Raw genomic sequence first — 57,671 nt, 5'->3', positions numbered from 1 at the left:
TCTTCAATGATGTTTTCCGCCGTCCATTTGGTTTCACAGCCACAAATGCCGACCACAAAGTTTTTCAGTAATTCTAAACCGCTCTTAGTGTGGGTTACTTCTGGGTGGAACTGCACGCCATAGAAACGGCGGCTTTCGTCCGACATTGCCGCAATCGGGCAAGTTGGCGTTACGCCAGTGATTTGGAAATTCGCAGGCAAGCGAGTGACCTTATCGCCGTGGCTCATCCAAACGTCTAATTTTGGCTGTGAAGCGGTGAGATCATCGTTAAGTTTTGCAAATAGTGCGTCAGTTGCTTTTAATTCAACGGATGCATAGCCAAACTCACGGTGATCGGAAGTTTCTGTTAGACCGCCTAACTGCATTGCCATGGTTTGCATACCATAGCAGATCCCAAGCACAGGCACACCTGCATTAAACACATATTCAGGTGCACGTGGGCTGTTTTCTTCGGTGGTGCTTTCAGGCCCACCCGAAAGAATAATCCCCGTTGGGTTAAACTCACGGATTTGCTCTTCCGTCACGTCCCAAGCCCAAAGCTCGCAGTAAACCCCAATCTCACGCACACGGCGTGCGATCAGCTGTGTATATTGTGAACCGAAGTCCAAAATTAAAATTTTATGGTTGTGGATGTTTGTCATTTAATTCCCTTATTTAATAAAATTATTTAACTTTTAATGAATAAGTTGTTTTATCTTGATGTGTAAATATTTCATATCCAGATAAAGATTTACAGAAATTTGTAAAGTTGTTGAACCCATAGGAGCGATAGTCGAATTCAGGATCTATTTTTCTTAATGCTTCCGAAAATTTTGAAAATAATGCCATTCCACTATCATTTTGAACCATATTAAATGCTTTTTGTATCAAATCATAATTGATAACCTTTTTGTTTGAAGGTAGTTTCACATTATTAAATTTGGTTTCATTATTATTTTCTAGATTTTCTTCCCAAATAAATGTAATACAGGCTTTTTTAAACGCTTCAGGTGTATGTTCTTTTCCAATTCCAATAATATTAAGACCTTCTTCTCTAATTCTATGAGCAAGACCTGTATAATCACTATCACTAGATACAATACAAAAACTATCAACAATCTTTGAATGTAATAAATCCATTGCATCAATTACTAGTGCAATATCACTAGAGTTTTTAGCATTAGCATATGCAAATTTCTGAATAGGGCGTATTGCATAAGTATTTAATACATTTTTCCATTTATTATTTCTTTGTGTTGTCCAATCACCGTAAATTCTTTTTACAGTGATTCGCCCATATTTTCCAACTTCATTTAGAATCTGTTCAATCAATGCACTATTAGCATTATCAGCATCAATTAAAATAGCAACCTTTTGTGTTTCCATAGCTTATCCTTAATTATAGATTATGACATATACTATTTTAAATTTATCTTCATTTTCCTGTGTAGCGCTTACACAAATACAACGTAGGTTGTTTTTTAATTTTTGTGTAACTAAATTTTTAATAAAATCCTACCGCTTGTGCCCCTGATTAAACCACGCAACATAATCAAATTGGTCATAATATTTCATGCCATTCCAACCGCTAAATTCAAAAAGATCGCCCACTTGAGTTTGGTTTTCAAATCCTTGAATATAAAAAGCCGATTTTAATTCAGGGTAAGGTTTATGGGTGAAAACCACTTTGTTATTAAAAGGAAGTTGTTCAAACTCAACAAGATCTTGGTAATCACAGCCGTCACGGTCGGTCATGATGATGAACAAATTGTCTAAGTTCATACGAGCGGTACGATCTTGCCATTTTTTTACTGCTTCTTGTTCTGAATGATAGTGCATAAAATAAATCGTAATATCATCTAATTGACCAACAGGGTAGTGCTTTTGCTTCTCTTTTGGAAAAGTGATCTCTTGTTTTTGGTAATATTCAATACGTTTTAAATAGCGAATAAAATCTTTTGGCGTGAGATAGAGATTCACAAAAGGCGAATTAAATCGTTCACCTAAATCATGTAGCATAAATGCACCGTTACAATTACTTGAAATCACCGAAAATTGATGATTAGTCAGCCGTTGTTTATTTCTTTGATTTATTGATGAACGACGTAATTGATTTATTTTCCGTTTTATTATTGAAAACATTTTCTCTACCATTAGCAAATAGGTTTTGCACCTTTAATATTAAAATAATTTAAGTTTAAAGAGCCTAATGATTTATCATTAAAATATTGTTTTGCTTTTAAATGCGTTTTAGTTAATTGAGTGATTTCAAATTTAGAGAATGCTTTTTTATTTTCATCCAATACATTAAACGTATTTGAGCCAATAGTGGTTAAATAATAACGTTCTGTGCCGTTTAATTTATAGCTTTGGTATTGGTAATCGCAGGTATAGTCATAAATTTTAACTTCGCCCGTTGTTTCAAATTTAACCACGCGATGTATATCATCAACGGGAGTCATTGCCCAATAGCCATTATAAATATCATTGTTTAAATCGCTTTGCGAAAAGTTACCGCTACTGCAAGCGGTTAAAAGTAGCGCTGAAATCGCTGAAAAAAAGGTTATTTTTAATTTCATTGTTATCCTTGTGAATGAGAAATCCCCTCATCATGAGGGGAATATCATTAACTCATTCGATAGTTTGGTGCTTCTTTGGTAATAGTGACATCGTGTACATGGCTTTCTTTAATGCCTGCACCACTAATGCGTACAAATTGTGCTTTAGTACGTAGTTCATCAATAGTTGCACAACCTGTTAAGCCCATACAAGAGCGTAATCCGCCCATTTGTTGATGGATAATTTCTTTTAAGAGACCTTTGTATGGAATACGTCCTTCAATGCCTTCTGGCACTAATTTATCGGCGGCGTTATCTGATTGGAAATAGCGGTCTGATGAGCCTTTTGACATTGCCCCTAATGAACCCATACCACGATAAGATTTAAAGGCTCTGCCTTGGTAAAGTTCAATTTCGCCCGGTGCTTCTTCTGTACCCGCAAACATTGAGCCAACCATTACGCAAGATGCACCTGCGGCAATCGCTTTAGCAATATCGCCTGAATAGCGGATACCGCCGTCGGCAATCACTGGAATACCACGATCTTTTAGTGCTTCTGCCGCATCCGCAATAGCGGTAATTTGTGGAACACCTACGCCTGTGACGATACGAGTAGTACAAATTGAGCCTGGTCCAATCCCGATTTTGACCGCACTTGCACCTGCATCAGCTAACGCAATCGCCCCCTCTGCCGTTGCTACATTACCTGCCACAATCGGTAAATTCGGGTATTTCGCACGGGTTTCACGTACACGTTGTAATACGCCTTCAGAGTGTCCGTGTGACGAGTCGATAAGTAACACATCTACACCGGCTTTAACGAGTGCATCAATACGCTCTTCATTCCCCGGACCTGCACCGACGGCTGCGCCTACACGTAAACGACCCAGTTCATCTTTACAAGCGTTTGGTTTTTGTTCTGCTTTTTGATAGTCCTTCACGGTGATCATGCCTTTGAGTTTGAAACTATCATCAACCATTAATACTTTTTCAACACGGTGATCGTGCATCAAATCCAAAATTTCTTCACGAGTTGCACCTTCTTTAATGGTCACTAAGCGAGATTTTGGCGTCATCACTTCTGAGACAGGTTTGGTCATATCACGCACAAAACGTGTATCACGAGCGGTAATAATACCGACTAAATTACCTTCTGCATCAACAACAGGGTAGCCAGCAAAACCGTTCTTTTTCACTAATTCAGCCAGTTCACCAAGATTCATTTCAGGTGAAACGGTAACAGGTTCAGAAACGATACCGCTCTCAAATTTTTTCACTTTACGCACACGATCTGCTTGGCGTTCAATCGACATATTTTTATGGATAAAACCGATTCCGCCTTCTTGAGCAAGGGAGATCGCTAATTTCGTTTCGGTAACGGTATCCATTGCAGCAGAAAGCATAGGAATATTAAGGCGGATTTCTTTAGTGAGTTGAGTAGAAAGGTTTGCGGTATTTGGAAGCACAGTAGAGTGTGCAGGGACAAGAAGAACATCATCAAAGGTGAGTGCTTCTTTAATTACTCGTAGCATTGCAATAGTTCCTTAAATAAAAGTTTAAAACAAAGTTGGAAAAATTGCGGGCGGATTATACAGAGATCTCATTGAATTGTAAATTTCCAAGCGGTCGGATTTGTTGAAAATTTTGTAAAAAGAAGGCGAGCAACTTGCTCGCCATTATTTTTAGACAATTTCATGATAAAGATCTTGATACTGCTGTGCTACTTTTGCCCAACCAAAATCTTGAGCAAGAGCATTTTGGCGGACGCTTGACCACAATTTATTTTTGCTCCATAAATTGATCGCACGCATTACTGCATCATAGAAATTATCGGCATCAGGATAGCTGAACACAAAGCCTGTGGCTGTACGGTTTTCAATGCTTTCTTTGTGAGCATCGTTTACGGTGTCGGCTAATCCGCCTGTTCTGCGAACCAGTGGTAATGTGCCGTATTTTAAGCCGTAAAGTTGGGTTAAACCGCAAGGTTCAAAACGGCTTGGCACTAAAATCACATCTCCACCTGCGATGATTTGGTGCGATAGGGCTTCATCGTAGCCGATTTTTAAGCCGATTTTGTGTGGATAGCGAGATTGTGCATCACGCAATGCCCATTCTAAATCAGGCGATCCGCTACCGAGAACCACGAGCTGTACATTGTGTTGCATTATTTGATCGATACGAGCCAACAGGAAATCCGCCCCTTTTTGTTCGGTTAAACGGGTAACCATTACAAACAGTAGGGCATCTTTATCTTCTGGCAAGTCGAAATAGCGTTGGAGTTCCGATTTGTTTTTGCCTTTGCCTTGCATATAGTTCGGGCGGTAATTTGCCACGATGTTGCTGTCGGTTTCAGGGTTCCAAACGCTGTCGTCCACGCCGTTTAAGATACCACGTAATGCCCCTTCGGCAAGACGTTGTTGCAATAAGCCATGCATACCTGCCCCTGCGATCTGTTCGGTGATTTCACGGGCGTAAGTTGGGCTGACGGTGGTTACTCTGTCTGCGTAGAATAGACCGGCTTTTAAGTAAGAGATCTCTCCGTAAAACTCTAAGCCATGAATGTGGAAATATTCCCATGGTAGTGCTAATTCAGCTAAATGATACGCTTGGAAACGACCCGGATAGGCGATATTGTGAATGGTGAAGACGCTTTTAACAGGGCTGTTCCAGCTTTTGAGATAAGCACAAGCAAGACCAGCTTGCCAGTCGTGAGCGTGTAGCACATCACTTCTGCCCCACCAGTGATCTAAGCCTGAAGCGAGTTGAGCCCCAACATAACCTAATAACGCAAAGCGTTTGTAGTTGTCGGTGTAGTCTTGATAGTTATCATCATAGTAAGGTAGACGGCGGTTAAACAGATGTGGGGCATCGATCACATAAACCCCTAAGCCATTGAAATAGGAAAATCGAATAGTTATCACGCCTGCGAATGTGCCTACAGTGGCAACTTCAACGGTTTCGCCTAATTTTTCGGCCACTTGCGGATAATAAGGAATTAATACTCGAACATCATTACCTACGGATTGTTGTGCATAGGGAAGTGCGCCCATTACATCCGCAAGTCCACCCGTTTTGATAAGCGGGTACATTTCTGAACAAACATGTAAAATTTTCATTTAATGAATAACCAGTTTTGATATTAAAGATTTGTTGTGTTTAGTTGCAAAATTTTTGAAAAAATTGACCGCTTGTAAAACGGCACAACAGCATTGTTGTGCCATTTTCAAACATTATTATGCGTTTGCTTTATCTTTTGCTAGTTTATCTAACATTTTTTGGCAAACAAGCACGATACCGCCTTTACTGATACGGAAGTATTTCGCATCTTCTTCAGGATTAACCCCGATTTGCAAGCCATCAGGAATGGTGCAGTGACGGTCAATAACAGTACGTTTAATCACGCAATTTTTACCGATATTTACTTGCGGAAGAATAACAGATTGTTCGATAACACTATCTTCTTCAACATGGACTCGGCTAAAGAGCACAGAGTTACTGATTTCTGCATCAGTAATCACACAGCCACCTGCGATAAGTGAGTTATCAAGGGTGTGTGCACGTGCTTTTTTATAGAAGAAACGAGCTGGTGCAGTCTGTTGTGGACGACCATGAATTGGCCATGATTCATCATATAGGTCAAGTTGTGGTTTTTCACTCACGAGATCCATATGTGCAGACCAATAGCTATCAATTGTACCTACATCACGCCAGTAGATAGATCCTGTTGTATTACGGCCTTCGCAAGAACGTTCAAATGGGTGAGCATAGATAACACCTTGTTCTACTGCTTTTGGAATAATATCTTTACCAAAGTCATGAGAAGTATCTGGGTTGCTAACCTCACTTTCTAACATTTCATAGAGATAATCTGCGTCAAAGACATAAATTCCCATTGAAGCAAGAGAAGATTCAGGTTTATCTGGCATTGCAGGCGGATTAGCTGGTTTTTCAACGAAAGCTTGTACTTTTAATTTTTCGTTTACTGCCATCACACCAAATTCAGTCGCTTGTTCACGTGGCACTTCGATACAGCCAACGGTACATTTCGCTCCTGAGTCCACGTGATCTTCAAGCATACGGTTATAGTTCATTTTATAAATATGGTCGCCTGCAAGGATAATCACATATTTTGGGCGATAGTGTGATTTCATCATTTCCATATTTTGATAAACCGCATCCGCTGTACCACGATACCATGTGTTTTCGTCGATTTGCTGACGGGCAGGAAGCATATCGATATATTGATTACGTTCGTAAGGTAAGAACGACCAACCACGCTGTAAGTGACGTAGTAGTGAATGTGCAGCGTACTGAGTAATTACCCCAACTTTCAATAAGTTAGAGTTAATACAGTTAGATAATGCAAAGTCAATAATACGACGGCTACCACCAAAATAAACTGCAGGTTTTGCACGTTTATCGGTAAGTTCATAAAGGCGTGAGCCACGACCACCCGCTAAAATAAGCACTAAAGTTTGTGCGGTAAGATTACGTCTGTCTGTAGAAGCTTCCTGTTTTAACATGTTGTTATCTCCAAGTAGGATAGTGAATATTAATTCCTTTGAAGTACGCATACCTCAATATGATTGAGCGTAACCGCAAGCGTATCTGTCATTAGAGTGGTTTCTTTTTCACCTAAAAGCACTTGCCAGTTGCCTTTAGGTAATAAAAATAGTTGTTTTGCTGATTTGGCATTCACTAAAATGAGCCATTTATCTTCTAATAATATTTGTAAAGCTTTGCTAGAGTGATCTTGCCAGTCCTTAAATTGAATGACGTTACCATCAGGGCGCAACCATTGCACTGATTCGCTTGTCCACCATTTACTTTCTTGTGAAAGTAATGGAATTTGTTTTCGTAACGCAATCAATTTAGCGGTATAGTCAATTAATGATTGATCTGCTGTTTTCCAATCAATCCAACTAATTTCATTATCTTGGCAATAGCTATTATTATTGCCTTGTTGTGTATGTCCTAATTCGTCACCTGCAAGTAACATTGGTGTTCCGCCAGAGAGAAGTAGGGTAGCCAATAATGCACGTTTTGCTAAATCACGTTGTTTTAGGATAGCGGTATTTTCTGTATTTCCTTCAATCCCAAAATTATGGCTAATGTTGTGACCGTGTCCATCACGGTTATCTTCACCATTTGCCCAGTTATGTTTTTCGTTGTAACTGACGAGATCTTGTAGCGTAAACCCGTCATGAGCCGTGATAAAATTAATACTGTGAAATGGTTGGCGATTATGCGCAAAAATATCGTCGCTACCTGCAAATCGTCTTACGAATCCGCCTAATTCACCACTACTTTGTAAGAAGAAGCGACGCATATCATCACGGTAACGATCATTCCATTCTGCAAAAGGTTTTGGGAATGCACCTAATTGGTATCCACTCCAACCAATATCCCAAGGTTCTGCGATGAGTTTTACATGAGAAAGCTTGGAATTACTATACACTGCGGTGAAAAATGCTGATTTCTCTGAAAAGGTTGGTGCTCTACCAAGTACTGCACCTAAATCAAAGCGGAATCCATCAACATTACACTCTTTTACCCAATAACATAAGCAGTCTATCACCCAACGCAATACCGCCACATCGGAGGAGACATTAAGTGTATTACCACACCCAGTCCAATTTAAATATTCGCTATTATCGGTTAGCCAATAATACGCTTCGTTATCAATACCACGTTGTGACAACATCGGCCCATCTTTACCCGCTTCAGCAGTATGGTTAAACACCACATCCATGATGACTTCAATCCCTGCTTTATGTAGAGTTTTAACCAACTGTTTGAATTCAGTTAATGGGTCTGCCTGGTTATAAGCAAGCTTGGGATCAACCGCAAAATGACCTAAAACGTTGTATCCCCAATAATTAGATAACCCCATTTTTTGTAAATGTGGCTCATCCACATGGTAGGTAATAGGCAATAGCTCTATGGCTGTTACACCTAAACGTTTCAAATGAGCAATAGATGCTTTATGTGCTAATCCTGCAAATGTTCCCCGAATTTTTTCAGGAACATCTGGATTCAATTTACTAAAACCTTTTACGTGTGTTTCATAAATAACCGTTTCTGACCACGGTGTAAAAGGTTTATAGTCACCTTCCCAATCAAAAGAGTGGCGTTCTACCACAATGGATTTTGGTGCGAGATGTGCATTGTCTCTTGGATCGTTCCAATGAAACCATTTTACCGCGTCATCACTCGATAAATCGGGATCGCCAATAATGGCGTTTGCATAGGGGTCCACCAATAACTTATTCGGGTTAAACAGATCGCCTTTTTCTTCATTCACTTGTCCTGTTACCCGATAGCCATATTGCGTCCCAGCTTTTAGCCCGACCACAAACAGATGCCAAATTTCATCGGTTTTGATCATCGGTAATCGAATTTCTTTTCCATCGCAAAAAATCGCAAGTTCCACACCGCTTGCACGGCGAGAAAAGAGTGCGAAATTAACGCCTTTTTCTCCATTGATTTCAGTTAATCGGCTCCCTAATGGAAATGGTCTGCCTGCAAGGTACTTCATATACAGCCTTAGTACATATAATTTTTGTAGGGACACACTGCGTGTGTCCGTTAAATATCGTTTTTGCGTAAAAATGAGATTAGTCGGACACACGCAGTGTGTCCCTACATTTCGGATTTATTTCCTACGTTATTTCTTTTTACTTTTTGGTTTTGTTGCCTTAACAACGTCTGCTTTCGGCTCTACCTTTTTCGCAGATTTTTTCGCTTTTTTAACCGCTTGTGGTTTAGCTTCTTTCACGATAAAAATCGTGGCAAGCGGTGGGATTGTGAGCGAAATAGAGAACGGTTTGCCGTGAGACTCGATTTCTTCGCAACTGATTTCACCGAAGTTACCCAAATTGCTACCCATATAGTAGGCAGAGTCGGAGTTCAAAATCTCTTTGTAGATCGCATCTTCGTGAACTCCAAAGCGATAGTTATCTCGTGGGATCGGAGTGAAGTTACTCACCACAATCACACTTGATCCGTCTTTCGCCTTACGTTCAAAGGCAAAGACCGATTGCTCTGCATCGTCCACCACCAACCACTCAAAGCCAGCAGGATCGTAATCTTGCTGATAAAGGGCAGGGTATTGGCGGTAAATGCGGTTTAAATCGCGCACCCAGTTGAGCATACCTTTATGCCAACCGCCGTGTTCATCGTTGAGCAAGAACCAGTCAAGGCTCTCTTGATAATTCCACTCACGCCCTTGAGCAAATTCGTTACCCATAAAGAGCAATTTTTTACCCGGATAACCCCACATATAGCCATAATAAGCACGCAGGTTGGCAAACTGTTGCCAGCAGTCGCCCGGCATTTTGCCAAGTAGTGAACATTTACCGTGTACTACTTCATCGTGTGAAAGCGGTAGCATAAATTTTTCGCTATATTGATAGATCATTCCGAAAGTCATCAAATCGTGATGATATTTGCGGTAAATCGGATCGGTTTTCATATAGCGTAAGGTATCGTTCATCCACCCCATATTCCATTTATAATCAAAGCCTAAGCCGTGATTTTCCGTTGGGTGTGTAATGCCTGCAAAAGACGTGGACTCTTCTGCAATCGTGATACCTGTTTTGCCCTCTTTTGCCAACATATCATTCGTTGCACGCAAGAAATCTAAGGCTTCTAAATTTTCACGACCGCCGTAACGATTTGGGATCCATTCGCCATCTTTACGAGAGTAATCACGGTAAATCATTGATGCAACCGCATCGACACGCAAGGCATCAATGCCGAAACGCTCAATCCAGTAAAGTGCATTGCCTGTTAAATAGTTGCGTACTTCGTGGCGACCGTAGTTGAAAATCAAGGTATTCCAGTCTTGATGATAGCTCTCTTTTGGATCGGAATGTTCGTAAAGGTGTGTGCCGTCTAAGTAAGCCAAACCGTGTTCGTCCGTTGGGAAATGTCCGACTACCCAGTCTAAAATCACATTAATGCCTGCTTCGTGAGCTTTGCTAATCAAGGTACGCAAACCCTCAGGGGAGCCAAAGCGACTTGTTGGGGCATAAATTCCCGTTGGCTGATAGCCCCAAGAGCCATCGAACGGAAATTCGGTAACTGGCAATAACTCAATATGGGTAAAGCCCATCTCTTTCACATAAGGAATGAGTTCATTAGCAATTTCTTCATAATTGAGCCAGTAATTGTTTTCTAAATTGCGTCTCCAAGAGCCTAAATGCACTTCATAGACAGAAATCGGTTGGTCTGGATCGTTTGCTCTACGGCGTTTTTCGTCACTTTCCACAATCGCAGGTAAACCAGATGCCACAGAAGCGGTATCAGGGCGGAATTGTGCTGAAAAAGCATAAGGGTCTGATTTCAAACGGATTTGCCCGTTTTTATCTAAAATCTCGAATTTATAGAGTGTGCCTTTTGGAATGTTCGGAATGAAAATATCCCAAATACCGCTCGTTTGATGAAAACGCATTGAATGGCGGCGACCGTCCCAGTAGTTGAAATCACCTACAACAGAAACACGGCGAGCGTTTGGTGCCCAAAGGCTAAAGTGAATACCGCCCACTTCATTTTGGGTAACAAGATGAGCCCCTAATCGTTCATAAGGACGGACGTGAGTTCCTTCGGAAAGCAACCAGTTGTCAAAGTCAGAGAAATGGGATTGAAAGCGGTAAGGATCTTCGATATCGATTTCGGTATGGGCATAACGCACAAGCAAGCGGTAGGAAAGGTCGGTTTTTTTACCAATTAAATTCGCAACAAAAAAGCCACGATCGTCAACTTGTTGCATTTCAGCTATTGGTTCACTATTTTCATCAATAACAGAAACTTGTAACGCTTCAGGTAAATAGGCACGAATAATAATACCGTCATCAATTTGGTGAACGCCTAAAAAAGCAAATGGATCTTTACAGCAACCGTTAGCGAGCTGTTCAATAAAGGTTTTGTCTTGCTTAATCAAGTTAATATTTAGTGCTTGGTCTTTCATCTGCTCTCCTTGGCTACACTACAGTAAATGGAAATGCTGAAATAAACGTTTGCATGGCATTCTATTAAAATTAGATTTACAAAACAACTGATAATTTTGATGTAAATCATAAATATTCTAAGTAGGTTTTTTATTCTTATAAATCAAAACGTTATTTTAGTATGAGAAGGATGATAAATTCTTGTGGAGTGGAATAAATTATCATTTTATATGATGAAATGCTTATTTGTAATTTAATGTAAGTTTTATGTTTAAAAGTAAATTGTTTGAATGATATGAATGGAAATTAATTTATATAAAGAATAGAGAAAATGAGATTTCATTTTCTCTATAGAATTAAATATTAAAGTTCTTGAAGAATATCTTTTAATATTGTAATGCCTTCATTTATCTGTGCATCGCTAATGATCAAAGGCGGTAATAAACGCAATTTATGCTTTGCGGTTAAGGTTAAAATCCCTTTTTGAATGCCTTTATTGACGATATCGCTCGCCACAATTCCTTCTTCAAATTCAACACCGATCATTAAACCTAACCCACTGACACTTTTGACTTTGGGTAAATTAAGTAGGGCAGTGTGAAGTTTGGCTGCTTTGGTTTGTACGTCGGCTAAAAATTCAGGGGTGAGTTTATCGAGCACAGCATTGGCAGAGGCACAACAAACGGGGTTTCCACCAAAAGTCGAACCGTGATCGCTTTTGCCTAGCGTATGCTGACATTTTTCGCCAAACAGCACAGCACCAATCGGTAGGCCACCGCCTAAGCCTTTAGCAAGGGTGACAATATCAGGTTGTAAATCAAAGTGTTGGAAGGCGAAAAATTTCCCTGTACGCCCAATACCTGTTTGTACTTCATCAATAATTAGTAATATATCTTTTTCAGTACAAAGTTGTTGCAAGGCGTTGAGATAATCTGTTTCTAAGGTAAAAATGCCACCTTCACCTTGCACAATCTCAACCATAATCGCACAGACATCTGTTTGATCTAAACGTTGAGTCAACGTTTGAATATCGTTAGCGGGAAGATGTTCAAAACCTTCTGTAAAAGGAAAAAAGAATTGATGGAAAGTATCTTGCCCTGTAGCAGAAAGGGTAGAGATTGTCCGACCATGGAAAGAGTTTTGTAGGCTAATGATGGTTGAACGCCCTTTGCCATATTTATCAAAGCTATATTTACGAGCCGTTTTAATTGCTCCTTCGTTTGCTTCTGCACCGCTATTGCAAAAAAACGCACGTTTTAAGCCTGAACAAGCGGTCAGTTTTGCTGCAAGTTTTGCAGATGGCTCACTAAAAAAGAGATTGGAAACGTGTTGCAGCTTACCAGCTTGTTCCGTGACCGCTGCAAGCCAATTTTCATCAGCCCAACCTAAACTGTTTGTGCCAATGCCGCTGGTAAAATCAAGGTACTGTTTTCCTTCAAAATCCCATACAACACAGCCCTTGCCATGAGAAAGCGCAAGATCAAAACGTCCATAGGTTTGAGCGATATGTTGACTATCTAATGTTTTAATTTGTTGGCTATTCATCATTTTTCCTTTTATAAAACAGCGTTCCATTGCCTTGTGAGGTAAAGGTTTCAATCAATAAAGCGTGGGGTACACGTCCATCAATAATAGAAGCAGATTTTACCCCTTCACGCACACAGTCAATGCAACACTCGATCTTCGGGATCATACCGTCTGTGATAATACCTTGTTCGACTAACGCATTAACTTCTGAAATCTCAATTTGTGGAATGAGAGTAGTATCATCAAAGCGATCTTTTAGCACACCGACAATATCGGTCATACTCACCAATTTCTCTGCACCAAGGGCTATGGCAATTTTACTTGCAGCCGTATCCGCATTAACATTGTAGGCAGTGCCTTGTTCATCAACACCCACTGTCGCAATCACAGGGATTAAGCCTGAATTTAAAGCAAAATCAAGTAGTTTGGTATTCACTTGTTTTACTGCTCCAACAAACCCAAGTTCTTCATTGATCGGCTCACAAAGCAACATTTGTCCATCAATACCGCACAAGCCAATGCCTTTGCCTTTAAGCAATGCAACAAGGCTTTTGTTTATCTTGCCCGCTAACATTTGTTGCACAATTTCTATGGTTTCTTTATCCGTTACTCGTAAGCCATTGATAAATTTGCTCTCTTTGCCTATTAACTTTAATCCTTGTGAAATTTCAGGACCACCGCCATGAACAAGCACAACTTTAATGCCGATTTGATTAAGCAACAACAAATCTTGCATAACAGCCATTTTGAGCTCTTCATTAATCATGGCATTACCGCCATATTTCACCACGATAATTTTATCTTGATATTTTTTTATATAGGGATGCGCTTGTTCCATCACTTCTGAGAGTAAATGTACTTGGGATGGTTTCATTTTATTTTCCTGTGTTTGCAAATTTTTATTGAAATCTGACCGCTTGTTTTTAATCACTAACTACGATAATCGCCGTTGATTTTGACATATTCATAAGTGAGATCGCAGCCCCAAGCCTGTGCATTGGCTGTGCCATCATTCATATCAACTAAAATTTCAATGTGCGGTGCGCTTAATACTTCTGCCGCTTTCTCTTCACTAAATGGGTGATACATGGCGTTTTGACAGACAAGTACTTCGCCTTTTTCACTCTTTAATTTTAACGATACGCCATCAATAGAGAAGTCGCCTTCGGTATAGCCAATCGCACAAAGCACACGCCCCCAGTTTGCATCTTCGCCAAACATAGCAGATTTAAATAAGTCGCTTGAAATAATACTTTTTGATACCGCAAGGGCGACATCTTCAGTACGAGCGTTAGTGACGGTACATTCTAATAATTTGGTTGCGCCTTCGCCGTCAAAGGCAATTTGGCGACAAGCCCAAATACAGACATGATTTAACACTTGGCAGAACAGATCGAAATCAGCCCCTGTTTGCGTGATAGGCGTATTACCCGCTAAGCCGTTTGCCATAATGCTTGCCATATCGTTAGTCGAAGTATCGCCATCGACGTTGATTTGATTGATAGTCTGTTTAATCTCTTTTTTCAAGGCAAGATTAAGCATCTCAGGACTGATCGCCACATCTGTAGTAATAAAGGTCAGCATGGTTGCCATATTTGGATTGATCATACCACTGCCTTTGGTCATGATGCCCATATGACAAGTTTTCCCGCCTAATTCAAAGGCGACGGCATACTCTTTAAGGCGAGTATCGGTGGTCATAATCGCTTCTGCCGCTTGTGTACCACCTTGATAGCTTAAACTTGCGACGGCTTTTGGAATGCCTTGTTCAAACGGTTCTAACGGGAGCGGCTGACCGATTACCCCTGTTGATGCAATCACAATATCACTTGCTTTTAAATTCAACGCAGTTGCAACCATTTCACAACATTTCTCAGCAAGTTCAATACCGTTTGGGTTACAAGTGTTGGCATTGCCACTATTACACATCATCGCTTGGCTATAGCCGTCGGCGATATTCGCTTTGGTCACTAAAATAGGTGCGCCTTTGACTTTATTTTGTGTATAAACAGCGGCTGTGGCACAAGGTACATCACTGACAAGTAAGGCTAAATCTAACTTTTCTTTATTTTTACGAATACCGCAATGAATTCCGCTTGCTTTAAACCCTTGTGGTGCGGTCACGCCGCCTAAAATTGCTGTTGTGTTCATTTCTCTTTTCCTTATATTTTTTTAAATGGTTAAGCCCGCTGTTTCATCACGTCCAAGCATGATATTCATACATTGAACAGCCGCCCCTGAAGATCCTTTGCCTAAATTATCAAACAGTGCCATAAGCACAATTTGGGTTGAATTAGCATAAACAAAGATCTCAAGATTATCTTTGCCTGAAAGTTGGTTTGCTGCCATCATTGGCGTTGGCATTGTATTAAGCTGATGTACATTGACTAATTTTTTACCTTGGTAATAAGCGGATAATAGCTGTGTAATTTTTTCACCTGAGGCATATTCAGCATGGATTGCCGTCATTGGCAACGGCACAGTAACGAGCATACCGCTATAATAATCGGCAACCACAGGCGTGAAAATCGGAGCAGTTGAGCTACCTGTTACTGCCATCATTTCAGGTAGATGTTTATGGTTTAAATTCAATCCATACATACGAGGCGCATCAAAATCAGCGCTACGTTCAGCCTGTTGATAATCCGCGATCATGGCTTTTCCACCACCCGAGTAGCCTGTGAGTGAATGGCAAATGAGTGGATAATCTGCACTTAATGCCCCTTTTTCAATTAATGGGCGGACGAGAGAAATAAACCCAGTGGCATGGCAACCTGGTACGGCAACTCGATTCGCTTGCGCAATTTTTTCTGTTTGAGAAGTGAGTTCTGCAAAGCCATAAACCCAATCGGATTGAGTGCGATGGGCCGTTGAGGTATCACAAATTTTGCTCTCTTTAGGCGCAAGAGCAATAATCTCTTTTGCTGCATCATCAGGCAAACAGAGTAGCGTAAGATCTGCTTCTGCTATTTTATCTAAACGTGCAGTCAAATCTTTACGCTGATGCTCGGGCAGTTCTAACAATTCAATGTCTGTTTGAGTGGATAAACGTTCGTGAATACGCAATCCCGTTGTACCTACTGCGCCATCAACAAAAATTTTATATTTGGTCATACAATCTTCTCATGTTAATTTTTCAGCAGTTTATGCATAAAATCATTTAAATGCAAGTTTGGTTTTAATAATTATGCAATATAAATGAATTTATATTCACTTTGTGGGCGTGGTTTTATATTTCATTAGAAAATAGTAGAAACCCATTGTAATTTTAAATTCAACCGCTAAACTGCTTTCACGCTTTATATAACCATAACAAGCGGTAAGATTTGCCGCTTTTTTGCAAATTTTCGGACACAACATGGAAAAACTGACATTACAACCTATCACCCGTGTCGAAGGTGAAATCAATTTACCTGGCTCAAAAAGCCTATCAAATCGTGCTTTATTATTAGCGGCTCTCGCACAAGGCACAACGCAAGTGACAAACTTGCTCGATAGCGATGATATTCGCCATATGCTCAATGCGTTAAAAGCATTAGGCGTAAATTACCAACTTTCAGAAGATAAAACCGTTTGCACTGTAGAAGGCGTTGGCGGTGCATTTCAGTGGCAAAATGGCTTGTCGCTCTTTTTAGGCAATGCGGGCACTGCAATGCGTCCACTCACGGCGGCACTTTGCTTAAAAGGCAAACAAGAAGCGGAAGTGATTTTAACGGGCGAGCCACGTATGAAAGAGCGTCCGATTAAGCATTTGGTTGATGCGTTACGTCAAGCGGGTGCTTCGGTTCAATATCTTGAAAATGAAGGCTATCCGCCGATTGCTATTCGCAATACAGGGATTCAGGGTGGCAAAATTCAAATTGACGGCTCGATTTCGTCTCAGTTTCTCACCGCATTGTTGATGTCTGCACCCTTGGCATCGGATGATATGGAAATCGAGATTATCGGTGAATTGGTTTCTAAACCTTATATCGACATCACCCTTGCGATGATGAAAGATTTTGGCGTGACAGTGTCTCACACAAATTATCAAACTTTCTTTGTTAAAGGTAATCAACGCTATGTTTCACCACAAAAATATTTGGTGGAAGGCGATGCTTCTTCAGCCTCTTATTTCTTAGCCACAGGGGCAATTAAAGGGAAAGTCAAAGTCACAGGCATTGGTAAAAATTCGATTCAAGGTGACCGCTTGTTTGCTGACGTACTCGAAAAAATGGGCGCAAAAATCACTTGGGGTGACGATTTTATCCAAGCAGAGCAGGGCGAACTTAAAGGCATTGATATGGATATGAACCATATTCCAGATGCAGCCATGACCATTGCCACCACAGCCCTTTTTGCCGAAGGTGAAACCGTGATTCGTAATATCTACAACTGGCGAGTGAAAGAGACCGACCGATTAACAGCGATGGCAACCGAGTTACGCAAAGTCGGTGCTGAAGTGGAAGAAGGGGAAGATTTTATCCGAATCCAACCGCTTGCATTAGACCAATTCCAACATGCTGAAATTGCGACCTACAACGATCATCGAATGGCAATGTGTTTCTCACTCGTTGCTCTTTCAAATACGCCGGTGACGATTTTAGATCCAAAATGTACCGCCAAAACCTTCCCGACCTATTTTGAAGAGTTTGGGAAGATTTGTGGGTAAGTAATTTATAGGGTGAGATTTTCTCACCCTATATTAATTCCCAATTTCCCCCACATTTTCGCTATAATACCGCCCAATTTTCAGATCGATTTTTTCTATACTAAAGAGAGTTTCAATGGCAACTATCGCACAAAATCCGCTTGTTTTGGTGGACGGGTCGTCCTATTTATACCGTGCATTCCACGCATTTCCCCCTTTAACTAACAAACAGGGAGAACCGACGGGGGCGATGTATGGTGTGTTGAATATGTTAAAAAGTTTGATTGCACAGGTCGAGCCGAGCCATATTGCTGTGGTGTTTGATGCGAAAGGCAAAACGTTTCGTGATGAACTGTTTGAGCAGTACAAATCTCACCGTCCGCCGATGCCTGATGAGCTACGTTCGCAAATTCAGCCGTTACACGCAATGATTAAAGCACTCGGTATTCCGCTGTTATCCATTGAAGGTGTGGAAGCAGACGATGTGATCGGCACTCTTGCGGTGCAAGCGGCACAAGCAGGCAAGCACGTTTTAATCAGTACGGGCGATAAAGATATGGCTCAACTAGTGAACGATCATATTATGCTGATTAACACGATGAACAACACTTTGCTCGACCGTGAGGGCGTGATTGAAAAATACGGCATTCCGCCTGAATTGATTATTGACTATCTCGCCCTGCTTGGCGATTCGTCCGATAACATTCCAGGCGTGAAAGGCGTGGGCGAAAAGACGGCGATTGCCTTGCTACAAGGGATTGGCTCGATGAAAGCGATTTATGCCAACTTAGATAAAGTGGCGGAGTTGGGCTTTCGTGGAGCGAAAACTTTTGCCCCGAAACTTGAAGCCGAAAAAGAAACGGCGGCTCTCTCTTATTTGTTAGCCACGATTAAAACCGATGTTCCCCTTGATGTGACCCACGATCAACTGCTCACCCAACCGCAACAGCGAGATCAGCTGGTGGAACTCTTTGGGCGTTATGAATTTAAACGTTGGCTGAATGAAGTGATGAACGATGCCAACCCTGTTACCCAAACGGCAGCGGAGAAGATCCCGAACAATTATCAAGCGACACAAGCGGTCACTTCTGAGAAAAAATTTGCAAAAATTGAGATAGATCGCACCGCTTACGATTGCGTAAATACCCCTGAATTGTTCAGCAACTGGTTGGAGAAATTGCAGGCGGCGGAGCTAGTAGCAGTCGATACCGAAACGGATAACCTTGATGCAATGCAAGCGAATTTGGTCGGTATTTCCTTTGGTTTGGAAAGTGGCGAAGCCTGTTATATTCCGTTGGCACACAAGGGCAGAGTGGCTCAACCAACACAGGTCGATCTGTTTGGCGACAGCGAAAATGAAAGCGAAGAGACGGACGTGTTGCTCCCAAATCAGCTCAACAAAGCGGACTGTTTGGCACAGCTCAAGCCGATTTTAGAGAACCCGAGCATTCGTAAAATCGGGCAGAATATCAAATACGATTTAACCATTTTTGCTCGCAACGGCATTGAGCTACAAGGCGTGGCGTTTGATACGATGTTGCAATCTTACACCCTTGACAGCACAGGACGGCATAATATGGACGAGTTGGCTCAACGCTATTTAGGGCATACCACCATTCCATTTGAAGAGCTGGCAGGCAAGGGCAAAAATCAGCTTACCTTTGACCAAATTCCGCTCGACAAAGCCACTGAATACGCTGGCGAAGATGCCGAAATCACGATGAAATTGCACCAACTTTTATGGTCTGAACTACAAAAAACGCCTGAATTGGTGAAACTGTTTGAGCAGATCGAAATGCCGTTGGTTAGCGTGTTGTCTCGTGTAGAACGCAATGGCGTGTTGATCGATCCTGCCAAACTGTTGGCACATTCAGCGGAAATTGAACAGCGTTTGATTGAGCTAGAACAGCAGGTTCATCAAGAAGCAGGCGAAGTGTTTAACCTTGCGTCCACCAAACAGCTACAAGAGATTTTGTTCAACAAATTAGGCTTGCCTGTGTTGAAGAAAACCCCGAAAGGCGCGCCGTCCACTAACGAAGAAGTGTTGGAAGAGTTGGCACAAATGGGGCATCAAGTGCCTGTGTTGTTAATGGAACATCGTGGCTTGAGCAAACTCAAATCGACCTACACCGACAAATTGCCACAGATGATCAACGCACAAACAGGGCGAGTGCATACCTCTTATCATCAAGCGGTAACAGCAACAGGGCGACTTTCATCAAGCGATCCGAACTTGCAGAACATTCCGATCCGCAACGAGCAGGGCAGACGTATTCGTCAAGCCTTTATTGCCCGTGAAGGTTATCAAATTTTAGCCGCCGACTATTCACAAATTGAGCTACGCATTATGGCTCACCTTGCTAATGATGCGAATATGATTAAAGCCTTTGCGGACGGCAAAGATATTCACCGCTCAACTGCAGCCGAGATTTTCGGCGTGCCGTTGGACGAAGTCACTAGCGAACAACGCCGCAGTGCGAAAGCGATTAACTTTGGCTTGATCTACGGAATGTCGGAGTTTGGCTTATCTAACCAACTCGGTATTTCTCGAACGGACGCTAAAAAATATATGGAGCTGTATTTCCAACGCTATCCAGCGGTTCAACAGTTTATGTTAGATATTCGTGAAAAAGCGGCGGAAAAAGGCTATGTTGAGACCCTGTTTGGTCGTCGTTTGTATCTGCCTGAAATTAATTCGAGCAACCAAATGAGACGCAAAGCGGCAGAGCGTGTAGCAATCAACGCCCCGATGCAAGGCACGGCGGCAGATATTATCAAAGTGGCAATGATCGGCATCGATCAAGCGGTCAGAAATTGTGATGATATTGCAATGATTATGCAAGTTCACGATGAATTGGTATTTGAAGTCAAAGCCGATAGAGTCGAGCATTATACGCAACTGATTAAATCCGAAATGGAAAAAGCCATTGCCTTAAAAGTGCCACTGATTGCGGAAGTGGGCGTGGGCAGTAATTGGGATGAAGCCCATTAAAAAAGATTAGGGGACTCAATGTCCCCTAATTTGTTAGAGATTGTTTTTCTCACCACGAGAAAGGCTAATCACCCCTGAACGAACAATTTCAATAATCGTCGTCTCTGCTTTTACTGCATCAATAAACGCATTGAGTTTATCGCTTGTTCCGGCAAGCTGGATGGTATATTGCTTAGGCGTAATATCCACGATTTGACCACGGAAAATATCTGCCATACGTTTGATTTCATCACGCGCACTACCGACTGCTCGGACTTTCAGTAATAACACTTCACGCTCAATATGTTCACAGTGGCTTAAGTTAATCACTTTGAAAATATCGATGAGTTTATGTAGCTGTTTTTCGATCTGTTCTAAAACTTGTTCATCACCTTGTGCCACAATGGTCATACGGGATAAACTTGGGTCATCAGTTGGGGCAACAGTTAAGCTTTCAATGTTAAAACCACGTTGAGAGAATAGCCCAACCACACGGGATAACGCCCCTGATTCATTTTCTAATAAGACGGATAATGTTCTACGCATCTGTTCTCTCCGTTTTGCTTAACATCATATCTTTCATTGATTCACCACGAATTTGCATTGGGTAAACGTGTTCCGTTTCATCGACCAATACATCCACAAACACCAATTTGTCTTTGATGGCAAAGGCTTGAGCCATTTTTTCTTCTAGCTCATCAGGGGTGTTGATTTGAATACCAACGTGTCCATAAGCCTCCGCAAGTTTAACGAAATCAGGCAATGAATTCATATAAGATTGCGAGTGACGACCTGCATAAATAATGTCTTGCCACTGTTTTACCATGCCTAAGAAACGGTTATTTAAACTCACGATCACAACTGGCGTATCATATTGTTTTGCGGTAGATAGTTCTTGAATATTCATCTGAATACTGCCATCGCCCGTAACACACACAACCGTTGCTTCAGGATGTGCAAATTTTACGCCCATCGCAGCAGGTAAACCAAAGCCCATGGTACCTAGACCACCTGAGTTGATCCAACGACGTGGCTTATCGAATGGGTAGTGAAGTGCTGCAAACATTTGGTGTTGCCCTACATCAGATGCTACATAAGCGTCGCCTTTAGTTAATTTGTAAATCGTTTGAATTACTTGCTGTGGTTTAATCACATCCCCTTGCTCAAAACGCAAGCACTGTTTCGCTCTCCATACATTAATTTGTTCCCACCAAGCGGTCAGATCTGCCTGACTTTTTGCAAGATTTTCTTCACCCAATAAGGCTAAAAATTCTTCTAACACAAATTTTGCATCACCAACGATTGGAATATAGGCAGGTACGGTTTTTGAAATAGATGCAGGATCAATATCCACGTGAATGACTTTCGCATTCGGGCAATATTTTGTAAGGTTATTGGTGGTACGATCATCAAAACGTACTCCGATACCTAAAATCAAATCACTTTCATGCATTGCATTGTTGGCCTCGTAAGTGCCGTGCATTCCTAACATTCCTAAGAACTGTTTATCGGTACTCGGATAAGCCCCCAAACCCATTAAAGAGCTAGTAACAGGTAAATTAAGTTTTTGTGCAAATTCGGTAAGTTCTTGATTAGATTCAGAAATCACCGCACCCCCACCCACAAAAAGCACTGGTTTTTTGGCTACTAGAATTGCTTTTAACGCTTTTTTGATCTGTCCCTTATGTCCTTGAACTGTCGGGTTATAAGAGCGTAATGCCACATCTTTTGGATAGCTATAGTTAAACTTATTTGCAGGGTTTACCATATCTTTTGGTACATCAATCACCACAGGACCAGGACGACCCGTTGAAGCGATATAGAATGCCTTTTTCACAATTTCAGGAATTTCTTCAGGATTTGTAACAAGGAAACTGTGTTTAACCACAGGGCGAGAGATACCTACCATATCGCACTCTTGGAATGCATCACTACCAATTAAGCTTGAAGGAACTTGCCCTGAAAATACCACAAGAGGAATAGAGTCCGAATAAGCGGTGGCAATCCCGGTAATCGCATTGGTTGCACCAGGACCTGATGTCACTAATACGCAGCCGACTTTACCCGTTGAACGAGCATAGCCATCAGCCATGTGTACCGCAGCTTGTTCATGGCGAACAAGTACGTGCTTGATGCCACCTAACGTATGAATAGCATCATAAATATCAAGAACTGAGCCACCAGGGTAACCAAAGACATATTCTACGCCCTCGTCACGCAAGGATTGCACAATCATTTCAGCGCCTGAAAGTTTTTTCATTAAATCCTCCAACTAAATACAAAATTAGGGTTTGTTCTTACAAACAAGATGTTGCAAATTTTGCAAGAAATCTAACCGCTTGTCTATAGGTTCAATATTAATCAAATACCTATTGTTGCAGAATAATTTTCTATAAAATCTAAAAAATTGGATTTTTATGTATATAAATCTTGTTATTTTTACTTTTTTGGCAGCTTGTACCGATTTTTATAAAATCCATAAAATATAATAAACATTTATAAAATGTGATAAAGATCACATTAAATGAGTGAGATAATTGATGCGAGCTGATTCTGTGGGGGATTAGAGCAATATCTATTTTTAACAAATTCTAAAAATTTAGAACTACATCACAAAATATCACTAGCGATTTAAGGTAGAATGACAGTGACCCATTTTTTTAAAAGAAGGATTAACTATGGATGATAAATCTCAATTACGCCAAGCAGCACTTGATTTTCATGAATTTCCTATTCCAGGTAAAATTGAAGTAACTCCAACTAAATCTCTTGCAACACAACGCGATCTTGCTTTAGCTTATTCACCAGGGGTGGCAGAGCCTTGTTTAGAAATTGAGAAAGATCCTTCAGCAGCTTATCGTTATACATCAAAAGGAAACTTAGTCGCTGTAATTTCAAACGGAACTGCCGTATTAGGTTTAGGCAATATCGGTGCGTTAGCAGGTAAACCTGTTATGGAAGGGAAGGGGGTTCTCTTTAAAAAATTTGCTGGTATTGATGTCTTTGATATTGAAATCAATGAGAAAGATCCTGAAAAACTCGTTGAAATTATTGCTTCTCTAGAGCCAACCTTTGGCGGTATCAACCTTGAAGATATTAAAGCGCCAGAGTGTTTCTATATTGAACAAAAATTGCGTGAGCGCATGAATATTCCAGTATTCCACGATGACCAACACGGTACAGCAATTATCAGTGCAGCCGCTGTCATCAACGCATTACGTATTGTTGATAAAAAAATTGAAGATGTGCGTTTAGTGGCATCAGGGGCAGGTGCGGCATCAATTGCATGCTTGAATTTGCTTGTTTCTCTTGGGATGAAACGTGAAAATATCGTGGTATGTGACTCAAAAGGTGTGATCTACAAAGATCGTGACGATCGTATGGATGAGACCAAAAAACATTATGCGATTGAAGATAATGGTTGGCGCACATTAGGCGATGCAATGCCGAATGCAGATATTTTCCTTGGTTGTTCAGCAGCAGGGGCATTGACGCAAGATATGGTTCGCACCATGGCAGCCCACCCAATCATTCTTGCACTAGCGAATCCAAACCCTGAAATTACCCCACCTGAAGCCAAAGCAGCTCGCCCTGATGCAATCGTCTGTACAGGCCGTTCAGATTATCCGAACCAAGTAAATAATGTGCTTTGCTTCCCATTTATTTTCCGTGGTGCTTTAGATGTTGGGGCAACGACTATTAATGAAGAAATGAAACGTGCGGCAGTGTATGCAATTGCAGATCTTGCCCTTGCAGAGCAAAATGAAGTCGTGACATCAGCTTATGGTGGTGAAGGTACGACCTTTGGTGCTGATTACATCATTCCACGCCCATTTGACCCTCGTTTAATTGTGCGTATCGCCCCAGCCGTTGCAAAAGCAGCAATGGAATCTGGTGTTGCAACACGTCCAATCACAGATTGGGATGCGTATCATGAAAAACTCACACAATTTGTTTATAAAACCAATCTTTTTATGAAGCCAATTTTCAGCCAAGCAAAAGCAGAAATTAAACGCATTGTGCTTGCTGAAGGGGAAGAAGATAAAGTTTTACATGCAACGCAAGAAGTCGTTTCAATGGGACTTGCTTATCCAATCTTGATTGGTCGCTCTGAAATCATTACTGCAAAAATCAAAAAACTCGGCTTACATATTGTGGCAGGAAAAGACTTTGAAATTGTAGATAATGAACGCAATGAACGTCATGAAGAATTATGGAAACGTTACTATAGCCTGATGAAACGCCGTGGTATTACAGAAGCGATTGCAAAACGTGTAACCACATCTAATACTACCGTAATTGCGTCCCTTTTAGTTGAAATGGGCTATGCGGATGGCTTAGTTTGTGGCTTGTTTGGTACTTATAGCCGCCATTTAGAAGCTATTCGTGATATTATCGGCGTAAAAGAAAGCGTAAAAGTACCCGCTGCATTAAACAGCCTTGTATTACCAACAGGTAATGTTTTCATCACAGACACCTATGTCAATGCTGATCCAACTGCGGAAGAACTTGCTGAAATTACATTGATGGCAGCTCGTGAGATCCGTCGTTTTGGTATTGAGCCGGCAGTGGCATTGCTATCTCACTCAAATTATGGGGCATCTAATCTACTTGGTGCACCAAAGATGCGTAAAGTGTTAGAGCTTGTGAAAGCCCGTGATCCTGAATTGATGATTGACGGTGAAATGCATGGAGATTTAGCACTCTCTGAGAAATTACGTCGTGATTATATGCCAGATAGCCCATTGAAAGGCTCGGCAAACTTATTAGTCATGCCAAATATGGAAGCCGCACGTATCAGCTATAACTTGTTGCGTGCAACAACAACGGCTATTACAGTTGGTCCAATTCTCTTAGGGATGAACAAATCTGCTCATATTCTCAACCCTGTTTCATCGGTTCGCCGTATTATCAACATGGTTGCTTTTGCTGCGGTTAAGGCGCAAACGAAGTAATATTTTTAGGTAATAAAAAATGGAGGATGGTAACATTCTCCATTTTTGTTTGTTAAATAGTAGCTATTTCCTAATTAGCCGATTAGCTCTTTTTACGTTGTATTGATGCAATTGGTAGTGATGAATGGGAGACTTGAATTTTGGGGAATTCTTTTCTTAAAAGGTGATAAAATACTTCCGCTTTTAAGTTTTCTTCCGTGTATTCATAATTAGTTCCTAAAATAACTTCATCAACTTGTGTACAAATATCTCCATATTCAACATATGTAGAATTGGTTACTTCACAATATTGAATGTTGTCTGAACCGAGCTGTTCTATTTTCAGTAGACGAAATTCTTCTTCATCACGGAAAGCATAGTCTTTAAACAAATAGCGGATATATTCCAAAGCAGCTTTATGTTTTTTAGCATCGTTTTTTTCAAAAAATTCTTTTAATTCTGTTAAAGCTTCTCTAAGTTTTTGTTTTCTTACTTTTTCCCATTGTTTATGATTACTGATTGGCTTTAACCGAACACCAAAATTTTCTGAAATTTTTTTATCTAAAATATCGTACTCATCTTTTTTTACATAGTCATCACGGTAAAAAATATAGGCTATTTGATATAGTGGTAAATTATTAGACGATGGTTGCCACTCAGTAGTAGCGAGTTCATCATCGTTTGTATAATTGAGTTTGGCATAAGAAGCACCGATATCAGGTTCTTTGATCCAGTTACCATATTTATTAAATACCAAACAGCAACCTGATGCTTCAGTATTATCTACTTTACCGTATAAACGGAATTGATTTAAATCATTAACACGGGCAGAAAAACAAGTAAAAAATGCATTATTTTCAGAAAAATTGGTTTTATTTTCTAATGCGATATCCTGAAGACCTAAAAACTCAGCCAAGCATTTCCCTTCGAATGGATCATTCATATAAGTAGAACTATTCATTCGCATCGGACTAGGACCATTTTCTTGTTCTGAATTATTTCTACGTATATTTAATAATTTTTCGCACACATGGGGGCTAGTATAATGTGCCAGTGGTTTATTAAACTCAACAGGTGAAATGCTTAATACAGCTAAAATAGATGCAATCGAGTTTTTTAAACCTGAAGGAAGTTGAGTTGGTAATTGTTTTATAATTCCTTCATTTTTATTTTGAAAATATTTTTCTAATAATTTTTTATCTTTAGTTTGAATAGCTTTTTTGAAATAAAAATCCCCTAACCAATGGCGAGCCTTAGTTTTTTCGTGTACCTTATTTTCTCCTTCCGGTAGATGCTCTATTAAATTTTGGCATTCTACAAAATACTTATAAGCCTTATCAAATAAGTTTAATTGTTTAGTTTGCTTAGCTTGTTCTAAATAACAACGCCCTAACCAACGATGGACAATAATTTGGTTGTGTATTTTATTTTCTCCATCAGCTAGTTGTGCTATTAAATTTTTCAATTCTGTAAAATGCTTATAAATCTTATCAAATAGGTCTAATTGTTTGGTCTGAATAGCTTTTTTTAAATAACAACGACCTAACCCGAAATGAATAATAGCTTGTTGTGGTACATGTGAGTCTTTATTTGTAATATTGCCCAATGCCTGACTTAGTTTATTAATTGCTTCATCATAGCGTTCTTCTCTAAATAGTTCTTTTCCTTCTTTAATTAATTGTTCTAATGATGTCATTTTCTCACCTTTTCTTATGATAAGTAGTATTTGCTATGTTATTTTTATAGCTAAGAATGGAATGATTTCCACATAATATATTATCTATTTTAATTTTTTAGTAAGAAAAATAAATGTGTTGAAGAATAAATTCTTTTATTTGAATCAAATAAATAGGAAATTATTACTTTATAAGGTTTGGGAAATAAAAATTAGAAGAAAGAAATGTTAATTATTTTAGAAAAGAGAGCTTAAAGCCTTTTATGAGAGACTTTAAGCTCAGGTATTTCGGGTGAGAATAAATCTTGCCCCTACACGGAGTTTGTGTAAGTTCTACAACCGTAAAATTAGAACGCCACGCTTTCTTTCAGACTTACCGTCAAGTTAAACACGAGATTATCAGCTCTGCCGTCTTTGCTGTCTAAGCAGTAATAACCTTCACGTTCAAATTGATAGCCTTGTTCTACTTTGGCGTTGGCTAAACTTGGCTCAACAAAACCGTGTTTGACCACTAAAGAGTTTGGATTTACTACTGAACAAATATCTTCTTCTGCCCCTGGGTTTGCCACCGTAAAGAGTTTATCGTAAATACGGAACTCTGCTGGTTTGTTATGCACCACAGAAACCCAGTGGATAACGCCTTTAACTTTACGTCCGTCTGCAGGGTTTTTACCCAAGGTTTCAGGATCGTATGTGCAATAAATTGTCGTAATCTTACCGCTTGCGTCTTTCTCCACACGTTCCGCTTTAATCACATAGGCATTACGCAGACGCACTTCTTTACCTAGTACAAGGCGTTTGTACTGTTTGTTTGCTTCTTCACGGAAGTCCGCTTCATCAATATACAATTCACGGGTAAATGGCAATTCACGGCTACCCAATTCTTCACGGTTCGGGTGATTTGGAGCAGTTAGCCACTCTTCGCCTTCAAAGTTTTCAATCACTACTTTCACAGGGTTGATCACTGCCATTGCACGTGGAGCGTTGGTATTTAAATCATCACGAATGCAAGACTCTAACGCACTGTATTCCACCACGTTATCTTGTTTGGTAACACCAATACGACGGCAGAACTCACGGATTGACGCAGGGGTATAACCACGACGGCGTAAACCTGAAATGGTCGGCATACGAGGGTCGTTCCAACCGTCCACAATGCCGTTATTAACTAATTTCAACAACTTACGCTTAGAGGTTAATGTACCTTCCAAATTCAAACGAGAGAACTCATATTGATGTGGCAACGGACGCTCAATACTGATATTTTCTAACACCCAGTCATACAAACGGCGGTTGTCCTGGAATTCCAAAGTACAAATAGAGTGCGTAATACGCTCAATCGCATCAGAAATACAGTGGGTAAAATCGTACATTGGATAAATGCACCATTTATCGCCTGTTTGGTGGTGGCTGGCGAATTTAATGCGATAAAGCACTGGGTCACGCATCACGATAAACGGCGATGCCATATCAATTTTGGCACGCAAGCTCATTTTGCCTTCTTCGATTTCGCCGTTTTTCATCTTCTCGAATAACGCAAGGTTTTCTTCAATCGGACGATCACGATAAGGGCTGTTTTTACCTGGCTCTGTTAATGTACCACGATATTCACGCATTTCATCAGGCGAAAGTTCGTCCACATAAGCCAAACCTTTGTTGATAAGCTCAATCGCATAGCCGTAAAGTTGGTCGAAATAATCGGACGCATAACGTGGCTCGCCTTCCCATTCAAAGCCTAACCATTTCACATCTTCTTTAATGGAATCCACATATTCCACATCTTCTTTAACAGGGTTGGTATCATCAAAACGTAGGTTACATAAGCCTTTGTAATCTTCTGCGATCCCAAAGTTTAAACAGATCGACTTAGCGTGACCAATATGCAAATAGCCATTCGGCTCAGGCGGAAAGCGGGTATAAACGTTATTGTGTTTACCTGAAGCTAAATCTTCATCAATAATGTGGGTAATAAAGTTGGCACGAACATCGCTGTGTTCGTTGTTTAAAATCTCTTCGTTGCTCATAATTTTCTCTTACAGTGAAAAATAACAAAACATTCTACACTTTAATCGACATTAACTCAAAATAGTTCGGGGATTTACAATAAAATTTGACTAAAAAAACGCTAGAGCCTACAATTTGCTCCCGCCTATAACCTACTACAAGCGGTAGGTTTCCTTCAATTCTTTGCAAACACATCTGATATTAAGGACCTAAAATGAAAAGATCTCTCTCTATCGAATTTTCTCGTGTAACAGAAGCGGCGGCATTAGCGGCATTTGCTTGGCTTGGTCGTGGCAATAAAAATGCTGCCGATGATGCTGCGGTGAAAGCAATGCGTTTTTTATTAAATCAGATGGAAATTCGAGGCGAAGTGGTAATTGGAGAAGGGGAGATCGACCAAGCTCCAATGCTTTATATTGGGGAAAAAATTGGATTGTGCCGTCCAGAAGATGAAGAAGTCTGCATTGCCGTTGATCCTATTGATGGAACTCGTATGACAGCAATGGGGCAGGCGAATGCCTTGTCTGTGTTAGCTGCTGGCGGTAAAGAGACATTCTTACAAGCCCCTGATATGTATATGGAAAAAATGGTTGTCGGGAATGAAGCGAAAGGAATGATCGATTTAAATCTACCGATTGAACAAAATTTACGCCGTGTTGCGTCTAAAAAAGGTAAATTACTTTCACAATTAACGGTAGCTGTCTTGGATAAACCACGTCATAAAGCGGTGATTGCTGAAATGCAGAATTTAGGTGTGCGTGTTATGGCTATTCCTGATGGTGATGTGGCGGCCGCGGTACAATGCTGTTTGCCTGAATCCGACCTTGATATGCTTTATGGTATTGGCGGTGCACCAGAAGGCGTTGTCGCTGCTGCAGCTGTACGAGCGTTAGGTGGAGATATGCAAGCCCGTTTAATTCCACGCAATCAAGTAAAAGGGAATACCCTTGAGAATTTTGCTTATGCCGAAAAAGAGATTAATCGTTGTGAAGCATTAAATGTACCGATTAACACTGTTCTTAAACTGGAAGAGCTTGTCCGTGACGATAACTTGGTTTTCTCTGCAACAGGTATTACTTCAGGGGATTTACTCAAAGGGATTCAGCGTAAAGGCAATTTGGCAGTGACGGAGACCTTACTAATTCGTGGACGCTCTAGAACTATTCGTAAGATTCAGTCTTATCACTATTTAGATAGAAAAGATACTGAACTACATCGTTTAATTGAAGCGTAAATCTATCAATCTACGAAAGAAACTTATGCCTAATATAGATTAGGCATAAGAGATATTAAGCATATTATTTTTTAAAATAACGTAGTAAAGGGTCTGGATTTTGGATATAAGAAACCAGATCCTTTTTATCTGGATATGCAATATAAGGAATTTGCCCTAATAGTGGTGCTTTTATTCTCTGACTAAGCAATTCGATCAATTCTGCATAGTGGCGTAATCCTGGGTTTACGCGATTAGCTACCCAACCAACTAATTCAACACCTTGTTGCTGAATTGCATCTGCAGTCAACAGTGCATGGTTGACACAGCCTTCCTTAATGCCAACAACGAGTACAACAGGCATTTTATTTTTCTTGACCCAATCAGCAAAGCAAAGATCTTTATTAATCGGTGTTAACCAACCATAAGTCCCTTCGACAAGGACATTACTATACTGGTTATGTAAACGTTGCAGATCTTTATCAAGCTTATCCACAGAAATATGGCGTACTGCATCAAGCGCTGCAAAAATAGGAGTACTAGAATGAATAAATGAGTAGCTATTAATTTCTCGATAGCTAACAGGTTGCGGACAACTTTTTTGAATAATTAATACATCACTATTGTCTTCACAAGCATAATCATCATGGTTGGGTTCTGTCGGGAGAGAATCATCTCCGCCACAAGCAATAGGCTTATATCCTACAACGGGGATTTCATATTGTGAGATCGTTTGTAGTAATGCTCTCGTCACAATTGTTTTTCCAACGTTAGTATCTGTTCCTGTAATAAATAAGCAAGGCATTTTTTTCTCTTGTAATAAAAATTAGGATCTTGGAATTGTAAGTGAAAAATACATCAAAGATAATGAGCTTGATCAAATTATTTGTATCAACTTGGCAAGTTAGCTGAATTAATCCACTAAATATGATAGATAATCAATCGACTAAAAATTATAAGGGACAATATAAAAAATTAGGAAAGGGTTAGCATGCATGTGTGCTAACCCTTTCTTATTTAGACTATATTAGGATTTTAATAACCCTGATGATCCTTCTGAATAATCTTTAGGTTGATCTTCTTCTGTCTCTGATTTGTTTGCAATAGTAGGTTGTTGGAAAAACTCAATTTTAGTGGCATCAGAAGGTAAAAGTGATTCTGATCCTTTGGCTAAATGTGTATAAAGTTTTTTATAATCTTCTGCAAGTGTTGCAAGCAAGGTAGCAGATTGTTCAAAATGTTGCTCTAATTGCTGTTTTTGCTCATCTAATTTCTTAGTTGCTTCTTTCAAATCTGCTTCAAGTTGGAGCTGTTTTTTTACATTGCTATTAGTTGCTCTCACAAAAACATAACCAATGATACAACCCACAATAAATGCAGCAATAATTGCTGTCCAAACATTACCAGACCATTGTTCCATAATTCACTCCTTTCTTTAGATTTAGGTTGAAAGCAACGAATTCTAACCATTTTCTTTACGTAAAGAGAAGCAAAATGACAATTTTTTTATGAGAATTTTGAGCTGATCCACAAAAATAGACTTTTATAAAAAAAGAGTTAGATTTTTCTTTCAGAGATCTGTATAATTCTGCCACCCTGTTTTTGTATGGTTTTCCCACCGTACATGTTTGGTCAGAATTGACTCGAAGGGGTCGGATTCTACCGTATTAGGTAATATCCTTAAGGATATTGGGTTTAAACTTTAAATTTTGGTATTTAATTAATGAAAACTTTTGTAGCAAAACCAGAAACAGTTAAACGTGACTGGTATGTAGTAGATGCGACAGGTAAAACTTTAGGTCGTTTAGCTACTGAATTAGCACGTCGTCTTCGTGGTAAACACAAGGCTGAGTACACTCCACACGTTGATACAGGTGATTACATCATCGTTATCAATGCGGAAAAAGTAGCGGTAACAGGCAAAAAAGAAACTGATAAAATCTACTACTGGCACACTGGCTATGTAGGTGGTATCAAAGATGCAACCTTCAAAGAAATGATTGCTCGTCGTCCAGAAGCAGTGATTGAAATTGCGGTTAAAGGTATGTTGCCAAAAGGTCCATTAGGCCGTGCAATGTTCCGTAAATTAAAAGTGTACGCAGGTAACGAACACAACCACGCGGCACAACAACCACAAGTTTTAGATATCTAATCACGGAGCATAAAAATGACAGCAGCAAATCAAAACTACGGCACAGGTCGCCGCAAAAGCTCTTCAGCTCGTGTATTTATCAAACCGGGCAGTGGTAACATTACCATTAACCAACGTTCTTTAGAAGTTTACTTCGGTCGCGAAACAGCTCGCATGATCGTTCGTCAACCATTAGAATTAGTTGAGTTAACAGATAAATTAGACCTATACATCACTGTTAAAGGTGGTGGTATTTCTGGTCAAGCGGGTGCAATCCGTCACGGTATCACTCGTGCATTGATGGAATACGATGAAACTCTTCGTCCAGCATTACGTGCTGCGGGCTTTGTTACCCGTGATGCTCGTCGTGTTGAACGTAAAAAAGTGGGTTTACACAAAGCACGTCGTCGTCCACAATACTCAAAACGTTAATACGAAAGTATTTACCAGAAAGGCAGGAATTTTCCTGCCTTTTCTTTTTTGCTATAATTCAAATCTTTCTGTCTTTTAAGGATTTCTATGCTAGCCATTATTTCTCCAGCCAAAACCCTTGATTTTGAAACGAAAATTGATGGATTTACCTTTTCTCAACCAAAACTGACCGCTTACAGCCAACAGTTGATCGATATTTGTAAACTGCTTTCCCCTGCAGAAGTGGCGTCGTTGATGTCGATTAGTGATAAATTGGCAAGCTTGAATGTCGCACGTTTTGCAGAGTGGACGCAAACCCATACCGAACAAAACGCCAAGCCAGCTTTATTTGCCTTTAAAGGCGATGTTTACACAGGGCTAGAAGCGGAAACCTTAACGGCAGAGCAAGTTGAATATGCTCAACACCATTTGCGGATGTTGTCGGGCTTGTACGGCTTGTTAAAACCGTTGGATTTAATGCAACCTTACCGCTTAGAAATGGGAACGAAACTTGCCAACCCGAAAGGCAAAGATCTCTATCACTTTTGGGGCAATGTGATTACTGATCACCTACAACAAGCTATTGATGAACAAGGCGATAATCTATTAGTCAATTTAGCATCAGACGAGTATTTCGGCGCAGTACAAGCGGGTAGATTATCCGCAAAAATTGTAAAACCCGTCTTCTTAGATGAGAAAAATGGCAAATATAAAGTCATCAGTTTCTATGCTAAAAAAGCACGGGGCATGATGGTGCGCTTTATGTTGCAAACTCAGCCGACAACCGTTGAACAGTTGAAAGCCTTTAATTTCGGAGGTTACTGGTTTGATGAAGATAGCTCCACAGAAACTGAGTTAGTCTTCAAACGAGAGGGACAGTAACGTGACAATGTTACGAAAAATTATTTTGTTACCCCTGTTTTTAACAGGCTGTGTCGTCACGCAACCGCAATTTTCGATACCCGATCAGGTTAATTTTCAGGGGAAAACTTATGAAAAAGTAACCCAAAATCAGATTGATGAAATGCAACAGTCACTTTTTTTACCACAAGGCAGTCATCAAACACCTGACCAGTGGCAACAGGGGATTTTGTTGTTTACCGATAAAAACAGCCAACAGAAAAGCCTTGCGGAAAGGGTAGCGTTACGCCAACAGACCTTTGCTCAACAGCCTGAAACTAAAGCGACCGTTGGCATTGTTAGGGATGAATTGCAAAGCCAAGTGTTATATCCGCCGACAGCACGTTTCAACGATTATCAGCTTGAAGTGAGCCGTGGGCGAGAGTCGCAATGTGGTTACAGCCAAATGCAATGGTCAGACAAGCGGTCAGTTTCTGCAAAAAAATCGCCAAATCAGACCGCTTATCTTCACGAACTTCAGCAAATGGCGTTACAATTTTCGCAATTAGCGTGGCAAATTGAGTGTCGATAATGGAACAACAATATACGAAATTAGTTAAACGTGCGGCGAACTTCGCCGTTTTTGTGGCATTTACCTTGATTATCGCCAAAGCATTTGCGTGGTGGCAAACAGGCTCAATGGCGATTTTGGCGGCGATGACCGACTCATTAGTCGATCTCTTTGCATCACTTACTAATATGTTGGTACTACGTTTTGCCCTACAACCTGCCGATGACGATCACACTTTTGGTCACGGCAAGGCGGAATCCCTTGCGGCATTGGCTCAAAGTGCCTTTATCACCGGCTCGGCAGCGTTTTTGTTACTACAAGGTATTCAACGTTTAACGGAGCCTCAATTAGTACAGAGTAGTGAATTGGGCGTTGCGATTAGCCTATTTTCAATCGTGCTCACTGCGGCGCTAGTTTGGTACCAAAAGCGCGTAGTAAAACTCACACAAAGCCCAGCGATTGAAGCTGATTCACTCCATTACCAGACAGATTTGTATATGAATGCGGCGATTTTGGTTGCAATGATATTGAATATTTATGGTGTAATTTATGCCGATGCCTTGTTTGCCATTGGAATTGCGATCTATATTTTATTCAACGCAGGCAAAATGTGTTGGGAGGCAATGCAATCTTTATTGGATAAAGCTTTACCGCAAGAAGAAGTTGATCAGATTTGGTCTATCGCCTTACAACACCCGCGTATTATCGGCATTCACGATGTGAAAACCCGCCGAGCAGGCGCAATTCGCTTTATTCAGCTTCATTTAGAACTAGATGATCATCTGCCATTGGTTGTCGCTCATGATATTACCGATAGCCTGGAGAAAAAGATCTTATCGGCATTTCCCCATTCGGAAGTGATGATCCATCAAGAACCGACAACGATTGTGAAGCAGGAAAAAGGTTAAGTTCAACTTCGATATTCGCAAATAAAAACATCAAAGTAGGCGTAGGGACACACTGCGTGTGTCCCTACATTATAAAAAAATAGAGAGATGATATGTACCAAATACTAGCCCATTTCAGTTATCAACATTTCGAGCAAGATCCTGTGACACTGATTAATCAAGTGCTTAATCAATGGCTTTATAACGGGCAAGTAATTGGGCGAGAAATGGCGGTTACTTATCATCAAACTGAATTTCAAGTTCGCCTTTCTACGCCAAAGCAAGATAGTCTGTTGCCTAAAAATAATAGTCTTGAAGTTGATGAAGCCTTAGCCCAAGCAGAAGAAGCAGGTGTGGTGTTTGAATATTTTGAATTGATCGGGCGAGATTATCAGGCGGAAGAGACGAGCGATAATGACAATCCGAGCTTTCAGATTCTCTACACCACCCATTTAGATACTTGTTCACCGATTTATGACGGCGAAACCTTTCGCCCCGTGCCGTTGTACCGTTTAGCCAATCAATCGTTAAGCGAACGAGTGCTGAAATGGCAAGAAGATTGGCAAGCGTGTGACAAACTTCAAATGAACGCCTCAACCCTTGAACAGCAAGCGTTAGCACAGATTTGTGATGTCGATAGCGAACTTGCCATACAGGGCAGAGTATTAAGCCAGCGACTTGAACAACACACCAATGTGCCAACCTATTACTATCTTTATCGCTTAGGCACAAACCCAGATATTGAACATCAACGTCTTTGCCCGAGTTGTCATGGTAATTGGAAACTGGCTCAACCGCTACACGAGATTTTTCATTTCAAATGCGATCAATGCCGACTGGTGTCGAATTTGAGTTGGGAAATCATATAACTATAAGCTATATCACATAAATAAATCTACTTGAAAAATAGCAAGCCGAGATCGTATTCTTGGCTTTTATTTTATGGAGGAACTATGGTTATTTTAAACTTAGCTGTCTTCGCAAGTTTGCTAGCTTTGCTTGCGATAATATTCAAACAAACAGAAAAATTAGGGCGTACTGTTTTTATTGCTTTACTCTTAGGTTTAGTCGGAGGTGTGTTATTACAAACATACTATGATAAAGCAGTTATTGACACTACATTAGATTGGATAAATTTGGTAGGTAATGGTTATGTGCGTTTGCTACAAATGATTGTTATGCCATTGGTATTTATCTCAATTTTGTCTGCTATAACACGTTTAAATCAAGCGGGATCATTGGGCAAAATCAGTTTTAGTGTTTTATCTATATTGCTTATAGCAACAGCAATCTCAGCAGCAATTGGTATTGCAATGGTCTATCTTTTTGATTTATCTGCTGAAGGGCTTGTGGCGGGAGAGCGTGAATTAGCGGCTCAAGCAAAAGTAGACGGACGAGTAGAGCAAGTGAGTAATTTAACAGTACCAGCTATGTTACTCTCCTTTATTCCTCGTAATCCATTTGCAGAATTGACTGGCGCAAACCCTACATCAATTATCAGTGTGGTGATTTTTTCAGCTTTTTTAGGTGTGTCAGCATTGAGTTTAGCGAAAGAAGATAAAGCACTGGGTGATCGTATTGCTCAAGGTGTTGATACACTAAATAAATTAGTGATGCGTTTAGTTCGCTTCGTTATTCGTTTAACACCTTATGGTGTACTTGCGTTAATGATTAAAATGGGGGCAACATCTAAATGGGCAGATATTATGAATTTAGGTAGTTTCATTGTGGCATCTTATATTGCTATCATTTTAATGTTTGTGGTGCACGGTATTTTGTTACTCTTAGCAAAAATTAACCCGATTGATTACTATAAAAAAGTGATGCCAACGTTAAGTTTTGCTTTCAGTTCTCGTTCAAGTGCAGCGACATTACCTTTAAATATTGAAACTCAAACGAATAAATTAGGTAATCACAGTGTCATTGCAAACTTCTCAGCAACCTTCGGTGCAACAATTGGTCAAAATGGCTGTGCAGGGATTTATCCTGCAATGCTAGCCGTGATGGTTGCGCCAACGGTTGGTGTGGATCCATTCACGATTCAATATCTTGCAACCTTAATTTTAGTTGTGGCTATTTCTTCATTTGGTATTGCAGGCGTGGGTGGTGGTGCAACCTTTGCGGCAATTGTAGTACTTTCTGCATTAGATTTACCATTAGCATTAGTGGGATTACTCATTTCCATTGAGCCTTTGATTGATATGGGGCGTACAGCATTAAATGTAAATGGTGCAATGGTCGCGGGTACATTAAGCAATAAATTTTTGAAAAATAAAAATGTGTAAAAAAGTGGTCAAAACTAACCGCTTGTAACAACAAAAGGCGAGCATATAGCTCGCCTTTTTATCTATTGATTTTATAAAGAATTAGAAATTCGCATTGCGTGGTGCACGTGGGAACGGGATTACTTCACGAATGTTTTGCAAGCCTGTTACATACACGATTAAACGCTCAAAACCTAAGCCGAAGCCAGAGTGTGGTACAGTACCATAACGGCGTAAATCACGATACCACCAGTAATCTTCTGGGTTTAAACCCATTTCAACCATACGTTTATCTAATACTTCTAAACGCTCTTCACGTTGTGAACCACCGATAATCTCACCGATTCCCGGAGCTAACACGTCCATTGCCGCAACGGTTTTGCCGTCGTCGTTTAAACGCATATAGAAAGCTTTAATATCTTTCGGATAGTTTTTCACTACTACTGGTGATTTAAAATACTCTTCCGCTAAGAAACGTTCGTGTTCAGATGAAAGGTCGATACCCCATTCTACAGGGAACTCGAAGTTTTTGCCTGATTTGAGTAACACGTCAATCGCATCGGTATAGTCGATTTGTGCGAAATCTGAGTTGATAAAGTTCTCTAAACGGCTGATTACGCTGTTATCTACGTGTTTTTCAAAGAATTTTAAGTCGTCTTTGCGTTCTGTAAGTACGGCACGGAACACATATTTAAGCATATCTTCCGCTAATTTTGCATTATCAGCTAAAGTTGCGAAAGCAAATTCAGGCTCCACCATCCAGAATTCCGCTAAGTGACGTGTGGTATTTGAGTTTTCCGCACGGAAAGTCGGGCCGAAGGTATAAACTTTGCTTAATGCACAAGCGTAAGTTTCACCATTTAACTGACCTGATACGGTTAAGAATGACTCTTTGCCGAAGAAATCTTGGCTGAAATCCACTTTGCCATCTTCGCCACGTGGTAAGTTTTCTAAATCAAGTGTAGAAACGCGGAACATTTCGCCTGCACCTTCAGTGTCAGACGCAGTAATTAACGGTGTTGCAACCCAGTAGAAACCTTGCTCGTGGAAGAAACGGTGGATCGCCTGTGCTAAACAGTGACGAACACGAGCGACCGCACCGATTAAGTTTGTACGTGGACGCAAGTGGGCTACTTCACGCAAATACTCAATAGAGTGGCGTTTTGCTGCCATTGGGTAAGTATCAGGATCTTCAACCCAACCTACTACTTCTACATTTTTTGCTTGTAATTCGACCGCTTGTCCTTCAGCCGGTGACTCAACAATCACACCAGTAACAATCACAGAACAGCCTGCGGTTAAACGTAATACTTCATTTTCGTAGTTTGCAATATCGTTATTAATGATCGCTTGGATTGGGTCAAAACAAGAACCGTCGTACACGGCTAGAAATGATAAACCTGCTTTAGAGTCGCGGCGGGTACGAACCCAACCACGCACAGAAACTTCTTCGCCTACGGCAACTTTGCCAGAAAGAATTTCTGAAATTGTAGGAAATGTTGACATATAAACCTCAATCAATTTAGTTAAAATCTTTGAATTTTGGGAAAAAAACTTTCGCATTTTACTCGAAAAATGCAGTAAATATAAGGAAATTTTAAGATCATCATGCGGTTATTCTTAGAATATTGTGAATTTCGTACAATCCATTCCACTTTTTTAATGAAAAAGTGCTAAAATCCGAGTGTTAGACACTCTTTTCAAGGATTTCATCATGTTCTCGGATAACCCACCACCTCGTGAATTTGCCGCCATTGATTTAGGCTCAAATAGCTTTCATATGATTGTGGCTCGAATTGTGAATGGCTCGATTCAAGTTTTATCTCGCATTAAACGTCGTGTGCGTTTAGCCGAAGGGTTAGATGAAAATCGCCATTTAAATCAGCAAGCGATCGATCGTGGTGTGGCATGTTTGGCATTATTTGCAAAACGATTGCAAGGTTTTGCACCTGAGAATGTGAAAGTGGTCGGGACTTATACTTTGCGTAGAGCGATCAATAATCAAGATTTCCTTGAACAAGCAAAACTCGTTTTTCCTTTTCCGATTGAAATTATTACAGGTCAGGAAGAAGCCCGCTTAATTTATTCAGGTGTAAGCCATACACAAGCGGAAAAAGGGCGAAAATTTGTGGTGGATATTGGCGGTGGTTCAACGGAAATGACGATTGGCGATGGTTTTACACCGATTCGAGCAGAAAGTCGCCACATGGGTTGTGTGAGTTTTGCTAAGCGTTTCTTTCCTCAGGGAGAACTTAATGCCGAACGATTTGATCAAGCTTATCAAACCGCAATGGAAAAAATTGATGACTTAGCTTGGGAATACCGAGATTTAGGTTGGCAGCATGTTTTAGGCTCATCGGGTACGATTAAAACTGTCAGTAAAGTCTTAAGTGCTAATGGCTATCGAGATGGCTTGATTACTGAAAGCCGCTTACAAACCATCATTGAACGTTGTCTTGCCTTTGATTCACTCAATGATATTCAGCTAAAAGGACTCATTGAAGAACGAGCTGATGTGCTAGTACCGGGGTTAGCCATTTTGCTCGCATTATTCCGTACCTTTCATATTCAATCTATGCGTTATTCGGATGGCGCATTACGTGAAGGGATCTTATACGGATCTGAATTAGCATTCCAAGTCGGCGATATTCGTCAGCGGACAGCGGAAGCGTTGGCAGAGCAATTTAATATCGATCAAGCACAAGCAGAACGAGTAAAAACTACCGCGCTACGCTTGTTTGATCAAGTTTCTCATTGGAAAAATAAACGCCAAGTCGGCGAATTGAGAGCAATTTTGCAGTGGGCAAGTTTATTGCATGAAGTGGGGATTTCCATTAATCATAATGGCGTACATCGTCATTCTGCTTATATTATTGCCAATCGTGACTTGCCAGGGTTTGATACAGAACAGCAAAATCTCTTAGCCACGTTAATGCGTTTTCATTTAAAAGGATTTAAACGCTATGATATTAAAAGTTCAAACCGTTTTCAGCATCGAGATATTTTAACGCTATTACGTTTATTCCGTTTAGCAGTACTGCTTAATCGTTCACGCCAAGCGACAAATATTCCACAACAGCTTGTATTAGATATTGATGGATTAGATTGGACATTAAGTTTTGAACCACAATTTTTAACCCAAAACCCGTTAATTCAGGCAGATTTAGAAGAAGAGCAAAAAACATTGCAGGCTTTAACATTAGGTTTAATCCTTAAATAGATAAATTTGCCAATTTTTTGCTCAAAGTGACCGCTTGTAAGTCAATCAACTAAATCCCGATGAAAATCATCGGGTTTTTTATATTTATAGACTGACGAGATTTGTCTATAAATAAAATGTCACTTGGCAAATTAAAAATCCCCTTGATTGAAATTGATGTTTTTTCGGAGTGTTTTTAGGGGGTAAGCCTTATCGAATAGGGAAAAGTTTGATCTACTTCTCATTTTTTTATTTTTTGTCTTGTTATTGCCTATAGAAAGGCGTACTCTATGGAGTATATTTTCTTTTATCTGTTTTTTTATGGAGTAGCTTGCTCATTTGAAGTGTAGTGAAACATTTTGGAGGTATCTATGTTACTAGGTGATTTATCTCGAGATGATTACATCAAATCTCTTCCCCCAGTCTTCGCTAGATTATGCACAAAGTTAAAATCACTTGATTTACTTAATCTTCCTTTAGGATGGCAAGACTTAGAAGAAGGCATTCGAATGAATGTGATGGAATTTGAGACGAGTCCATCAGATGGGAAGAAAGCCGAGTTACATCGAAAATTTATCGATATCCAACTCTTAATTTCAGGTGAGGAAGCAATTGAATACAGCTTGGCTTATCCAAATTTAGCACTATATGATGAATATCGTGATGACGATGATTACCAGCTTACGCCAACACTTGAACATAAAAATGTGGTGATCTTAAAACCAAATATGTTTGCTATTTTCTTACCTTATGAACCACATACACCGGGTAATACAGTTAATGAAAATAAATTATTGAAAAAGCTAGTTGTTAAAGTTCCAGTAGAGATGCTAGGAGACTAATATGTCAACAAGAGGCAAAATTCTTGATACGATTGGCGCGTTACAAAATAGCTTAACCAAAACAGAAAAGAAAATTGCAAACGCTATTTTGTCTCAGCCTGATTTACTTAATCAATGTTCACTTTCTGAAGTCGCAACACAGCTTGATGTTGGTGAAGCAACCTTTATTCGCTTTTGTCGAACATTAGGATTTAAAGGCTATACTGATTTTAAACTGGATTTAGCGATTGAACTAGCAACCCAAGAAAAAGAGAGCAGTACATTACTGGATACGGATGTTGCCGAAACCGACACACCAAAAGAAATAGCCATTAAACTTCAAAATACATTAAGTAATGTGATTGCTGAAACAGTTAATTTACTTAGCTATGAAGAGCTTGAAAAGGTCGTTATGGAATTAAGACAAGCTCATCGAATATTCTTATTTGGGGTGGGATCTTCTGGATTAACTGCTGAAGACGCTCAACATAAATTCATGCGAATTGGCTTACAAACTGCAGCAGTGACAAATAATCACTTTATGTATATGCAAGCCGCATTACTTCGAAAAGGCGATGTCGTGATTGGGATTAGCCATTCGGGGTATTCAGAAGAAACCACAAAAGCATTGCGTATTGCAAAGGATAATGGCGCAGTTACTGTTGCTATTACACATAATTTGCGCTCTCCGATTACTGAAGTTGCAAACTATGTATTGATCAATGGTAATCGACAAGGGCATATGCAAGGGGATTCTATTGGTACAAAAATGACTCAGCTCTTTGTGTTAGACTTGATTTATGCCTTACTAGTCAAAGCGGAACCAGAGAAAGCCATTCAGCAAAAACAAAAAACACTGAATGTGATTTTAGAACAGCGAATTAAGTAGTCACAAGCGGTCAGTTTTGCCTATTTTTTGTAAATCATCTCATTTTTATTTACTTACTAAAGGATAATACAATGAAAAATTTAAAAGGTATCTTCAGTGCATTATTAGTCTCTTTTAATGCTGACGGCACAATCAACGAAAAAGGCTTACGCCAAATTATCCGCCACAACATCGACAAGATGAAAGTGGACGGTTTATATGTCGGCGGTTCAACGGGTGAAAACTTTATGCTTTCCACCGAAGAGAAAAAAGAGATCTTCCGTATTGCTAAAGATGAAGCAAAAGATGAAATTGCGTTAATCGCTCAAGTCGGTAGCGTAAACTTAAAAGAAGCGGTTGAACTTGGCAAATATGCAACCGAATTAGGCTATGACAGCTTATCAGCAGTCACTCCGTTCTACTACAAATTCAGCTTTGCCGAAATCAAAAACTTCTACGAAACTATTATTCGTGAAACAGGCAACAAAATGATCGTTTATTCAATCCCATTCTTAACAGGGGTAAATATTGGCGTTTCACAATTTGCAGAGTTGTTCCAAAATGAAAAAATCATCGGCGTGAAATTCACTGCAGGCGATTTCTATCTATTAGAGCGTTTACGCAAAGCATTCCCGAACCACTTAATTTACGCAGGTTTTGATGAAATGATGTTACCTGCTACAGTTTTGGGCGTAGATGGTGCGATCGGCAGTACCTTTAACGTCAACGGCATCCGTGCTCGTCAAATCTTTGAATTAGCACAACAAGGCAAAGTGAAAGAAGCTCTTGAAATCCAAAATGTGACCAACGATTTAATTGAAGGCATTTTAGGCAACGGCTTATATCAAACTATCAAAGGCTTGTTGGAAGAAGAAGGTGTTCAAGCAGGTTACTGCCGTGAACCAATGACCAAAGAACTCAACGCAGAGCAAAAAGCCGTAGTCAAAACCTTGAAAGCGAAGTATCTTTCTTAATTTCAAAGGATGGATAAAGGCTGTTGAATAGATTTCAACAGCCTTTTACTTTCAATTTTGTAATATTTTAAGCAGAACTCACCGCTTGTATTACGCCAATTTAGCCACTACCCAATCCAACCCCGAGTAAAAATCTTCCGTCAAATAAGGCTTAAGCTCCAGCAAGCTATCCACAATCACAGCTTTATCCGTATGGCATATATTTAAATGCCCTAATTTTCTGCCCGCACGGACTTCTTTGCCATACCAATGCAACTGACTAAACGGAATTTCTAGCCATTCATTATGATGTTCGATCCCAATTAAATTCACCATGACGCTTGGGGCGATAGGCTTAAGTTCGGGGGTAGGTAAGTCAAGCAATGCACGCAGATGTAACTCAAATTGACTAATGGAGCAGCCGAGTTGCGTCCAGTGTCCGCTGTTATGCACACGGGGGGCGAGTTCGTTAATCAACAGCTTATCGCCAACCACAAAACATTCCATTGCCATTACACCGACATAATTCAGTTCGTGCATAATCGCTGAGAGCATTTTTTCTGCTTGTTGTTGGAATATTTGTTGATATGGTAGTGTGATATCCGCAACACTGTAACGCAAAATGCCATTTTGTTGCAAATTATGGGTCACGGGGTAAAAACGGGTTTCGCCGTTGCGGAACCTTGCTCCGACTAATGACACTTCCGTATCAAAGGGGATAAATTTTTCTGCAATCACATCACCAAACAGGTCAGGCGTGATTTGGTCTATCGTCTCTTTGGTGACAATCCACTGTCCACGTCCGTCATAACCACCCGTACGGCGTTTCACCACCACTTTTTCGCCAATGCTTTCAAAAAGCGATTGCCACTGTTCAGGAGACTGCAACAGTTGCCAAGTAGAAGTAGCTAGATTGAGCTTATCGAGTAATGATTTTTGGGTAAAGCGGTCGGCAAGTTGTCCAAAAACGGAAAGATTAACGAAGTTTTGATGATTGCTCAGTAGGCTAGTTAAAGGCGTTTGCGTCCAACGTTCGATTTCGGCGGTAATTAAGCTGTTTTCAGCAATTTCAAAAACAGGATCGTCAAACGCCAGTGGTTGAACATCAATATCTAACGGCATACCAGCGTAACGTAACATTCTGCCAAGTTGCCCGTTACCAAGAACGTAGATTGGGGGATAGAGAGAGCTTTTTTGCATAGGGGTTCCTTATGGGGTCGAATGTTTCCGTTAAATTTTGTATTCACTTGTAGGGACACACTGCGTGTGTCCGCTAAATTTTATATTTATGTCAATTTGAGATGAGACGGACACACGCAGTGTGTCCCTACAATTAAAAGCGTTTAAAAATACTCCGTCAGCGGTCTTTCCAACGTATGATTTAACAACACCATCAACTTAATCCGTGCTTTTTGTCCACTCAAGCCTTGAGTGAAAATCACACCTTGCTGTTTAAGCTGTTTACCGCCGCCGAGATAGTCGTAAACGTCTTGCGTAATACCGTTAAAGGCGCGGGAAACCAGCACCACAGGGATATTTGCATTTAATAAGGCAGAAACACCCGCTAGACAAGACGGTGGTAAGTTGCCTGCCCCCAATGCCTCAATCACCACACCGTCACAACGACTTTGGGCAAGCTGTTCAAGCAAAAAGCTATCCATTCCCGCATAGGCTTTAATCAGTTGAATGTTCGATTTTTCCAACTGCTTAATCGGGAAGCGTTCGTAAGCGGTGAGATGTTGGAAATAAATTGCACGGTTTTTCGTGACTAAGCCACAAGGACCAAAGGTTGGCGTTTGGAATGTAGCAACATTGGTGGTGTGGGTTTTGGTGACGAATTTAGCGTTGTGGATTTCATCATTCATCACCACTAACACGCCTTTATTTTGGCTTTCATCGCTTAATGCTACCAAAATGGCACTTTGCAAGTTGATCAAACCGTCAGAACCCAATTCGTTACTGGAACGCATTGCCCCTGTGATCGCCACAGGTACGTTCACGTTCAAGGCTAAATCAAGGAAATAGGCAGTTTCTTCTAGCGTATCCGTGCCGTGTGTAATCACGATGCCGTCAAATTGTTCATTAATTACCGCTTGTTCAATGCGATCTTTTAAGATCTGCCAATGTGCCAGCGTGATATGTGGTGACGGAACGTGTAATAAGGCTTCTTGGTAAAGCTGTGCAGGGTGGTTGAGTTTTTCTAAAGCACTTAATAACGGATTTTTGTCAGAAGGGGAGACTTTACCGTCTTTCCCTTCGCTCATCGAAATCGTGCCACCTGTGTGGAGAATTAATAGTTTCTTGCTCATTGATTACATTCTTGGATCGGGATTATCTAACACAGATTGGGTCTGTTCATTGCGAAAAGTCCGTAATTTTAGAGCAATTTCAGGGTTAAATGCACCTAAAATTTGTGCCGCAAGTAAGCCTGCATTGGCTGCACCCGCAGGCCCAATCGCCAACGTACCAACTGGAATACCTTTTGGCATTTGCACAATTGAGTAGAGACTATCAACACCGCTTAACATTGAGCTTTTAACAGGTACACCCAACACTGGCACAATAGTTTTCGCCGCAATCATACCGGGCAAATGTGCCGCACCGCCAGCCCCAGCAATAATCACTTTGTAGCCTTTTTGTTCTGCCGTCTCGGCAAATTCAAATAGCTTGTCTGGCGTGCGGTGAGCGGAGACAACTTCAAGGTGGTAAGGAATAGCAAATTGGTCGAGAATTTGGGCAGCTTCTGACATTGTTGCCCAGTCGCTTTTTGAACCCATTACAATGGCGATTTCGATGTTCGTTGGCATTTTGTTCCTTTTTGTGATGTATGAATAACAAGCGGTGTGAAGTGTATCATAAAACGCAAACGTTTGCCTAAAGAAATAATCTGTGATGTAGATAACATTTTGGATTTTGATAAATAGACAAAAAGGGCGGTTTTTGCTATCTTTGAGTCAAATTTGTCTACAAATTTTCAACAATTTTTGATAATTATAAAAAAGTCGTTGAAAATCAAGACGATAGATACTTACCTGCAATCCATCTATATGTAAAAATAGATGGGTCGATCGGGCTTTTATTGATCTAGAACAAAATAAAAGTCTGTTTCTTTGGTTAAAGTTTCATCGGTTAGCAAAATTGTAACGATTTTGTAATGTATTTTTCACTAAACAATAAAAGGAAAAGACTATGTCAGAAATGTTAGCCCATGACGTAGATCCATTCGAAACACAAGAATGGTTAGACTCAGTAAATTCTCTTGTTAAAGAAGAAGGTGCTGAGCGTGCACAATTTATTATTCAACAAGTGATGCAACACGCTCGTACCCAAGGCGTAAGCCTTCCATCAGGTGTGACGACAGATTATGTCAACACCATTCCTGTTTCTGAACAGCCAGTTTACCCAGGTAATAAAGAGATTGAACGTCGTATTCGTTCTGCAGTACGTTGGAATGCGATTGCAATGGTGTTACGTAGCCAGAAGAAAGATTTGGATCTCGGCGGTCACATTTCAACATTCCAATCTGCTGCAACCATGTATGAAGTTTGCTTTAACCATTTCTTCAAAGCAGCAACAGATAAAGACGGTGGCGACTTAGTCTTTTCACAAGGTCACGCAGCGCCAGGTATCTATGCGCGTTCTTTCTTAGAAGGTCGTTTAACGGCAGAGCAGTTAGATAACTTCCGTCAAGAAGCTTTTGCAGATGGTTTATCTTCTTACCCACACCCGAAACTAATGCCTGAATACTGGCAGTTCTCAACCGTTTCAATGGGTTTAGGTCCAGTGAATGCGATCTATCAAGCACGTTTCTTAAAATACTTACAAAACCGTGGCATTAAAGATACGTCAGGTCAAACTGTTTACGCATTCTTAGGTGATGGCGAGATGGATGAAATCGAGTCTAAAGGTGCATTAACGGTTGCAGGTCGTGAAAAATTAGATAACTTAATTTTCGTGGTGAGCTGTAACCTTCAACGTTTAGACGGTCCAGTAAATGGTAACGGTAAAATTGTTCAAGAACTAGAAGGTTTATTCACAGGCGCCGGTTGGGAAGTTATCAAAGTATTATGGGGTAGCAACTGGGATAAATTATTCGCGAAAGATACTTCAGGTAAATTAGCCCAATTAATGATGGAAGTGGTTGATGGCGACTACTTAACATTTAAATCAAAAAATGGTGCTTATGTGCGTGAACACTTCTTCGGCCGTTTCCCTGAAACTGCGGCATTAGTTGCAGATATGACTGACGATGAGATCTGGCACTTACGTCGTGGTGCACACGATTCTGAAAAAATGTATGCGGCATTTGAGCGTGCAAAACGTTCTAACAAACCTGTGGTAATTTTAGCTCACCAAGTTAAAGGTTATAAAATTCCTGAAGCGGAAAGTAAAAACACGGCTCACCAATCTAAAAAAATGTCTCTTGAGAGCTTAAAAGGCTTCCGTGACTACTTCCACTTACCATTAACAGATGAACAAGTAGAAAACTTAGAGTATGTCACTTTCCCTGAAGGTTCAGAAGAGTACAACTACTTACACGGTCGCCGTAAAGAATTAAATGGCTATTTGCCAGCGCGTAAACCGAAATTTAGCGTTGAGTACAAAGTACCAGCATTAGAAGAGTTCCAAGCATTATTAGATGCTCAACCACGTGGCATTTCAACCACAATGGCATTCTCTCGTGTGTTAAATATTTTATTAAAAGATAAAAATATTGGTCAAACGATTGTGCCAATCATTGCTGACGAAGCGCGTACTTTTGGTATGGAAGGCTTATTCCGTCAAATCGGTATTTACAACCCACACGGTCAAAACTACGTTCCGTCAGATCGTGATTTAGTGGCTTACTACCGTGAAGCAACAGACGGTCAAGTGTTACAAGAAGGTATCAACGAATTAGGTGCAACAGCATCTTGGGTAGCGGCAGCGACTTCATACTCGGTGAACAACCAACCGATGATCCCATTCTTCATTTACTACTCAATGTTCGGTTTCCAACGTGTTGGTGACATGATGTGGTTAGCAGGTGACCAATTAGCTCGTGGTTTCATGATTGGTGGTACATCAGGTCGTACAACCTTAAATGGTGAAGGTTTACAACACGAAGATGGTCACAGCCATATTCAAGCAGGTGTTATCCCGAACTGTATCACTTACGATCCAGCATTTGCCTTTGAAGTGGCGGTTATCGTACAAGATGGTATCAACCGTATGTACGGTGAAAAACAAGAAGATGTGTTCTACTATCTCACCACCTTAAACGAAATTACTGAACAACCAGCAATGCCAGCAGGGGCAGAAGAGGGTATTCGTAAAGGTCTCTATAAATTTGAAACGGTTGAAGGTAAAGGTAAAGGTCACGTTCAATTATTAAGCTCGGGTGCAATTATGCGTCATGTACGTGAAGCAGCACAAATCCTTGCAAATGAATATGGCGTCACTGCAGATGTATTCTCTGCACCATCATTCAACGAATTAGCCCGTGAAGGTAACGATGTTACACGTTGGAACTTCTTACACCCAACAGAAACACCACGTGTTCCTTATGTTGCGCAAGTATTAAAAGATTTACCAACCGTTGCATCAACGGACTACATGAAAGTCTATGCAGATCAAATTCGTGCATTCGTACCAAGCAAAAATTATCAAGTGTTAGGTACAGACGGTTTCGGTCGTTCAGACAGCCGTGCAAACTTACGTGAACACTTTGAAGTAGATGAGCGTTATGTTGTGGTTGCTGCATTAACCCAATTAGCAAACGAAGGTACTATCGACAGAAAAGTCGTCGCAGATGCTATTGCGAAATTCGGTTTAAATGTGGATCGTATTAATCCGTTATACGCTTAATACAAGCGGTAAGATTTTCATAAAATTTTACAAAATCGGGTGGGGATAAACCCCACCCCTACGAAATTTAAAACGTAATTTGTAGGGACAGGGTTTATCCCTGTCCGTTTACAAGAAGGATTACAAAAATGTCAAAACAAATTCAAGTTCCAGATATCGGTGGTGATGAAGTTACCGTAACTGAAGTGATGGTCAAAGTGGGCGATACCATTGCCGTAGATCAATCAATTATTAACGTAGAGGGCGACAAGGCTTCTATGGAAGTGCCAGCACCAGAAGCAGGCGTAGTAAAAGAAGTATTAGTCAAAGTGGGCGATAAAGTTACCACAGGTTCACCAATGCTTGTATTAGAAGCAGCTGGTGCAGCACCTGCACCACAAGCCGCTCCAGTTGAAGCAGCACCAGTAGCTGCCCCAACAGCAAGCGCAGTGGTAGACGTCAACGTGCCTGATATTGGTGGCGACGAAGTAAACGTGACTGAAATTATGGTGAAAGTCGGTGATACCGTTGCAGTAGATCAGTCTATCATCAATGTTGAAGGCGACAAAGCGTCTATGGAAGTGCCAGCACCAGTTGCAGGGGTTGTAAAAGAAATCTTAATCAATGTAGGCGATAAAGTCTCAACAGGTAAATTAGTGATGCGCTTTGAAGTTGCGGGTGCAGCACCTGCAGCTGCTCCAGCGCCTGTTGCCGAAGCAGCGCCAGCACCACAAGCGGTAGGATCTGCAATTAAAGATGTGAATGTGCCAGATATCGGCGGCGATGAAGTCAACGTGACTGAAATCATGGTGAAAGTAGGCGACAGCGTTTCGGTAGATCAATCTATTATCAACGTTGAAGGCGACAAAGCGTCTATGGAAGTACCAGCACCAATCGCAGGGGTGGTGAAAGAAATTTTAGTTAAAGTAGGCGATAAAGTTTCAACTGGCTCTCTAATTATGAAATTTGAAGTGGCAGGTGCAGCACCAGCAGTTTCTGCCCCAGCTCCACAAGCGGCAGCTCCTGCACCTGTTGCAGCTGCACCAGCACAAAACGGGAATGTGTCAGGCTTAAGCCAAGAACAAGTGGTGGCAAGTGCAGGTTACGCACACGCAACCCCAGTGATTCGCCGTTTAGCTCGTGAATTTGGTGTTAACTTAGATCGCGTGAAAGGTACTGGTCGTAAAGGTCGTATCGTTAAAGAAGATATTCAAGCTTACGTGAAAACTGCGGTTCAGGTCTTCGAAGATGTGAAAGCAGGCAAAGCTCCAGCAGCAGCAGGCAATGGCGTAGCGAACGGTGCAGGATTAGGCTTATTACCGTGGCCGAAAGTAGACTTCAGTAAATTCGGTGAAATCGAAGAAGTTGAATTAAGCCGTATCAACAAAATTTCAGGGGCGAACTTACATCGTAACTGGGTGATGATTCCACACGTTACTCACTTCGATCGCACCGACATCACAGATTTAGAAAACTTCCGTAAAGAGCAAAATAAACTGGCAGAAAAACAAAAACTAGATGTGAAGATTACGCCTGTTGTGTTCATTATGAAAGCGGTGGCAAAAGCATTAGAAGCCTTCCCACGTTTCAATAGCTCTATCTCTGAAGATGGTCAAAAACTGACACTCAAAAAATACATCAACATCGGCGTGGCGGTGGATACACCAAACGGCTTAGTTGTACCTGTGTTCAAAAATGTGAACAAAAAAGGTATTGTTGAGCTTTCACGTGAATTGATGGAAGTGTCTAAGAAAGCCCGTGATGGCAAACTCACCGCAGCAGATATGCAAGGTGGATGTTTCACCATTTCAAGCTTAGGCGGTATTGGTACAACGCACTTCACCCCAATTGTGAACGCACCAGAAGTGGCGATTTTAGGCGTATCAAAATCTGAAATGATGCCACAATGGAACGGCAAAGAGTTCGAGCCACGCTTAATGCTCCCATTATCATTATCGTTCGACCACCGTGTGATTGATGGTGCTGATGGTGCTCGCTTCTTAAGCTATATCAATGGCGTGTTGGCGGATATTCGTCGTTTAGTAATGTAAGAAATCCCCCCTTTGCTAAAAAAGTAGGGGCAAATTCATTGTAGGGACACACGCAGTGTGTCCCTACAAGTAGAGGAAAAAAATTTATGAGCCAAGAAATTAAAACACAAGTAGTGGTACTCGGTGCAGGCCCTGCAGGTTACTCTGCGGCGTTCCGTTGTGCCGATTTAGGTTTAGAGACGGTTTTAGTTGAACGTTATTCAACCTTAGGTGGTGTTTGCTTAAACGTTGGTTGTATCCCGTCTAAAGCATTACTTCACGTGGCAAAAATCATTGAAGAAGCAAAACACGCAGAGCATAACGGTATTACCTTTGGTGAACCGACTATTGACTTAGACAAAGTGCGTGCAGGGAAAGAAGCGGTTGTTGCAAAATTAACAGGCGGTTTGGCTGGAATGGCGAAAGCCCGTAAAGTCACTGTTGTTGAAGGTCAAGCGACTTTTGCTGATCCGCATACACTCGTTGCTCGTGACCGTGATGGACACCCAACAACCATCAAGTTTGATAATGCAATTATTGCAGCAGGTTCTCGCCCAATTCAATTACCATTTATCCCACACCACGACCCACGTATTTGGGATTCAACAGATGCCCTTAAATTAAAAGAAATTCCGAAAAAACTGTTGATTATGGGCGGCGGTATTATCGGTTTGGAAATGGGTACGGTATATCAAGCGTTAGGTTCAGAAGTCGAAGTGGTTGAAATGTTCGACCAAGTGATCCCAGCGGCAGATAAAGACGTGGTTGCGATCTTCACCAAACGCATTGAGAAAAAATTTAAATTGATGCTTGAAACCAAAGTAACCGCAGTTGATGCGAAAGATGATGGTATTTATGTTTCAATGGAAGGTAAAGCGTGTAATGACACTAAACGTTATGATGCGGTATTAGTGGCGATTGGACGTGTACCAAACGGCAAATTGTTAGACGCAGGAAAAGCAGGCGTAAACGTGGACGAGCGTGGTTTTATCGCTGTGGACAAACAGATGCGTACCAACGTGCCACATATTTTTGCGATCGGCGACATCGTTGGTCAACCAATGTTAGCACACAAAGGCGTACACGAAGGACACGTTGCGGCAGAAGTGATTGCAGGACAAAAACATTACTTCGATCCAAAAGTAATCCCATCAATCGCTTACACTGAGCCAGAAGTAGCGTGGGTAGGTAAAACCGAGAAAGAGTGTAAACAAGAAGGGTTGAACTACGAAGTAGCGAAATTCCCGTGGGCAGCGTCAGGTCGTGCGATTGCATCTGAATGTGCAGACGGTATGACCAAATTAATCTTCGATAAAGACACACACCGTTTATTAGGTGGTGCGATTGTCGGGACCAACGGCGGTGAATTATTAGGTGAAATTGGCTTGGCAATCGAAATGGGTTGTGATGCTGAAGATATCGCTTTAACTATTCACGCGCACCCAACTTTACATGAGTCTGTTGGTTTAGCAGCAGAAGTATTTGAAGGTTCTATTACCGACCTTCCAAATGCAAAAGCGAAGAAAAAATAATTTCTTCTGAATGAAAAAACCTCTCTAATGAGAGGTTTTTTTGTACCTTACAAGCGGTTAGATTTGAACAATTTATTGCAAATTTAACCGCTATTTCAATAGGATTAAAGTACTTTTACAATTGCTTCACACAATGCGTCGATATTATCTTCCGTAATACCTGCCACATTGATACGACCTGAACGCACCGCATAAATTGCAAATTCATCACGTAAACGATCCACTTGTTCAGGACTTAAACCACTGAATGAGAACATACCGTTTTGAGCGATGATGAAATCAAAGTTTTGGGTTGCGCCTTTCGCTTTGAGTAACCCAACAAATTTTGCACGCATCTCTTTGATACGATTACGCATTTCCGCTAATTCTTCAATCCAGTTCGCTTTTAATTGTGGATCAGCTAACACTGTCGCAACCGCACTTGCACCGTGTGAAGATGGGTTAGAGTAGAGTACACGAATGATCGATTTCACTTGACTAAAGGCATTGTTCGCCACTTCTGCGTTGTCTGCCACTAAAGTGAATGCACCGACACGCTCATTATATAAGCCGAAGTTTTTCGAATAAGAGCTTGCAACTAACACTTCACGGTGATTTTTCACGAAAGTGCGTAAACCGAACGCATCTTCATCTAAGCCATTTGCAAAGCCTTGATAAGCAAAGTCAAATAATGGTAACCAGCCTTTTTCCGCCGACATATTGGCTAAGGTTTGCCACTGTTCTGGAGTTGGGTCGATACCCGTTGGGTTATGGCAGCAACCGTGAAGAAGCACCACATCACCTTTACCTGCCTGGCTTAAATCGGCAATTAAGTTATCCCAATCTAACGCTTTGGTCTCTTTGTTGTAGTAGCGATATTCTTTGATATTCATACCAACGGCATTGAAAATTGCATTGTGGTTTGGCCATGTTGGTGTAGAAATCCACACGTTTTGAGCATTAGTTTGACGTTTTACAAATTCTGCTGCAATGCGTAATGCCCCTGTACCACCAAGACTTTGAGCAGTTTTTGCACGTCCTGATGTAATCACTTCCGCTCCTGCACCAAATAATAGCTCTTGCGTTTGTGCATTAAAATCGGCAATACCATCAATGGTTAAATAGTTTTTGGTATTCTCTTTAGCAAGCAGGCGAGTTTCCGCCTCTTTCACCGCTTTAACAATAGGTGTTTGCCCTTTAGCATCTTTATACACCCCGATCCCTAAATTAATTTTTTCAGGGCGAGTTTCTGCTTTAAATGCTTCGCCTAAACCTAAAATCGGATCCGCTGGGGCTGCTTGAATATGATTAAACATTGACATAGTTTCCTCTGTAAGTTGTGTTTGCAAAACAGGTGAATTTATACGGTGAATTAGACTTTTTGGCAAGTAGCAAGCGGATATTTATGGCAAATAATTTGTAAATCTTCGGTTCTCTTACATTTGCTTAACAGGTTGAACCTTTCAATATAGAATTTTTCTTGATTTTGTGCTTTAATACGCCCAATTTTCTCAACACAATTAAGGTGTAATAATGAGCTGGATTGAAAAAATTTTAGGAAGAACGTCTTCATCATCGTCAAATGGCAAATCAAAAATTCCTGAAGGCGTTTGGACAAAATGTACAAGCTGTGAACAGGTGCTTTATAGCGAAGAACTAAAACGTAATATGAAGGTTTGTCCGAAGTGTGACCACCATATGCGTATCGACGCTCGTACTCGTTTACTTTCACTGTTAGATGCAGATACAGCAGAAGAATTAGCAGCAGAGCTTGAGCCACAAGATGTGTTGAAGTTTAAAGATCTGAAAAAATATAAAGATCGTTTGACGGCAGCACAAAAACAGACAGGCGAAAAAGATTCTTTTATCGTGATGTACGGCAAATTATTTGATATGCCTGTAGTCGTTGCTTCTTTTAACTTTGAGTTTATGGGCGGCTCAATGGGTTCTGTGGTTGGGGCAAAATTTGTGCGTGCTGCAGAAAAAGCCTTGAGCGAAAACATTCCGTTTATCTGTTTCTCTGCCTCTGGTGGCGCTCGTATGCAAGAAGCCTTGTTCTCGTTAATGCAAATGGCGAAAACCAGTGCTGTTTTAGCGAAAATGAAAGAGAAAGGCGTGCCGTTTATTTCGGTCTTGACCGATCCAACTTTAGGCGGTGTTTCTGCAAGTTTGGCGATGTTGGGCGACATTAACATTGCTGAGCCAAAAGCGTTAATCGGTTTTGCAGGTCCTCGTGTCATTGAGCAAACCGTACGTGAAAAATTGCCTGAAGGCTTCCAACGCAGTGAGTTTTTAATGGAGAAAGGGGCGATTGATATGATCGTACACCGCAAAGAGATGCGTGATACTCTTGCTCGTTTACTCGCTAAAATGACTCATCAACCAACGCCATTTAAAACAGGCGAATTAGTTGAAGAGATTGAAGAAACCAAAGAAGAAGCATAATGAATAAGACATTAGTTTCACCTAAAGCCACGGATTCATTGGAAACGTGGCTTTCCTATTTAGAAAAAAGCCATTTCAAGCCGATTGATATGGGATTGGAGCGTATTCGTTGCGTTGCTGACGAGTTAGGTTTACGCAAGCCTGCCCCTTATGTGATTACCGTTGCTGGCACAAACGGCAAGGGTTCAACTTGCAAATTAATTGAAACAGCTCTGTTGAAAGCAGGCTTAAAAGTTGGCGTTTATTCTTCCCCCCATTTAATTCACTACAACGAACGGGTTCGTATTCAAGGACAAGCGGTCGGAAATGCCGATTTAATTGCAACTTTTGATTATATCGAACAGCACAAATCCCAATCGCTCACCTATTTTGAATTTGGCACTTTGGCAGCCTTAGATCTGTTCCGTAAGGCGAAAGTTGATGTGGCGATTTTGGAAGTCGGTTTAGGTGGACGTTTAGATGCGACCAACATTGTCGATCCTGATTTAGCGGTGATTACCTCCATTGATATTGATCACGTTGAATTTTTAGGGGATAACCGAGAAGCGATTGGGCGAGAAAAAGCGGGGATTTTCCGTAAAAATATCCCTGTAGTGATTGGCGAGCCTGATTGCCCACAGTCGATTTTAGATTATGCAAAAGAGTTGCAATGTCACGTTTTTAGACGAGATATTGATTGGAAGTTTTTTATAGAAACTGACCGCTTGTATTGGCAATCAAAAGATAAATCGCTGTCTGTACCGTTGCCAAAAATTCCACAGCCAAACTGTGCTACAGCCTTAGCTGTTTTAACGCAATTACCCTTTGAGTTAAGTGATGACATCATTACTGAAGCCGTTGAACAAGCGCAAATGGTCGGGCGTTTTCAGCGATTAACGGCAGAAGATTTTGCAATATTTTCGCAAAACCCACCGCTTGCACAGGTGATTATTGATGTGGGGCATAATCCGCACGCCGCTCGCTATTTGGCAGATCGTTTAGCTGAACTTGTTCAACCAAACCGAAAAATCTACGCCGTGTTTAGTGCATTGGTAGATAAGGATTTATCGGGCATTGTTGAGCCGTTGGCACATCTGATTGACGAATGGCACTGTGCAGGATTACAAGGATATCGTGGACAAAGCGGCGACGAAGTCAAAACAAAACTGCTGGCAACATTGCCTGAAGTAAACGCCATTGCTTATGAGAATGTCGCATTAGCAAGCGGATTTCTGTTTAAAAAGGCAACGGAACAAGATATTATTCTCGTATTTGGTTCTTTCCATACTGTTGCAGATTTTGTGATTTGGATAGAGCAGTAGGGCGTCGCATGGGATATCCCTAGAAAAATATAGGTCCTTATTTTTGGTACTTATGGCAAAGAAATACTTTGTACTGAAAATCAAAATAAAACTTTGGCAAGCTTAAGAAATTTATTATTGTCGAGACTGTTGGGAGAATATTTATGAATTTTATGTGTAAAAAGTCAATTCCTGAAGAGTTAGATTTCTGGGACGATCTTTTTCAAGAAGATTTTAGTGATGAACTATCTACAGTTGAATGTGTAAAAAAGAGCAAAGCAAATAATATTACGTTTAATATTAGCTCATATGTACCTTCAGTAAAAATAAAATACTACGATAATTTGAGATGTTTACTATATACAGATCATTTTAACAGCATTGATTCTGATTGGGTATTTAGAGGGCATAAAGATCATAATTGGAGTCTTACATCTACATTAGAAAGAATTGGCTCTAAGTCGTTAGAGTTAAGAGAAGATCATTTTAATAGATTTAAAAAAGAGTGTAGAAGAACTCTAAAAGACAATACACTATTGACTCTTGATGAAAATGGGCTTTGGGCAATAGGACAACATTACGGATTAGCTACACCATTATTAGATTGGTCATATTCTCCCTATGTAGCTTTATTTTTTGCATTCGAGAATAAAGTTGATAATGAAGACTATAGAGTTATATATGCGTTGAATAAAGGACGAATTAGTAGAGAACTTCCTGAATTTTCAGAAGAGCTATTTTTTGAGCCTAAGGTAGATCCTTTCGGAAGATTAACAAATCAATCAGGTATGTTTACTATTGCTCCACCATGCACAACATTAGAAGATAGTTTAATTGACACATTGAGAAAAAATGGAATTATTCAACCTATGGATATAGCAGGTTTTATTTGCAAGATCTATATAAAAAGTTCTGCTAAAAGTAGGAGTAATTGTTTGAATGATTTGAGAAATATGAACATTCATAATGGTACATTATTTCCTGATCTCATTGGGGCAGCCAAATATTGCAATCAAATGACAAAAGAGCAATATGGCGTAGATTGCTAACATCATTGATAATGATGATAACATTGCAATAATTAGTTCTCCGTACATACGGTACATATATTTATTGGCATAGTAGACAAAATTGTTGCTGAACCGTCAAAAACTATGCCATGTGGACAAAATTGTTGCTAATGTTTATTTTT

Annotated in this window: 46 protein-coding genes (1 of these 46 running past the window's edge); 21 read left to right on the top strand and 25 right to left on the bottom strand. The window is 40.6% G+C overall.

Features of this window, described 5'->3' with window-relative positions; translation table 11 throughout:
• The 13 genes from guaA to argC form a co-directional block, all read right to left on the bottom strand.
• A protein-coding gene (gene guaA / locus C5N92_RS04600) for a glutamine-hydrolyzing GMP synthase (protein WP_111749687.1) crosses the window boundary here: on the bottom strand, positions 1-641 show its 5' end (the start). 931 nt of this gene lie to the left of the window's left edge; 641 of the gene's 1,572 nt are visible here — the first part of the coding sequence; its start codon is at positions 639-641; the stop codon falls past the left edge of the window.
• Positions 642-663: 22 nt separating this feature from the next.
• A complete protein-coding gene (locus tag C5N92_RS04595; RefSeq protein WP_111749686.1) occupies positions 664-1,365 on the bottom strand; it encodes an NYN domain-containing protein in 702 nt (233 codons plus the stop codon).
• Positions 1,366-1,494: 129 nt separating this feature from the next.
• Positions 1,495-2,121 (bottom strand): DUF1919 domain-containing protein, encoded by a 627-nt coding sequence (locus tag C5N92_RS04590; RefSeq protein ID WP_111749734.1) that lies wholly within the window; start codon positions 2,119-2,121, stop codon positions 1,495-1,497.
• Positions 2,122-2,132: 11 nt separating this feature from the next.
• A complete protein-coding gene (locus tag C5N92_RS04585; protein ID WP_111749685.1) occupies positions 2,133-2,558 on the bottom strand; it encodes a hypothetical protein in 426 nt (141 codons plus the stop codon).
• Positions 2,559-2,605: 47 nt separating this feature from the next.
• Positions 2,606-4,069, bottom strand: coding sequence for an IMP dehydrogenase (guaB, locus tag C5N92_RS04580; RefSeq protein WP_111749684.1), 1,464 nt, complete (start codon positions 4,067-4,069; stop codon positions 2,606-2,608).
• A gap of 150 nt (positions 4,070-4,219) precedes the next feature.
• Positions 4,220-5,653, bottom strand: a complete 1,434-nt coding sequence (glgA, locus tag C5N92_RS04575; protein ID WP_111749683.1) for a glycogen synthase GlgA — start codon at positions 5,651-5,653, stop codon at positions 4,220-4,222.
• A 117-nt stretch (positions 5,654-5,770) separates the two neighbouring features.
• Positions 5,771-7,060 (bottom strand): glucose-1-phosphate adenylyltransferase, encoded by a 1,290-nt coding sequence (glgC, locus tag C5N92_RS04570; protein WP_111749682.1) that lies wholly within the window; start codon positions 7,058-7,060, stop codon positions 5,771-5,773.
• A 29-nt stretch (positions 7,061-7,089) separates the two neighbouring features.
• Positions 7,090-9,075 (bottom strand): glycogen debranching protein GlgX, encoded by a 1,986-nt coding sequence (glgX, locus tag C5N92_RS04565; protein ID WP_111749681.1) that lies wholly within the window; start codon positions 9,073-9,075, stop codon positions 7,090-7,092.
• 129 nt (positions 9,076-9,204) lie between these two features.
• A complete protein-coding gene (gene glgB, locus C5N92_RS04560) occupies positions 9,205-11,508 on the bottom strand; it encodes a 1,4-alpha-glucan branching protein GlgB (RefSeq protein WP_111749680.1) in 2,304 nt (767 codons plus the stop codon).
• A 343-nt stretch (positions 11,509-11,851) separates the two neighbouring features.
• Positions 11,852-13,033 carry an aspartate aminotransferase family protein gene (locus C5N92_RS04555; protein ID WP_111749679.1) on the bottom strand — a complete coding sequence of 394 codons (1,182 nt, stop codon included), beginning with the start codon at positions 13,031-13,033 and terminating at the stop codon, positions 11,852-11,854.
• Entirely contained in the window at positions 13,026-13,889 is an 864-nt protein-coding gene (gene argB / locus C5N92_RS04550; RefSeq protein WP_111749678.1) for an acetylglutamate kinase, read from the bottom strand. Before argB ends, C5N92_RS04555 begins: the two co-directional genes overlap by 8 nt.
• A 56-nt stretch (positions 13,890-13,945) precedes the next feature.
• The gene (argJ, locus tag C5N92_RS04545; RefSeq protein ID WP_111749677.1) at positions 13,946-15,166 is read right to left on the bottom strand and encodes a bifunctional glutamate N-acetyltransferase/amino-acid acetyltransferase ArgJ; all 1,221 of its coding nucleotides are present in this window, start codon (positions 15,164-15,166) and stop codon (positions 13,946-13,948) included.
• Between the two features lie 21 nt (positions 15,167-15,187).
• Positions 15,188-16,129: an N-acetyl-gamma-glutamyl-phosphate reductase gene (gene argC, locus C5N92_RS04540; RefSeq protein ID WP_111749676.1), complete on the bottom strand. Its 942-nt coding sequence runs from the start codon at positions 16,127-16,129 to the stop codon at positions 15,188-15,190.
• A gap of 244 nt (positions 16,130-16,373) precedes the next feature.
• Between argC and aroA the strand changes: the two genes are divergently transcribed.
• The gene (aroA, locus tag C5N92_RS04535; protein ID WP_111749675.1) at positions 16,374-17,666 is read left to right on the top strand and encodes a 3-phosphoshikimate 1-carboxyvinyltransferase; all 1,293 of its coding nucleotides are present in this window, start codon (positions 16,374-16,376) and stop codon (positions 17,664-17,666) included.
• 115 nt (positions 17,667-17,781) lie between these two features.
• Complete coding sequence (gene polA / locus C5N92_RS04530; protein WP_111749674.1) at positions 17,782-20,637, top strand: DNA polymerase I; 2,856 nt, start codon at positions 17,782-17,784, stop codon at positions 20,635-20,637.
• A gap of 33 nt (positions 20,638-20,670) precedes the next feature.
• Here polA and ilvN read toward each other — a convergent pair whose 3' ends face one another.
• Positions 20,671-21,162: an acetolactate synthase small subunit gene (gene ilvN / locus C5N92_RS04525; RefSeq protein WP_111749673.1), complete on the bottom strand. Its 492-nt coding sequence runs from the start codon at positions 21,160-21,162 to the stop codon at positions 20,671-20,673.
• Positions 21,155-22,876, bottom strand: coding sequence for an acetolactate synthase 3 large subunit (locus C5N92_RS04520; protein ID WP_111749672.1), 1,722 nt, complete (start codon positions 22,874-22,876; stop codon positions 21,155-21,157). The genes ilvN and C5N92_RS04520 overlap by 8 nt, the downstream gene beginning before the upstream one ends.
• A gap of 418 nt (positions 22,877-23,294) precedes the next feature.
• On the opposite strand from C5N92_RS04520, the gene C5N92_RS04515 reads away from it, so the two are divergent.
• A complete protein-coding gene (locus tag C5N92_RS04515) occupies positions 23,295-25,571 on the top strand; it encodes an NADP-dependent malic enzyme (protein WP_111749671.1) in 2,277 nt (758 codons plus the stop codon).
• Between the two features lie 82 nt (positions 25,572-25,653).
• Here the strand turns inward: C5N92_RS04515 and C5N92_RS11360 are convergent, their stop codons facing one another.
• Positions 25,654-27,246: a tetratricopeptide repeat protein gene (locus C5N92_RS11360; protein ID WP_111749670.1), complete on the bottom strand. Its 1,593-nt coding sequence runs from the start codon at positions 27,244-27,246 to the stop codon at positions 25,654-25,656.
• 326 nt (positions 27,247-27,572) lie between these two features.
• The gene (gene glnS, locus C5N92_RS04505) at positions 27,573-29,249 is read right to left on the bottom strand and encodes a glutamine--tRNA ligase (protein ID WP_111749669.1); all 1,677 of its coding nucleotides are present in this window, start codon (positions 29,247-29,249) and stop codon (positions 27,573-27,575) included.
• Positions 29,250-29,443: 194 nt separating this feature from the next.
• Between glnS and glpX the strand changes: the two genes are divergently transcribed.
• Positions 29,444-30,463: a class II fructose-bisphosphatase gene (gene glpX / locus C5N92_RS04500; protein WP_111749668.1), complete on the top strand. Its 1,020-nt coding sequence runs from the start codon at positions 29,444-29,446 to the stop codon at positions 30,461-30,463.
• A 64-nt stretch (positions 30,464-30,527) separates the two neighbouring features.
• Here the strand turns inward: glpX and bioD are convergent, their stop codons facing one another.
• Positions 30,528-31,247 carry a dethiobiotin synthase gene (gene bioD / locus C5N92_RS04495; RefSeq protein WP_111749667.1) on the bottom strand — a complete coding sequence of 240 codons (720 nt, stop codon included), beginning with the start codon at positions 31,245-31,247 and terminating at the stop codon, positions 30,528-30,530.
• Positions 31,248-31,469: 222 nt separating this feature from the next.
• The gene (locus C5N92_RS04490) at positions 31,470-31,862 is read right to left on the bottom strand and encodes a Z-ring associated ZapG family protein (RefSeq protein WP_111749666.1); all 393 of its coding nucleotides are present in this window, start codon (positions 31,860-31,862) and stop codon (positions 31,470-31,472) included.
• Between the two features lie 303 nt (positions 31,863-32,165).
• Here C5N92_RS04490 and rplM point away from each other — a divergent pair, with 303 nt between their 5' ends.
• The 7 genes from rplM (at position 32,166) to C5N92_RS04455 (ending at position 37,567) form a co-directional block, all read left to right on the top strand.
• Positions 32,166-32,594 carry a 50S ribosomal protein L13 gene (gene rplM, locus C5N92_RS04485; RefSeq protein WP_012621589.1) on the top strand — a complete coding sequence of 143 codons (429 nt, stop codon included), beginning with the start codon at positions 32,166-32,168 and terminating at the stop codon, positions 32,592-32,594.
• Positions 32,595-32,609: 15 nt separating this feature from the next.
• A complete protein-coding gene (gene rpsI / locus C5N92_RS04480; RefSeq protein ID WP_006249344.1) occupies positions 32,610-33,005 on the top strand; it encodes a 30S ribosomal protein S9 in 396 nt (131 codons plus the stop codon).
• An 87-nt stretch (positions 33,006-33,092) separates the two neighbouring features.
• Positions 33,093-33,866: a peroxide stress protein YaaA gene (yaaA, locus tag C5N92_RS04475; protein ID WP_111749665.1), complete on the top strand. Its 774-nt coding sequence runs from the start codon at positions 33,093-33,095 to the stop codon at positions 33,864-33,866.
• Between the two features lie 7 nt (positions 33,867-33,873).
• Positions 33,874-34,416 carry an ABC transporter ATPase gene (locus C5N92_RS04470; protein WP_111749733.1) on the top strand — a complete coding sequence of 181 codons (543 nt, stop codon included), beginning with the start codon at positions 33,874-33,876 and terminating at the stop codon, positions 34,414-34,416.
• Positions 34,416-35,303 carry a cation diffusion facilitator family transporter gene (locus C5N92_RS04465; RefSeq protein ID WP_111749664.1) on the top strand — a complete coding sequence of 296 codons (888 nt, stop codon included), beginning with the start codon at positions 34,416-34,418 and terminating at the stop codon, positions 35,301-35,303. Before C5N92_RS04470 ends, C5N92_RS04465 begins: the two co-directional genes overlap by 1 nt.
• A gap of 92 nt (positions 35,304-35,395) precedes the next feature.
• Entirely contained in the window at positions 35,396-36,151 is a 756-nt protein-coding gene (locus tag C5N92_RS04460) for a Zn-ribbon-containing protein (RefSeq protein WP_111749663.1), read from the top strand.
• 84 nt (positions 36,152-36,235) lie between these two features.
• Positions 36,236-37,567, top strand: coding sequence for an L-cystine transporter (locus C5N92_RS04455; RefSeq protein ID WP_111749662.1), 1,332 nt, complete (start codon positions 36,236-36,238; stop codon positions 37,565-37,567).
• A gap of 81 nt (positions 37,568-37,648) precedes the next feature.
• Here C5N92_RS04455 and asnS read toward each other — a convergent pair whose 3' ends face one another.
• Positions 37,649-39,052, bottom strand: coding sequence for an asparagine--tRNA ligase (gene asnS / locus C5N92_RS04450; protein WP_111749661.1), 1,404 nt, complete (start codon positions 39,050-39,052; stop codon positions 37,649-37,651).
• Positions 39,053-39,260: 208 nt separating this feature from the next.
• On the opposite strand from asnS, the gene ppx reads away from it, so the two are divergent.
• The 4 genes from ppx to nanA all read left to right on the top strand — a co-directional run bounded on the left by ppx (position 39,261) and on the right by nanA (position 43,408).
• Entirely contained in the window at positions 39,261-40,766 is a 1,506-nt protein-coding gene (ppx, locus tag C5N92_RS04445; RefSeq protein WP_111749660.1) for an exopolyphosphatase, read from the top strand.
• A 350-nt stretch (positions 40,767-41,116) separates the two neighbouring features.
• Positions 41,117-41,587: an N-acetylneuraminate anomerase gene (nanQ, locus tag C5N92_RS04440; protein ID WP_111749659.1), complete on the top strand. Its 471-nt coding sequence runs from the start codon at positions 41,117-41,119 to the stop codon at positions 41,585-41,587.
• Position 41,588: 1 nt separating this feature from the next.
• Entirely contained in the window at positions 41,589-42,455 is an 867-nt protein-coding gene (locus C5N92_RS04435; RefSeq protein ID WP_111749658.1) for a MurR/RpiR family transcriptional regulator, read from the top strand.
• Positions 42,456-42,526: 71 nt separating this feature from the next.
• Positions 42,527-43,408 carry an N-acetylneuraminate lyase gene (nanA, locus tag C5N92_RS04430; RefSeq protein ID WP_111749657.1) on the top strand — a complete coding sequence of 294 codons (882 nt, stop codon included), beginning with the start codon at positions 42,527-42,529 and terminating at the stop codon, positions 43,406-43,408.
• 90 nt (positions 43,409-43,498) lie between these two features.
• Here the strand turns inward: nanA and purK are convergent, their stop codons facing one another.
• From purK to C5N92_RS11410, 4 genes are all read right to left on the bottom strand, one after another.
• Complete coding sequence (purK, locus tag C5N92_RS04425) at positions 43,499-44,587, bottom strand: 5-(carboxyamino)imidazole ribonucleotide synthase (protein WP_111749656.1); 1,089 nt, start codon at positions 44,585-44,587, stop codon at positions 43,499-43,501.
• A gap of 143 nt (positions 44,588-44,730) precedes the next feature.
• The gene (locus C5N92_RS04420; protein WP_111749655.1) at positions 44,731-45,696 is read right to left on the bottom strand and encodes an asparaginase; all 966 of its coding nucleotides are present in this window, start codon (positions 45,694-45,696) and stop codon (positions 44,731-44,733) included.
• Between the two features lie 3 nt (positions 45,697-45,699).
• The gene (gene purE / locus C5N92_RS04415; RefSeq protein WP_111749654.1) at positions 45,700-46,194 is read right to left on the bottom strand and encodes a 5-(carboxyamino)imidazole ribonucleotide mutase; all 495 of its coding nucleotides are present in this window, start codon (positions 46,192-46,194) and stop codon (positions 45,700-45,702) included.
• Positions 46,164-46,292: a hypothetical protein gene (locus C5N92_RS11410; RefSeq protein WP_281267738.1), complete on the bottom strand. Its 129-nt coding sequence runs from the start codon at positions 46,290-46,292 to the stop codon at positions 46,164-46,166. The genes purE and C5N92_RS11410 overlap by 31 nt, the downstream gene beginning before the upstream one ends.
• A 284-nt stretch (positions 46,293-46,576) precedes the next feature.
• Here C5N92_RS11410 and aceE point away from each other — a divergent pair, with 284 nt between their 5' ends.
• From aceE to lpdA, 3 genes are all read left to right on the top strand, one after another.
• Positions 46,577-49,234, top strand: coding sequence for a pyruvate dehydrogenase (acetyl-transferring), homodimeric type (gene aceE, locus C5N92_RS04410; protein WP_111749653.1), 2,658 nt, complete (start codon positions 46,577-46,579; stop codon positions 49,232-49,234).
• Between the two features lie 128 nt (positions 49,235-49,362).
• Positions 49,363-51,264 (top strand): pyruvate dehydrogenase complex dihydrolipoyllysine-residue acetyltransferase, encoded by a 1,902-nt coding sequence (gene aceF, locus C5N92_RS04405; RefSeq protein ID WP_111749652.1) that lies wholly within the window; start codon positions 49,363-49,365, stop codon positions 51,262-51,264.
• An 86-nt stretch (positions 51,265-51,350) separates the two neighbouring features.
• The gene (gene lpdA / locus C5N92_RS04400; protein WP_111749651.1) at positions 51,351-52,775 is read left to right on the top strand and encodes a dihydrolipoyl dehydrogenase; all 1,425 of its coding nucleotides are present in this window, start codon (positions 51,351-51,353) and stop codon (positions 52,773-52,775) included.
• A gap of 104 nt (positions 52,776-52,879) precedes the next feature.
• On the opposite strand, the gene C5N92_RS04395 is transcribed toward lpdA, so the two are convergent.
• Positions 52,880-54,070 carry an amino acid aminotransferase gene (locus C5N92_RS04395; protein ID WP_181015872.1) on the bottom strand — a complete coding sequence of 397 codons (1,191 nt, stop codon included), beginning with the start codon at positions 54,068-54,070 and terminating at the stop codon, positions 52,880-52,882.
• A gap of 217 nt (positions 54,071-54,287) precedes the next feature.
• Here C5N92_RS04395 and accD point away from each other — a divergent pair, with 217 nt between their 5' ends.
• From accD to C5N92_RS04380, 3 genes are all read left to right on the top strand, one after another.
• Positions 54,288-55,199 (top strand): acetyl-CoA carboxylase, carboxyltransferase subunit beta, encoded by a 912-nt coding sequence (gene accD / locus C5N92_RS04390; RefSeq protein ID WP_111749649.1) that lies wholly within the window; start codon positions 54,288-54,290, stop codon positions 55,197-55,199.
• Positions 55,199-56,500: a bifunctional tetrahydrofolate synthase/dihydrofolate synthase gene (folC, locus tag C5N92_RS04385; protein ID WP_111749648.1), complete on the top strand. Its 1,302-nt coding sequence runs from the start codon at positions 55,199-55,201 to the stop codon at positions 56,498-56,500. Before accD ends, folC begins: the two co-directional genes overlap by 1 nt.
• 143 nt (positions 56,501-56,643) lie before the next feature.
• Positions 56,644-57,528, top strand: coding sequence for an FRG domain-containing protein (locus tag C5N92_RS04380; protein ID WP_111749647.1), 885 nt, complete (start codon positions 56,644-56,646; stop codon positions 57,526-57,528).
• The last annotated feature ends 143 nt before the right edge of the window (positions 57,529-57,671 follow it).

Origin of the sequence: Glaesserella australis, from assembly GCF_003260095.1 — a bacterium.
Classification (GTDB): domain Bacteria; phylum Pseudomonadota; class Gammaproteobacteria; order Enterobacterales; family Pasteurellaceae; genus Glaesserella; species Glaesserella australis.
Note: the sequence above shows the minus strand (reverse complement) of the source record. Positions and strands in the feature narration are given on the sequence as shown.

Coding starts and splice junctions, on each gene's coding strand:
- C5N92_RS04595 (WP_111749686.1), bottom strand. CDS start 1,365: ATGGAAACACAAAAGGTTGCTATTTTAATTGATGCTGATAATGCTAAT.
- purE (WP_111749654.1), bottom strand. CDS start 46,194: ATGCCAACGAACATCGAAATCGCCATTGTAATGGGTTCAAAAAGCGAC.
- aceF (WP_111749652.1), top strand. CDS start 49,363: ATGTCAAAACAAATTCAAGTTCCAGATATCGGTGGTGATGAAGTTACC.
- glgC (WP_111749682.1), bottom strand. CDS start 7,060: ATGTTAAAACAGGAAGCTTCTACAGACAGACGTAATCTTACCGCACAA.
- C5N92_RS04460 (WP_111749663.1), top strand. CDS start 35,396: ATGTACCAAATACTAGCCCATTTCAGTTATCAACATTTCGAGCAAGAT.
- asnS (WP_111749661.1), bottom strand. CDS start 39,052: ATGTCAACATTTCCTACAATTTCAGAAATTCTTTCTGGCAAAGTTGCC.
- folC (WP_111749648.1), top strand. CDS start 55,199: ATGAATAAGACATTAGTTTCACCTAAAGCCACGGATTCATTGGAAACG.
- C5N92_RS04420 (WP_111749655.1), bottom strand. CDS start 45,696: ATGAGCAAGAAACTATTAATTCTCCACACAGGTGGCACGATTTCGATG.
- C5N92_RS04455 (WP_111749662.1), top strand. CDS start 36,236: ATGGTTATTTTAAACTTAGCTGTCTTCGCAAGTTTGCTAGCTTTGCTT.
- C5N92_RS04465 (WP_111749664.1), top strand. CDS start 34,416: ATGGAACAACAATATACGAAATTAGTTAAACGTGCGGCGAACTTCGCC.
- C5N92_RS04520 (WP_111749672.1), bottom strand. CDS start 22,876: ATGAAAAAACTTTCAGGCGCTGAAATGATTGTGCAATCCTTGCGTGAC.
- C5N92_RS11410 (WP_281267738.1), bottom strand. CDS start 46,292: ATGTTATCTACATCACAGATTATTTCTTTAGGCAAACGTTTGCGTTTT.
- C5N92_RS11360 (WP_111749670.1), bottom strand. CDS start 27,246: ATGACATCATTAGAACAATTAATTAAAGAAGGAAAAGAACTATTTAGA.
- rplM (WP_012621589.1), top strand. CDS start 32,166: ATGAAAACTTTTGTAGCAAAACCAGAAACAGTTAAACGTGACTGGTAT.
- C5N92_RS04585 (WP_111749685.1), bottom strand. CDS start 2,558: ATGAAATTAAAAATAACCTTTTTTTCAGCGATTTCAGCGCTACTTTTA.
- nanA (WP_111749657.1), top strand. CDS start 42,527: ATGAAAAATTTAAAAGGTATCTTCAGTGCATTATTAGTCTCTTTTAAT.
- C5N92_RS04380 (WP_111749647.1), top strand. CDS start 56,644: ATGAATTTTATGTGTAAAAAGTCAATTCCTGAAGAGTTAGATTTCTGG.
- C5N92_RS04490 (WP_111749666.1), bottom strand. CDS start 31,862: ATGGAACAATGGTCTGGTAATGTTTGGACAGCAATTATTGCTGCATTT.
- bioD (WP_111749667.1), bottom strand. CDS start 31,247: ATGCCTTGCTTATTTATTACAGGAACAGATACTAACGTTGGAAAAACA.
- C5N92_RS04395 (WP_181015872.1), bottom strand. CDS start 54,070: ATGTTTAATCATATTCAAGCAGCCCCAGCGGATCCGATTTTAGGTTTA.
- C5N92_RS04555 (WP_111749679.1), bottom strand. CDS start 13,033: ATGAATAGCCAACAAATTAAAACATTAGATAGTCAACATATCGCTCAA.
- C5N92_RS04515 (WP_111749671.1), top strand. CDS start 23,295: ATGGATGATAAATCTCAATTACGCCAAGCAGCACTTGATTTTCATGAA.
- glnS (WP_111749669.1), bottom strand. CDS start 29,249: ATGAGCAACGAAGAGATTTTAAACAACGAACACAGCGATGTTCGTGCC.
- C5N92_RS04590 (WP_111749734.1), bottom strand. CDS start 2,121: ATGTTTTCAATAATAAAACGGAAAATAAATCAATTACGTCGTTCATCA.
- glgA (WP_111749683.1), bottom strand. CDS start 5,653: ATGAAAATTTTACATGTTTGTTCAGAAATGTACCCGCTTATCAAAACG.
- argJ (WP_111749677.1), bottom strand. CDS start 15,166: ATGAACACAACAGCAATTTTAGGCGGCGTGACCGCACCACAAGGGTTT.
- argC (WP_111749676.1), bottom strand. CDS start 16,129: ATGACCAAATATAAAATTTTTGTTGATGGCGCAGTAGGTACAACGGGA.
- glpX (WP_111749668.1), top strand. CDS start 29,444: ATGAAAAGATCTCTCTCTATCGAATTTTCTCGTGTAACAGAAGCGGCG.
- ppx (WP_111749660.1), top strand. CDS start 39,261: ATGTTCTCGGATAACCCACCACCTCGTGAATTTGCCGCCATTGATTTA.
- lpdA (WP_111749651.1), top strand. CDS start 51,351: ATGAGCCAAGAAATTAAAACACAAGTAGTGGTACTCGGTGCAGGCCCT.
- C5N92_RS04435 (WP_111749658.1), top strand. CDS start 41,589: ATGTCAACAAGAGGCAAAATTCTTGATACGATTGGCGCGTTACAAAAT.
- argB (WP_111749678.1), bottom strand. CDS start 13,889: ATGAAACCATCCCAAGTACATTTACTCTCAGAAGTGATGGAACAAGCG.
- glgX (WP_111749681.1), bottom strand. CDS start 9,075: ATGAAGTACCTTGCAGGCAGACCATTTCCATTAGGGAGCCGATTAACT.
- glgB (WP_111749680.1), bottom strand. CDS start 11,508: ATGAAAGACCAAGCACTAAATATTAACTTGATTAAGCAAGACAAAACC.
- nanQ (WP_111749659.1), top strand. CDS start 41,117: ATGTTACTAGGTGATTTATCTCGAGATGATTACATCAAATCTCTTCCC.
- yaaA (WP_111749665.1), top strand. CDS start 33,093: ATGCTAGCCATTATTTCTCCAGCCAAAACCCTTGATTTTGAAACGAAA.
- rpsI (WP_006249344.1), top strand. CDS start 32,610: ATGACAGCAGCAAATCAAAACTACGGCACAGGTCGCCGCAAAAGCTCT.
- aroA (WP_111749675.1), top strand. CDS start 16,374: ATGGAAAAACTGACATTACAACCTATCACCCGTGTCGAAGGTGAAATC.
- ilvN (WP_111749673.1), bottom strand. CDS start 21,162: ATGCGTAGAACATTATCCGTCTTATTAGAAAATGAATCAGGGGCGTTA.
- polA (WP_111749674.1), top strand. CDS start 17,782: ATGGCAACTATCGCACAAAATCCGCTTGTTTTGGTGGACGGGTCGTCC.
- C5N92_RS04470 (WP_111749733.1), top strand. CDS start 33,874: ATGTTACGAAAAATTATTTTGTTACCCCTGTTTTTAACAGGCTGTGTC.
- aceE (WP_111749653.1), top strand. CDS start 46,577: ATGTCAGAAATGTTAGCCCATGACGTAGATCCATTCGAAACACAAGAA.
- accD (WP_111749649.1), top strand. CDS start 54,288: ATGAGCTGGATTGAAAAAATTTTAGGAAGAACGTCTTCATCATCGTCA.
- purK (WP_111749656.1), bottom strand. CDS start 44,587: ATGCAAAAAAGCTCTCTCTATCCCCCAATCTACGTTCTTGGTAACGGG.
- guaB (WP_111749684.1), bottom strand. CDS start 4,069: ATGCTACGAGTAATTAAAGAAGCACTCACCTTTGATGATGTTCTTCTT.